We start from the raw sequence: 57671 nt of genomic DNA, 5'->3' as shown, positions 1-57671 counted from the left end.
GCGCCACCGAATTTCGCAAATCGCGGACAGCGTGGTCCGTTCTGACTATATTGTCTCAGACGGTGGCGGGGAGGTTTCACCTATGCGGACTGTGCAAAGTGCGGAGCAGGCGGACGAAGAGGAATCGGTGCCGGAACCCTCATTCCGGGAATCGGTTCCACCCGTACTGCGACCCGTAGTGAATTTGGTGCTGTGGGCGTGGAATACGCTGCTCGGCTCGATCGGCACCTTCGGCAGACTGGTGCTGCTGGCCGTGGATTCGGGTTACGGCCTGGTGCGCGACGTGCTCAAACTCAATCATCCCTGGCGCGAAACCCTCACCCAGGCGTGGTTCATGATGAGCGTGGCTGGCTGGCCCGCCATCCTCATCTCGGTACCGCTCGGCGCGATCATCCAGATTCAAGCCGGATCGCTCGCCGCGCAGGTTGGGGCCACCTCGCAAGCCGGAGCCGCGGGTGGCCTCGGCGTGATTCGGCAAGCGGCGCCGATGATTTCGGGAATTCTCATGGGCGGTGCGGTGGGGGCCGCGGTCGCCGCCGATCTGGGTGCGCGCAAGATTCGCGAGGAGATCGACGCGATTCGCACCCTGGGTATCAATCCCAATCACCGCCTGGTCGCGCCGCGGCTCGCGGCGATGTTCATCGTCGGCCCGCTGATGTGCATTCTCGTGGTGTTCGTCGGCATGTCGACCATCTACATGATGACCTTGATTCAGGGCGGTGTGCCCGGGGCCTTCTTCAATTCCTTCGCGGCCTTCGCCAGTACCACCGATCTCATCATCGCGATTATCAAAACAGTCATTTTCGGAATTCTCGTGGTGCTGGTGGCGAGCCAGCGCGGATTCGAGGCCTCCGGCGGTCCCAAGGGTGTGGCCGATTGCGTCAATGCCACCGTCGTGCTCGGCGTCATGACCACATTCGCGGCGAATGTGCTCATCACCCAGCTGCTGACGATCTGGTTTCCGGAGAATTTGGGGATCTGAATGGTGCTTCCGTCGAAATACCGTGCACTGGGCGAACGTTCGTTCCGCCGCGCGGGCGATACCCTCACCCCGATCGTGGGCCTGGGACATCAATTCGCGTTCGCCTTTCACGTGCTCAAGGCCGTTCCGCGCACCCTGCATCGGTATCGCCGTCAGATCGGCGTGGTCTTCATGGATATCGGCTGGGGCAACGGCCGGGTCATCGTGGGCGGCGGCACCGTCGGGGTGGTGCTCTTCATGGGCATGATGTCCGGCGCGGTCATCGGCATCGAGGCGTTCCGGCTGCTGGATATGCTGGCCATGGGGCCGCTCACCGGTTTCATCTCCTCGTTCGCGAACACCCGTGAACTCGCACCGCTCATCGCCGCCATTGCCTTTGCGGCACAGGCGGGTTGCCGCATCACCGCCGAAATCGGTTCCATGCGAATCTCGGAGGAGATCGACGCGCTGGAAGCCACCGCGGTGGAACCGATTCCCTTCGTCGTCACCACCCGGGTCATCGCCGGAGTGCTGATCGTCGTGCCGGTGTACCTGGCGTCGCTGGCGGCGAGCTACTTCGCGACGGCCTTCTTCATCAAGGTGGTGCACGGTCAGGCGGGCGGCACCTACGACCACTACTTCCAGGCGTTCCTGAACCCGAAGGACATCTTCCTATCGCTGTTCAAGGCAATCGTTTTCGTCGTCGTGGTCATCCTGGTGCACTCCTACTACGGCTTCTACGCCTCGGGCGGACCGGAGGGCGTCGGGGTCGCCTCCGGGCGGGCCATTCGCGCCAGCCTGGTGCTCATCATCGTGCTGGATCTGATGCTCACCACGGCGCTGTGGGGCATGTTCGTCAGCGATATTCGAATTACGGGATAGTCCATGGGAACAGCTAGGTTTCAGGCCATCAACGGCCGCGGTCCCAAGACCTGGCAGCTACTGCTCACCGGACTGGTGGGCGGTGCGGTGCTGGTCGTGATCTCACTCCTCTTCACCACCTACATCAAGGGCGGATTCACCCCGGCCTTCACCGTCAATATCGAGGCCCAGCAGGTCGGCGAGGGCATTGTCGAGGGCTCGGACGTGAAGATGGACGGGCTGCGCATCGGCCAGGTCGCGCAGATCGAAAGTCGCGGTGCGGAAAGCCAATTCGTGAAACTGTCGGTGACCCCGGAGAACGCGAAGTTCCTCGCCGACAATGTGCGAGCCCGGTTCGTCTCCTCCAATTCGCTCGGCATGACCGCGCTCGAGCTGTACTACCTCGGCCCGCGCGGTAAACCGCTGCGCGACGGCGCGACCATCACACTGCCGAAGGATTCGCAGACGGTCACCGTCACCTCGGTGGTCCGGCTCGTGGGCGATGAGATCAGCAAGGTCGATTCCGGTCCGGTCGGGCGGATCGGGAGCGTGCTCGATTTCGACGGCAGCGCCGAGGGCATCGGCAAGATGATCGCCACCGCCATCGATATCGGACGCATCAAGGTCGGCGATGACATTCTCATCGGCGTCGATCCGCGGCCGGCGCTGCGCGATGCCGCAAGCGGCACAAAGGATCTGACGAATGTGGCACGCGGTGCGCTGGAGATCTTCCGGGCGCAGTCCGACCGCCTGGCCTTCCTGACCGAGCGGCACGAGGACCTCGAGGCGATCTCCAGTTTCATCGGGAAGGTGATCGGCGATCTCATCAGGATCTTCCCGCAGCCGGGTCTCACCCAGGTCATCGACGCCGTTGTCAGCGTGCTGAGCCCGATTTCCAATGCCGCGGGCGGGCTCACCAGCTTCTATACCCGGCTTCCGCAATTACTCGATCAGGTCGACAGGGCCTTCGTCGCCAATCCGGATGGGACGGTCTCACTTCAGGTGCAACTCTTGCTCGCCGGGCTGCCGTATCTCGGTGGCGACCCGAAGGTGGTGGCGGCCGGTCCGCAGACCGTGCCCGCCGGGCCGTCGCTCATTCCGGGCCTGCCGCAGATTCCCGGACTGCCGATTCCGCCGGGTCTATTCGGCACGCCGGCTCCGGGCGGTGATCGATGAAATCGGTTCGCTCGGCGAGCATTCGGCTCATCATCGTCGGACTGGTGATCGCGGTCATGGGGGCGATGATCTGGACCGCATTGCAGACACCGGTCAAAGCGCAGGTGCACAGTTATGCCGCGCACATCTCCGATGTCTCCGGGCTCAAGAAGGGGTCCGATGTGCGGATGGCGGGGGTGCAGGTCGGCAAGGTCACCGATATCGCGCTCGACGGCACGGTCGCCTACGTGGAATTCACCGTCGCCGACGGACAGCAGGTGTACGACAACACCGAGGTCGCCGTGCTGTTCGCCTCCCTCGTCGGTGATCGGTATCTGGCGGTGCAGCAGAAAGTCGCGCCCGGCAACAGGATTGCGCCGGGCTCGCTGATTCCCATCGCGCGCACGCACGGATCCTTCGATATCTCGGAGCTTTTCGATGCGGTCCGGCCGATCTTCGACACCCTGTCCTCCGGTTCGGTCGACAAATTCCTGGAGAACCTGCTGCTGGTGGTGTCCGGTGACGGGCGCGGGCTGGGACCGGTCATGGACAGCCTGAACCAGGTCATCGCGGTGGCGGCCGATCAGGAACCGGTGGTGACGTTGCTCGCGGACAATCTGTCCGGACTGCTGAATCGCTTCGCGGGCCAATCGCCCAAAATCGACTCGATGATCGACCAGGTGCTCGATGTGGTCGATCAGCTCTACGCCCGGCTGGACACCCTGAAAAGCCTGATAGACCGCGCTATTCCGGGCCTGAACGCGGCGGTGCCGCTGCTCGACCGGTTCGCCGGGATCTACTACGACAATTTTCCGGGTATGGATCGGCTCTACAACACCCTGCTCGGGCCGGACATGGTCAGCTTCATCCGGCAGACGCTGGCCGCGGTACCGCTCGCGGCGCAGACGCTCAACAGCCTGACGCTGGAACCGACATCGGGGGACACCTGGAGTTGCCTGAGCGGGCTGCCGATTCCGGCCACCATCCTCATGGGCATCGATCGAATGGCGGGCTGCAAATGAATCGGCCATCCCTCCCGGCGGCGCTGACGCGACTGTCCGTACCGCGAATCAGGCTGCCGCGCTTGATCGTTCGCAGTGCCGACGCGCAGTCCAAGTTCGAATTCCGGATCGGCGTCGCCGCCATTCTGGTGACGGTCGGCGCGCTCGTCGCCGCCGTCGGAGCCTTCGTGATTCCCTTCGGGGAGACCGTGTATCGCGCGGAGTTCAAGAGTTCCGGTGATGTGCGCAGCGGTGACGATGTCCGCGTCGCGGGCATCTCACTGGGCAAGGTGCGCTCGGTGACCCTGGTCGGCGATCACGCCGAGATCGCCTTCGGCCTGGACAGCAAGGTGCGGGTCGGCCTCGATACCCGGATCGCGGTCAAACTGCTCACCCCGATCGGCGGGCGATACGTCTCGGTGGAACCGGCCGGACCGGGCACCGCGGCGGGCAAGATCATTCCGCGCGAGCACACCCGCACGCCCTACGATCTGACCGCCGCCATGGAGGAGGTCACGCCCTCGCTGGCCGCCCTGGACGTCGGCAAACTGCGCGAGACCATCGCCAAACTCTCCGGCGCCTTCGAACAGCAACCCCAGGCGCTCAACGGCATTCTGAACAACGTCAACAAGCTGTCGGCCATTGTCGTACAGCGGCGCACCGAATTCTCCCGGGCTCTGGACGTGGCCAAGGAATACCTCGAAACGCTGATGAACAAGGTGGATCGCCTCCAGCTCGCGGGGACGCATCTGCTCGACCTGTACCGGGTGGTCGCGGCCAACCGGGACGGGCTGGTGAATCTGGTGGCACAGATCCGGCGGGCCTTCGACCTCGTCACGCCGGTGTTCGGATTCGCGAACGATCAACTGGGACCGGCCCTCGAACCGCTCTACGACTCCATCGACAAGAGCGTCGCGGACCTGGTGCACAACAAGGACGCGCTCGCGGGGATGAACCAGAACCTGGCGCGACTGCTGGAGTGGTTCGCCAAGAACAGCGACAACCCGTACGTCCGCGTCGACCAGTCGGGGGCCACCATCACCGATACGCCGCTGTGCCCGGCCGGAAAGCCGGGGTGCTGATCATGCGAAATCCATTGGGGTTCTTGCGCGGTCGCTATGTGCCGCGCACCCGCAGGGCGCGCATCGGAGCCGGGCTGCTCGCGGTCGCGCTGGTCATGGGTCTGGTGGTGGCGGTGACCGGGAAGCAGTACTACGACAGCACCGGTGCCCCGCTCGCCATCTGCGCGGATTTCCGGGACGCGGTCGGGCTGTACAAGGGCAATAAGGTCACCATGCTCGGTATCCAGGTCGGCACCATTACCGATATCGAACCGCGGGCCGAGGGCGTGCGGGTGCGGATGACGGTGGATCGCAAGCTGCGATTGCCGCAGCAGCTGGGCGCGGTCACCATCGCAAATTCGATCGTCACCGATCGTCGCGTCGAGCTCGGACCGGCCTACAGCGGCGGCGGCACCTTCGATTATCGCGGCTGTATTCCCGTCGAGCGCACCAAGACTCCGGTCGGCTTCACCGAGGCGATGCGGGCGGTGGCGAACCTGTCCGAGGATCTCACCGGGAAACCGCACGACGCTCCGCTTCAGGAGAAGGAACCCAATGTGCTGGGCGATTCGCTGGGGAAGATCGCCCAGCAGGTACAGGACAGCGCGGTGCCCTTGAACGGGGCCATTCGCAATATCTCGGATATCCTCGGCGATTCCGCGGCCGGGGCGAACTACATGATGGGCGCGATTCTCAAGGAGTTCCGCAAGGTCGGTGAGAATCTCGACCAGGGCGTCAGCGATGGCACCTTCGTCCTCGACGCGACCACCGATGTCGTCAATATCGTCAATCGCATCGGGCCCGATCTGGTGCGCATCATCTCCGATATCGCGGTGTGGGTGCCGCCGCTGGCCAACCTGCTGGTCTACAAATGGCTCAAGGTGATCATGCTCGGACTGGACGGGGTCATGCCTGTCATCTTCCAAATCCTCGGCCACACACAGAATTTCGTGGATCTGCTGAAGGATGTGCCACCGGCGCTACAGGGCGCTGCGAAGCTGTTCGACCAGAACCTGGGCGCGGGACGGCTGCAATATGTGCCGCCGAGTCTGCGCATCGATTCGGATATGGCGCGCGATATCTGCACCGTGGCCAAACCCTGGTACGCGCCGTGTGATCGGGCCTTCGCGCCGGGGGAGACCGTCGATCTGGGGCTGGTGCAGCTGGTGCTGTCCGCGGCCGGTGGGAGGTGAGCGCGATGCGCGGAAAGTGTTGGCGTGCGGTCATTCTCGGGGTACTCACGATGCTGGCGGTGACCGGTTGCGCGGTCCGCCCGCTGGATATGCCGCTGCCGGGAACGCGCTACGGGAAGCCGACCTATCAGGTGCGCGTCGAATTCGGCAATGTGCTGTCACTGCCGCTCAAGACCAAGGTGGAATTGAACGGCGCGCAGGTCGGCATCGTCGAATCCGTCACCGTGCGACCGCGTCCCGACGCCCAGGTGCCGGAACTGCCCGCTGATCAGCAGCCGTACTACCAGCCCACCGCGGTGCTGGCCATCGATCGGAATGTGCTGCTGCCCTTGGAAACCCGGGTGGAGATGGCGCAGCAGACGCTGCTCGGCGATACCTTCGTCAAACTCAGTATCCCGGAACACAATTCGGGGCGGATGCTGGGTCAGGGCGGCGTCATTCCGATCACCCAGACCAAACAGACCACCAGCGTCGAGCAGTACATGACCGCGGTGGTCGGCTGGGTCACCGGCGGCAATATCCCATTCGTGCAAAGCTTCGTATCCAGTGTGAATCAGGCCTTTCCGGCCGATTCCGGGGACTTCCGGGAGTTCATGTCGAAGTTCTCGGTAACCATCGAACGCGCCGGATCGAGTACCGCGCAGCTCAGCGCGATCCTCAATAACGCCACCACGGCGCTGGACACCTTTCGACAGGCGGAAGACGTGTGGCGCTTCGTCTTCGACCAGGCGCCGGTACTGCTGGCCGTGGTGCAGAAGGTGGTGCCCGACATCATGAGCTTCATCGAATCGCTGCGCGATCTGGCGGCGTACGCGGGCGATATCCTCGTCGACAAATCCAATCCGGCCGTCGACAACCGGGTGCGGCGCATCGATCGCTTCCTCGATGTGTGGACGCCACTGGCGCAGGCGGTGATCGCCACGCCCAATGAGGTGCCGCGCACGCTCGCCGCCGTGGACGCGCTGCTGAACAATAAGATCGTCCCGTTCCTGTCGGCGCGCGGACTGCCGTCGCTGGTGATCACCGATATCGCACCGCGCACCGCGCCGGAACTGCTCACCGGGGATCCCGAAGCCGACGCGCGCATTATCGCGGCCAATGAACAGGGCTTCCGCGACCGGGTGAATCCGGTCCTGAAATTGGTGGGGTTGGTGCGATGACGCGCAAAGTGCTGGTGTCGGCGCTGGCCATGGTGCTGCTGGCGGTCAGTGCCACGCTGTATCTCACCTACGGGGTCTTCGGATTCCGCCCGGGTGCGCGGACCTATTCGCTCTCGGTGCTGCTGCCGAGTTCCGGCGGGCTCATGCAGACCTCGCCGGTGACCCTGAACGGACTCCAGGTCGGCAAGGTCGTCACCCTCGCCAAGGCCGAAGGCGGTGTGCTGGCGCGGCTTTCGGTGAAAGCCGACTATTCCATCGCCATGGACTCCATGGTGACGGTGGCGAACCTGTCCGCAGTCGGTGAGCAGTACATCAACTTCGCGCCCAAATCCGCACGGGGACCGTACTTTCCGGATGGCGGCGTGGTGCCCGCGGCGCAGGTGGTGCAACCGCTCACCATCGCGCGGGCACTGGGCGGCGTGCAATCGGTGATGGCGCAGATCGATCCGGCCACCATCAACACCATTCTCCAGGGCGCCGACGTGGCCATTCGAGATGTCGGGCCCAGTATCGAGAAGCTGGTCGACTCGGGCAGCATGTTCGCCACCACGCTGCGGCAGAATCGCGAACTCATTCAGCGGCTGGTCGGATTCCTGGCCGGGGCGGCCGACGAATCCTCCGGGGAGAAGCTGGAATTGCTGCGGTCGAGCGCGGACCGGCTGGCCCACACGCTGCTGCCGGAGCTGCCGGTACTGCTCGATCAGCTGATCAGCATCACCGAGGAAAGCGGTGGGCGGCAGGTGATTCAGTTCATTCCACTCGGACAGCGGCTGATGGCGTATCTGACCACGCTCATCGGCAAGGGCGGACCGGCGCTCGAGGTATTGCGGCCCTATCTGTTCGACCCGGTGCAGGACTCGTACGTGGATCTGGGCAAGACCATGGACGGGCTACTCGCCGCCTTCCCGGACGGCAAGGGCTTCCGGGTGCTCGTCGATATACCGCACTAGGGGGTGCTGATGCGTTCACGTTGGAAACTATGGAGCGACAGGGGAATTCCGATCCCGATCCTCGGACTGGTGGCCGCACTGCTGGCGGTGGCCACCACGGTAGGGGTGATGTCGTACCGGAACTGGGATCTGTCCGGCCGGAACGATGCGCTCGAGAGCACGCTCGCCGACTATCGGCGCAAGGAAGCCGACTGCACCGCCGCTATCAAGGCGGGAACCGATTTCCTGGTGGCGGCCAATAACTTCGACTACCGCAAGCCCGAGGAATGGACCGCGAAGATGGCCGCCCTCACGGCCGGTCCGGTGCACGACTATTTCGCCACTCCCAAAGTGGCGCAGGACAATACCGACTTGATCAAGGCCGGGAAACTGCGCAAGACCGCTACCGTCTCCGATGCGGCCTGCACGGCGCAGCAGGGCAGCGCGGTACGGGTGATCGCGCAGATCGACGAGAGCACGCAGAATTTCCAGACACCCGATCCGGTGAAGACGACTTCCGCCGTATGGGTGCAGCTTTCGCGCGACAGCGGCAGCTGGAAGGCCGTCGATTCCGGGCGCGGGGATCAGGCGCTGCGCGGGGATCTGGCCGCCACCCAGCCTCCGGTCGCCCCCACCACCGCACCGCCGAGATAGGAGACCGACACCATGTGCGCGACAACGAAAAAGCCGGTCCGGCAACGATCCTGGCGCGACCGGCGCATAGCCCTGACCAAACGGCGCGTGCTCACCGCCCTCGCCGCCGCGGCGATCACGCTGGGCGGCAGCGCGGCGACCTGCGGCTATTTCGCGCTCGCGCGCGATGACGCCGCCGATCAGGTCAGCGCCGCCCAGGCGCACACCACCGATCGCGATGCCGCCACCAAAGCCGGATCGGACTTCCTCACCACCATGTTCACCGTCAACGACGGCAGCCTGGGTCGCTGGGACAGCGCGGTACTGGCGACCACCACCGACTCCATGCACGACCAACTCGGCCAATGGCGCACCGTGCTCGACAAACTGGTCAAGGCCCACCTCGAAATGGCAAGCACCGTAAAGGATATCGGCGTCGTCTCCCAGAACGGCGACGCACTGACCCTGCTCGCGGTCATCGAATCCACCGGCCGCACCGACCCGGACGCCAAGGAACCCGGCACCACCTACAGCTCGGCCCTGATCGACCTCCGCAAAATCGACAACACCTGGAAGATCTCCGGCTACGGCCCCGCAGGCGGCCTCCCACCCGCGGCCCCGAGCCCACCGGCCCCCACCCCCGACCAGACGCCGCGCTGAGGCGAAGGAACGAATTCCATGAGCACAGAGAAGAAGGACACACCGGTGGTCCCTGGCGAACTCGCCGCCCAGGCCGAGCCGACTCCGGCCGACGAGTTGGAGGTTGCTGCCGATCTGGTGGCGGCGGACGGGCATGCCGACGACGTCACCGCCGCCGAGAAGTCCGGCCAGGGTTCGGGGGTATCGGCTGCGCCGCATGATGATTCCGGGAGTGCGGCGTCAGTTGAGGATGCTGCCGAGGTTGGCAGCGGTGCAGTGTCCGTGGAGGCGGCGGGGCGCGCTCTATCCGGGCGTGCGCGGATTCGCATCGGGGATCGGGTTGGTCTCCCCGCCGTCGTCGGTGTCGCGGTAGCGGTGCTGCTATTGAGCGGTGGATTGGGGTTCGGTGCATGGCATTTCGCCGATGCGCGCAACGGGCTGCGGCATGGTGTCGCCGCGGCGGATGGGCAGGCGGCGGATCGGGCTGCGGCGCTGAAGGTCGGCGGTGATTTCCTGGCCACGGCCTACACGGTGGACGCGGTGAACGATAAGGGGATGGCCAAATGGAATGCGGCCATGACCGGTGCCACCACCGACACTCTGAAGGAGCAGGTGCGGCAGACCAAGGCGCTGTTGAGTCTGCTCGCGGAGTCCGATGCGAGCATGACCGGGGTGGTGTCCGATGCGGCGGTGATCAGTCAGAACGACACTCTGATCCGGATGCTCGCGGTGGTGAAGCTGACCGGCAAAGCGCCCGGGCAGGACGCTCCCACCACCGGGTCCGTCACCGAGTACGTCGACCTGATGAAGGTGGGCGGCCAATGGAAGGTGTTCGGGTACAAGGACATCGGCAGTAAGACCGGTGCGGGTCAGGACGGTGCACTGGCCGGGCTGCCCGCTGTGCAGCCGAGTCCGGGCAAGTAGGAGCTACGCGGCCGGCGTTCGGTGAGATGCGGCTGGCGAAGATTTCTCCAGCTCCTCGACCAACTGTCTCAGACAATGTACTCTGGCGGCAGTGTCCGGCATCGCCGCCGGGTGCGTTCATCGTGGAGGAGTTATTGATGACCGCGCAGACCAGGAACGCCGGAGGCGATCACACCTCTGATTCGGTCACCATAGAATTGCGCGGGCCCGCGAGTCTGCCGCTGCGCATCGCACATCCGCTGTCCTACAACACACTTCGGCGTGGAGTGAACGGGCTCGTGTGGTTGAGCCGCCTGCGGCCGGTGCACGGGCGGACCGCGATTTTCGCACCCGTCGAGCTGGCCGATCCGCTGGCGCGGGTGCTGGTTCCGCCACGCGGTACCCGGCGGCGGGCGGTGACTTTCGACCGCTTCCGAGCCGAATGGGTGTGGAATGCCAATACCGTTGACCCGCAGCGTGTTCAGGACGCGGCGATACTCTACTTCCACGGCGGTGTCTTCATCGCGGGTGGGCTCAATTCTCACCGCCGGATCGTGGCGCGCATTGCCCGCGAGAGCGGTATGCCACTGCTGAATGTGGATTATCGGCAGATGCCGTGGGCGCACCTGACCGAGACCATCGAGGACGCGGTACGCGCGTATCAGTATCTGCTGGACGAAGGCTTCGAGCCCGAACGCATTATCTTCGCCGGGGATTCGGCCGGCGGCGGGCTGGCCTTCACCACCGCGCTGGAGGCGCGCAATCGCGGGCTGCCCATCCCGGGGGGAATCGTCGCCATCGCCCCGTGGGCGAATCTGGACTCCACCGATAAGCTCACGCACCCGAATAATGCGATCGACCCGTTGCTTTCGGCCGAGGCGCTGGCGATTCCCGCGGCCTGGGGTATCGCGGTGGACGGCAAACTGGATCCGATGCTGTCACCGGTGAATCGCGATTTCACCGGTCTGCCACCGGTGCTCATCCAGGTCGGTTCCACCGAGGTATTGCGCGCCGATGCCGATCAACTCGCGCAATGCTGTGCCGAGGCCGGCGTGGAATGCCGGGTTCAAGTGTGGGACAAAGCTATTCACGTATTCCACGCGGCCGCCGATATTCTCCCCGACGCCCGCGCCGCGATCCGCGAGATCGGCGAATTCAATCAGCGCGTCGTGCACGGTGAGGTATCCGCCTGGCTCGCCCCGCGACCGCGCCTGCGTGATCGGATATTTCGACGCCGTATGGCTACATAACGGTCGTCTTGTTCGCCGCACCTGGCGCGCCCGCCCGATCCGGGTAGGCTCGCGGACAAGGGATTCGGCCGTCAACGGGAAAAGACAGGACCACGACCGTGGGCAAATCCATGACACCCCAGGATCTATTGCGCGAACTCGAGCCGGTGGCGGAAGACAATCTGAACCGGCACCTATCGGTGGCCAAGCCCTGGCATCCGCACGATTTCGTGCCGTGGGACGAAGGCCGCAATTTCGCAGCCATGGGCGGAATCGATTGGGATCCCGACCAATCCAAGTTGAGCCCGCTCGCGCGCGCCGCGATGATCACCAACCTGCTCACCGAGGACAATCTGCCCTCCTACCACCGGTTGATCTCCGATTCCTTCTCCCGCGACCGCGCCTGGCGCACCTGGGTGGATCGCTGGACCGCCGAGGAGAACCGGCACGGCATCGCCATTCGCGACTATCTGGTCGTCACCCGCGGCGTCGATCCCGTCGCCCTGGAGAACGCCCGCATGATCTGCATGGGTCAGGGCGTCGACGACCCCACCGGCACCGGTGACCACAGCGTCCTCCCCGGCGTCGCCTACGTGACCTTCCAAGAGCTGGCCACCCGGGTCTCACATCGCAATACCGGCAAGGTCTGCGACGACCCGATCGCCGATCGCCTGCTCGCGCGCATCGCCACCGATGAGAACCTGCACATGGTCTTCTACCGCAATATCTGCGCCGCGGCCCTGGACCTGGTCCCCGACGACGCCCTCGAAGCCATCTCGGCGGTCATCCTCAACTTCAAGATGCCCGGCGCGGGCATGCCCGACTTCCGCCGCAACAGCGTCCTGCTCGCCAAACACGGCATCTACGACCTCCGCCAGCACCTGGACGAGGTCCTGCTCCCCGTCCTACGCAAATGGAACATCTTCGACCGCACCGACTTCACCCCCCGCGGCGACCGCATCCGCGACGACCTGGCCGCCCACCTCGACCAACTGGCCAAGGACGTCATCCGCTTCGAAGAACAACGCGACCGCTCCCTGGCCCGCGAAGCCGCCCGCCGCGCCCGCGAATCCGTCTAACGCCGAACCTCCATCGCCGCGTCCTGTGGATAGCGAACCGGTTATCCACATATCGGTTTCGCGAGTCCGCGGACGCGGTTCGAGTCCTAGTGTTGAGCTTCGACGAAGGGGAGCTCATGGGGGATCTACTGCGCGCCGACCTGGACGCACTGCGCGCCATGGCAGCCGCCGTCCGCGTGGAGGCCGAGACCATCGCCGCGATCGATCCGGTCGAACTGATCGCGAAAGTCGGCCCGGCCATGCCGAATTCCGCCATCGGCACGGCAGCCGCCGGAGCGGGTGCGCCGATCGCGGCCGCGCTGCGTGAACTCGCCGAACGCTTGACCGCACTATCGGGCGTGGTCGAACACGGCGTGAAGTCCTACGAGGAGGTGGACGCCGCGCTCGGAGCCCAACTCGACAGCTATATGCGCGGATCGTCCTAACCAGTTCGCCCATTCGGCCGGAGTTCACCGACAGGCGCTGTGGCGGTGAGGAGGGGAGGGAATTGGCTCGAGCCACCATGTCTCAGCTGCGGGGCTGGCGGCCGGATGCCGCCGGGGTGGCGAGTGATGCCGTGGTCGAGGCGAATCTGCGGTTCGTCGCAGCCATGCGCGAGGTCGGGCGACAGGTTGATGCGACTGTGCTCGGGTGGCGGGGCGCGGCGGCCACCGCGGGGGAACTGCGCGCGCTCGGGGCACAGCTGACGGCGAATCATATCGGTGCGGCCATCTCCGATATCGCCGATGCGCTCGCCGACGCCGCCGCGCTCGCACATGTCTGCGCGCTGGTTCGCGAGATCGAGAGCGATGCCGTCGCCAACGGCTGCGTAGTCGATGAGGACGGACGCGTCATCGCGCCGAAGGCCGATACCGGTAATGCCGCTTTGGATCTCGTCTTGCAGGCGTGCTTCGAGGCGAAGGCCGCCGCACTGCACGCCCGGCTGACTCCGTTGCTCGATCTGGCGGGGGAGACCGATGCGCGGGTCGGGGCTCGGCTCGCCGCCGCGGTGTCGGCTTTGGTCGCGCTGGGCACCGATCCGCGGGGCGGGCCGATGGATCAGCGGGTGCGATCGATCCTCGACGGGAACGCCTTCCTGCCCGATGATCCGAAAGCCCTTGCGGAGCTGTGGGATTCACTCTCACCCGCTGACCAGGACGCGCTGTTCGCGTTCGATCCGCTGATCGGGAATCGGGACGGGCTGCCCGCGGTGGCGCGCGATTTCTACAACCGCGTCGATCTGGACCGATTGCGCACCGCCGCGACGGCCGAACTGAGCGCACTCGACGCCCTGCATCCGGGCTGGGCCGACCGCACGAACCTTCCCGATACCGCCCACGACTGGCATGTCCTGTGGCGCTGGGAGGAGCAACGGCAGCTGATCCGCGCCCAGCTCGCGGACTACGCGGCGGTGACCGTCGCCGCCGCGCACACCGAATCCGGTGGCCCGCCAAGGTTTCTGCTCGGCGTGGACACTCGCGGACAAGGCGCGATAGCCCTGAACAATCCCGACGCCGCGAGCAATATCGCGACCTTCGTACCCGGCACCGCGTCACCGCTGTCGGGTATCGGCACGGGCGTGGGCCGGGCGCGAGCGCTGCTCGAGGCGGCGGGCCGGGCCGATAGGTCGGCGCGTACTTCGGTCATCGCCTGGTACGGCTATGCCGCGCCGCCCGTACTCGGCAGCGCGCTCGACGACGGCTATGCCGAGGACGGTGCGCCCGCGCTGGATCAATTCGAGAACGGCTTGCGTGTGACGCATGCCGCGATGCCGTCCAATAACACCGTTGTCGGGCACAGCTACGGCAGTACGTTAATTGGTGTGGCCGCCAGTCACGGCAATTCCATCGCGGCCGACAATCTGATCTTCGTGGGCAGTCCGGGCGTGGAAGTCGATCGCGCCGTCGAATTGCGTTTGGACGGCATCGATCCCGCGCACAATCGCGCGCACGTCTTCGCCACGGCCGATCCGGCCGACCCGATCCCGAAACTCGGGCATTTCATCCATGGCGCCGATCCGACCGATCCCGATTTCGGCGCAACGGTTTTCGGCTCTTCGGGTGCGACGCTCGACCTGCCGCTACTGCGCGAACTCCCGATCGATCCCTGGGTGCACGGCAACTATTGGGATACCGCGAATCCGGCATTGCGCACGCAGGGCGAAATCATTGCGGGCCGCTATCGCCCCTGATCGCCGCTGACCGCAAACACTGTCGCGCGGAGTGCGCAAATGGGTTGCGGGTACATAGCGGAGGTGCGAGTAAAGCATGAATTGGCCAGCTGACCAACTTGGTTTGAAACGGTTGGGTTCATGCTAGGGTTCCCGGCAGTACAGGCGGGAAATCGGAGACAAATGCGCACCGAGGACATCAACAGGAAGTTCAAACTGCATGACGAGCGCAGGCTTGCCGCGCAACTTCCGGAGCAGTTGCAGGGTCTTGATGTGGTCGGTTTTGTCAGGGTCGACGAGTTTCCGGCAGAGTTGCTGAACTCCTTCGGGGAGTTCGCCGCGGCCACCGTCGAGCCGTTCACCCGGATCTACCGCAATGCCCAGCCCAATCGCATCGACGCCTGGTTGCTGGAGTTGCTGCGCCTGGGCCGGATCGGCGATCGCTTCTTCCTGCGCACCGGACTCGAGTACTTCCCCTGGGCGGATTGCCGGGTACTGGACCACCGCTGGCTGGAATCGCTGCGCCGGGTGATCGGCCCGAATCAGGGCTTCATCTCCCAGGACAAGACCTCGGCAGCCATGACCATCGGCGCACAGTACGAAATGCTGGGCTTCCTGCGTCCGGTCCCGCCCCCGGAGGCGATCGCGCCGAGCGCCACCGAGCAGACCGTTCTGCTCTCGGCCGTTCCCGAACGGCCCGCCGACCTCGAAACCACCATGCTCATCTCGCGGGTGGAGACCTCCGCGCCGACCGAGCGCATGACTCGCGAGCCGATTCGCCCGGCCGAGGACGTATCCGCGCCCAGCGAACAGTTCTGATTCCGCGCGATTCGGCGTGCGCGTCCGGGGGTGAGTCGCGGCCGAACCGCTTTCGGCCCCACACCGTGGTTCTGGTACCAGCGGATCGCCGAATCGAAGGTGCCGGAATATGTGGACATTTCACGGCCTGCCCGTGCACGTACTGCTCGTGCACGGCATTGTCGTCCTGGTACCGCTGACCGCGGTGCTGTTGATCGTATGCGGGGTGTGGCCCGCGGCCAGGAGGCGTTTCATCTGGCCGACCGCCGCGCTAGCGGTTCTGGTGACGGCGTTGACGCCGTTGACCATCGAAGCGGGGGAGTGGCTGCAGCAGCGGCTCGGTTCACCACCGCTGATCGATCAGCACGCGCACTTGGGCGGGCAGATGCTGTATTTCGTTGTCCCCCTGCTGATCACCGCGGCACTGCTGGTGCTGGTGCAGGTGCGCGAGGGACGGGGCAAACCGCTGGGACGAGCGCTGCTCGTGCTCGTGGCGGTGCTCACGGTGGCGGCCGGATCGGCGGCCATGGTGCAGACCTATCGGGTCGGCGACTCGGGAGCTCGCGCGGTGTGGACCGGCGTCGGAAGTTGAATCCGTCGCATCCGAGATTGTCGTGACCCGGCGCCCGGTCTGCGGGCGGGCGCCGGGTCACGGCAACCCGGCACGGTCAGACCTTGCGGATGACCGTGACGACTTTGCCGAGAATCTGGGCGTCATTGCCCGGAATCGGCTCGAACAGCGGGTTGTGCGGCATCAGCAACACCTGGGAACCGGTGCGCTTGAAGGTCTTCACGGTGGCCTCGCCGTCGATCATGGCGGCGACGATATCGCCGTTATCGGCCACATTCTGCTGGCGTACGACCACCCAGTCGCCATCGCAGATGGCGGCTTCGATCATGGACTGGCCGACGACCTTCAGCAGGAACAGCGAACCCTCACCGACCAATTCGCGCGGCAGCGGGAACACATCCTCCACCGCCTGCTCGGCCAGTATCGGACCACCGGCCGCGATCCGGCCCAGTACCGGTACGTAGGTGGGGATCGGGTGATCGCCCGTGCCGTCCGATTCGGTGGTGACCGAACGCAACTGCGCCACACCGGAACTGGCGCGCAATGCCGTTTCGTCCAGCCCGCGCACGTCTACCGCCCGGGGTCTGTTCGGATCGCGGCGCAGATAGCCCTTGCGTTCCAGGGCGCGTAGCTGATGCGCCACCGAGGAGGTCGAAGTGAGGCCGACGGCGTCACCGATCTCCCGAATGCTGGGGGGATAACCGCGGTCGCTCACCGAGCTTCGGATGACCTCTAGCACCTTGCGCTGGCGGACGGTGAGATCCGTCCCCGTGCCGGATGTTTCGGCTCCATCCCCGATCTGGTCGGCTGGACCGTTGTCACCCTCCACAGCGCCGTGTTCGCTCACCGCCGCAGTCCTCCGTTCACCGCTGTGTCTCACCGGAATTGGCCTCCGAGGCGACTCGCGCCGCACGTCCGGAGATCTCGTGCCTCGACTGTAGACCGAGACTCGCGGCTGATCAAACATCTGTTCGACGCATGTCGCGCGAATACGCGACATTGTCGGTCGAACGTGGTAGAAATTCGAACATCAGTTCTTCGAACACATGAGCGAGTCAACCGTCCAGAGTTATACGGCAGGTCAACCCGGGAGGTTTCTTCGATGCGCACTCTGATCAGCGAATTAGACACCGTTGGAAGCGATTTCGGCTTCGACAGCATCCCCTGGGAGCTGCGCGCCGCTCGTGGTCCCGAACGCGTCGCCGCGGGGCTCGGTCTGCCCGCGGCGGACCGGCGGCCATGCCGCGCCCGGGTGCAGCCCGTCGGCCGCGCCCATGCGCGCGTCGGCCGCCCGCATATCGTGACGCGCCGTCCCGTCGGCCAATCCCGCGGTATGCATCCGCTCAATCGCGTCCAGCGCGCGCAGATCGGCTTCGCCGCGCTCGCGCTCACCGCCCTGATGACCGCGATGGCGGTCGTCGGCTTGATCGCCCTCGCGCAATTGCGCGCCGGCGAATTCGGTTCGCAGACGGCCTCGGTCGTCGATGTGGCACCCGCGCCCGCGCACTGATCCGATGCGCCACCGCGCTCCGAATCCGGCCTGCACCACAGGGGATGGCGGTGCAGTCGCCACGAGATTGCGAGCGCGGTCGCCCCGCGATAGCCGGCCGCCCGGCGGGCGGCTGCCCCGTAATCGATAGGGAAGCCCGGCCAGTCGGTGTGGCCGGAAATGCAGATTGAAAACTGAAACGCGTTGCTACGGTGCCCCAGATGTGACACAGGCTACAGTCACGCCGGCCCCGGGTGGACCGGCGTGTATCGCAAGGGGACACCATGGCGCAAGGCACCGCCCGCACGCGGGCAGGCGTGTACGCACCACACCAACCGGACTCCGAATCCGCACGAGCCCACCGGTATTCACGCACGTCGGATCTCGTTCGAGCGTCCCTCGGTGCCCGAGCGGGGCACGCGGGTGATCACGGTCGAGGCGAGTACGGGCATCGAGTTGATGCGATCGGCCGCGTCGATCGTGCGGGGCGGATCGTTGCGGGCGGTCGAGCCGATTCGGTGGGCCATGCCGATGGAGATATGCGAATCGCGCATGACATGCACGCTCGTCGGGTGGCCGGGCCGATCGGCAGGACCGGTTCACCTCGCCCGGGTGTGCTGTTGGCCGCGCTGATCGCGCTGGTCTTCGGGTTCGTCGCGGTTCCGGCGCAGGCCGAATCCGCGTACGCCGCATATCTGGATCTGCCGTCCGTCAATGGGGACGGTGCGGGCGGGGGCGGGTTGAATCCCGCGTTGCCGCTCGATCCGGCGGAATTGCGCGGTGCGCTCGATCAGGCACGGGCCGCCGGTGTCGCGCCGCAGCGGTATGCGACTCTGCTGCATCAGTATTGGCTGACGGTCGCCACCCGCAATGCCGATATCGACCTGGGCGCTTGGGATCCCGCGCGCGGCGTGCCCGCGAACTCGCGAACCTTCGTGCAGGTGTACGTGAATTACCTGCGGCTCAATAACGAGCATCCGGACTTCTACTGGGTCGGGCTGGCCGGGCTGGCGGGCGGATCGTTCGCCTCCGGCTTCTTCGATATGGGCGATGTGGCCAATATCGTGAGCGTCCCGGGCGTGCATCAGTTGGGCGGCGCGGTCGCCGATCTGCTGCGCGGCACGCCCGCCGAACTGCTGAATCTGCTGCCCGCCGATATCAAGACGCTCGGCACCGAGGGTGAGCGGCTCACCGCCGAGGATCTGATCTGGTACCAGACCCGGCTGATGATCATGCAGAAGCACATCTTCATCGACCAGGTGCCCATGCACGAGGCCTACGCCGCCGCGGGCCTGGCCGGGGTCGAGGAGATGTACCGCGCGGGCGTGCTGGACGAGAACGCCGTCACCGCCTGGCGTGAGATCGACCACGGTGACGCGGCCGGTCTGGCCGATGCCGCGCTGCGCATGACCGACCGCGAACAGAACCAGATCATCGCCGACCAATGGGATGTCACCTCGTCCGGGCGCGGGGTGATGGGCCGGGTCATGACCTATGTGAGCACCGTCGCGGGCAAGGCCGCCGTACCCGGCGTCCTGGCCCCGGGTGTGTTCGCGCCCACCACCATCACCGCGGGTGGTATGTCCCTGCGCACCCCGCTGCCCGACTTCAACTGGGCCGATCGCGACACGCGTTGGAACTACATCACCCACGACCTGCTGCCGCGCTATCTGGAGCTCTCCGCGAACCAGTCCATCGCGAGACCCATTCTGGCGGAACCATTTACGGACAAACTCGCATCCGGCCGACTGCTCCGCAGACTGCCGGATCTGCTCGGTGATCTCACCGCGCAATGGCAGCTGACCACCTGATTGCGGCCGCTCACCCGGGCGGACGCACGCCGACTTCGCCGGTCCGGGTATCCTCGAGGTTGCTGAGGAGCCCAGGCCCCGACGAAGGATCCCCCGGATGCATTGCCCGTACTGTCGTCACCCAGACTCGAGGGTGGTCGACTCGCGTGAGGCCGAAGAAGGCAGCGCCATCAGAAGGCGACGTGCCTGTCCGGAGTGTGGGCGGAGGTTCTCCACGGTCGAAACCGCGATCCTGTCGGTGGTCAAGCGCAGCGGCGTGAGTGAACCGTTCAGCCGCGAGAAGGTGGTGCGCGGTGTCCGCCGTGCCTGCCAGGGCCGCGAGGTCGATGACGACGCTCTCAACCTGCTCGCACAGCAGGTCGAGGATGCGGTGCGCGCCAAGGGCTCTCCCGAGGTGCCCAGCCATGAGGTCGGCCTGGCCATCCTCGGCCCGCTGCGCGATCTCGATGAGGTCGCCTACCTCCGCTTCGCCTCGGTGTACCGATCCTTCAGTTCCGCCGAGGATTTCGAGCAGGAGATCGCCTCGCTCCGCAAACACCGCGCCGAACACGCGGTGGGCGCGACCGCCTCCGACTGACGGATAACCCCTCCGCCACCAAACGAATTCGTGCCCACCTGCTCGAAAGCGGGTGGGCACGACCGGTTGGATATAGCCCGCGCCCGCGCGAGCCGCCGTACAGGGTTCCGATGAGCGCCCGGATACGCCACGGCGTTGGTCAGCGCTTGGCCGGGGGCCGCCGGGCGGCGTCGATGGCCTTTTCGATGCGTTTGGTGGAGACGGCGTAGGGAGTGCCGAGCTGCTGCGCGAAGAGGCTGACGCGGAGTTCCTCGATCATCCACCAGATTTCGAGGATGTCGCGGCCATTGCGGCGGCCTTCGGGGAGCAGTTCCAGCAGGCGATCGTAAGCGGCGTGCACGCGGTCCAACTCGGCCATGCCCGCGCGATCGCGATTGGCCGAGGCGGGGAGTGCTTCCAGACGCAGCCGGGCTGCTTCCAGATAGCGGGGCAGTTCGCGCAAACGCGTACTGCCCCATTCGGAGACGAAGCCGCGGAAGACCAGATCGTCGAGTTGATGGGTGACGTCCTGGGCGGCTTCGCGGTCGCGGGTGTCGGCCAGCGCCGCACGTACGCGATGCGCCTCCGCCAGGACCGGGACCACCAAACGCACTGTCTGGGCGACGGTTCCGGTGAAATTCGGGCGCACCTTGTCCACCAGCGCCTTGAACTGCTCGGGGCTGCGCACCGGACCGCCGTGCTTGGCGATCAGTTCATCGGCGGCGCAGGCACGGCAGTCCTCCAGCAGTCCGTCCAGTGAACCGTACGGATTCTGGCTCAGCGCAAGGCGATCGGTGGGCGGCAATGCCGCGGTCACCGACCGTGCCGAGGTGGGCAGCGCGTTGAGCAGCAGCGTGCGGGTACCGGTGCGCATGGCCGCGGCCTGCTCATTGGGTGAGCTGAGCACCCGCACCGCGACGCCGTCACCCTCGGAAACCAGTGCGGGATAACCGGTAATGGTCTGCCCGCCGACCTGACGGCGCACCGTCGGCTCCAGCGTGCCGAGCGATTCGGAGGTCCACACCGCGGCCGGGGCGCGCTCGGCGGCGGCGGTCGCCCGCGCCACCGATTTCGACACCTGCGGTGCGAGACGGGTTTTCAGCGCCGCGAGACTCTTGTCACGATCGACGATGGTGCCCGCGCCGTCGGTGGCGGCGAAAGTCACACGCAGATGATCGGGTAGCGCCGCCGGATCGATATCGGCGGGCGCGATGGTGGCCGATCCGAGCCGGGACAGCTCGCGCGCCAGCCCGGTGCGCAGCGGTTCCGCGCGTGGAGTCAGCGCCGCCAGTGCGGCATTCGCGAAGTCTGGCGCGGGCACGACCAGACGGCGCAGCTGTTTGGGCAGGGTCTTGATGAGCGCGGTGGCGAGCTCCTCGCGCATACCCGGCACCAGCCAGTCGAAGCCGACCGCGCGCACATGCGCCAGCTGCGGCACCGGAATATGCACCGTCACACCGTCATCGGCATTGCCGGGCTCGAATTGATAGGTGAGCGGGAAGATCAGCTCACCCTGCCGCCAGCTGTCCGGGTACGCGGTCGGATCCAGCAGTGCCGCATCCTCATTGACCACGGTCGAGGCGGTGAAATCCAGCAGTGCCGGATCCTGTCGCTGCGCCTTGCGCCACCAGCTGTCGAAATGCCGCACCGACACCACATCGGCCGGAATGCGGCCGTCGTAGAAATCGAACAGCACCTGATCGTCGACCAGGATGTCGCGTCGCCGCACCCGATGCTCCAAATCGGCCACATCGTCGAGCAATTCGCGATTCCGCTCGAAGAACTCGTGTCGCGTCTGCCATTCGCCCTGCACCAGTGCGTGCCGGATGAACAGTTCGCGCGAGAGCTCCGGATCGATCCGCCCGAAATCCACCCGCCGCTGCGTGACCAGCGGAATCCCGTACAGCGTCACCCGCTCGTAGGCCAGCGCCGCACCCCGCTTGGACGACCAATGCGGTTCGGAGTAGGTGCGTTTCACCAACTCCCCGGCGAGTCGCTCGGCCCATTCGGGTTCGATCCGAGCCGCCGTCCGCCCCCACAGCCGCGACGTCTCCACCAACTCGGCGGCCATCACCCAGCGCGGTGCCTTCTTCGCCAGCGATGACCCCGGGAAAATCATGAACTTGGCATTGCGCGCGCCCAGGAACTCCCGGCTCTCGGCCTCCCGCACCCCGATATGCGACAGCATGCCCGCCAGCAACGCCTGATGAATCGACGTCACATCCCACGGCATGGCCTCATCCGCCGCGGCCGCCTGTGCCGCCAGCCGAATGGAGAGGTCGCCCCTGCCCGAGTTCGCGGAATTCTCCGCTCCCGCAGCCTTGTTCGCGGTGCTGCGTCCGCCGCCGCGGCGGTTCCTGCGGCCGCTCTCGGGGCGTCCGCCGTCGGACTGTTCGATGTCCTCGGAACGCTGTGCACCGCTTGCGGATTGGTCGCTCTCGGTGGACCAGCCGAGACCGCGGGTGATGGTGCGGAGCTGGCCGTGCAGATCCTGCCATTCGCGGATGCGCAGGTAGTGCAGGAATTCGTCGCGGCACATGCGGCGGAACTGGTTGGAGGACAGCGATTTACGCTGCTCGCCGAGGTAGTCCCAAAGTTTGAGGTACGCCAGGAAGTCCGAGCCGTCCACATTGAAGCGGGCGTGTTTGGTGTCGGCGGCCTGCTGGAATTCCACCGGGCGCTCGCGCACATCCTGAATCGACAGTGCGGCGACGATGATCAGCACTTCGGCCAGACACCCGGTGCGATTGGCCTCGACCAGCATGCGCGCCATGCGCGGATCCACCGGCAGCTGCGCCATTTCCCGGCCGATGGGCGTGAGAACCAGTCCGGCGTCCGGTATTTCGGCCCGGTCGGCCTCCTCGGTGCGCCGGGCGAGCGCGCCCAGCTCCTCGAGCAGTGCGATGCCATCGCGGATCGCGCGATTGTCGGGGGCCTCCACGAACGGGAAACTCTCGATATCGCCGAGCCCGAGCGCGGTCATCTGCAGGATGACCGCGGCCAGATTCGTGCGCAGGATCTCGGGTTCGGTGAACTGCGGCCGCGATTCGAAGTCGTCCTCGGAGTACAGCCGGATGGCGATACCGTCCGCGACACGACCGCAACGCCCCGAGCGCTGTCGCGCCGATGCCTGCGAAATCGGTTCGATGGGCAGTCGCTGCACCTTGGTGCGCATGGAGTACCGCGAGATACGCGCGGTACCGGGATCGACCACATAGCGAATCCCGGGCACGGTCAGCGAGGTCTCGGCGACATTGGTCGCCAGCACCACGCGCCGCCCGGCATGCGAACTGAACACCTTGTGCTGTTCGGCCGCCGACAGCCGCGCGTACAGCGGCAGAATCTCGGTGCGCGGCAATCGCATATCGCGCAGCGTGTCCGCGGTATCGCGGATTTCGCGCTCACCGGACAGGAACACCAGAATGTCCCCGTCGCCCTCGGCGAGCAGTTCGCGCACCGCGTCCCCGATGGCATCGGTGGGATCGCGATCCACCACCTGCGTGTCCTCGTCATCGGGATCATCCGAGGTGAGCGGAACCTCCAGCGAGAGCGGCTGATACCGGATCTCCACCGGGAAGGATCGCCCCGACACCTCCACAATCGGTGCGGGCGTGCCCTTCTCATCGCTGAAGTGCCGGGCGAACAGTTCCGGATCGATGGTGGCCGAGGTGATGATGAGCTTGAGATCCGGCCGCTTGGGCAGCAGCTGCTTCAGATATCCCATCAGGAAGTCGATATTGAGCGACCGCTCATGCGCCTCATCGATAATGATGGTGTCGTAGCGGCGAAGTAGCCGATCCCGCTGGATCTCGGCAAGCAGAATGCCGTCGGTCATGAGCTTGACCAGCGTGCGATCCGACGCCTGATCGGTGAAGCGGACGGTATAGCCGACCACATCACCCAGTTCACCGCCGAGTTCCTCGGCAATGCGCTCGGCAACGGTGCGCGCGGCCAGTCGCCGCGGCTGGGTGTGCCCGATGGTGCCGCGCACACCCCGCCCGAGTTCGAGGCAGATCTTCGGAATCTGGGTGGTCTTACCCGAGCCGGTCTCACCGGCCACGATCACGACCTGATGCTCGGCGATGGCCTTGGCGATATCGTCGCGGCGCGCGGACACCGGCAGCTGTTCCGGGTACCGGATCTCGGGCACGGCGGCGCGGCGGGCGTCGACGCGGCGTTGAGCGGCGTCGATATCTGTTTCGAGTTGAGTGAGGTCACCGCCGCGGACCTGGTCGAGACGCCGACGCAACCGATGTTCGTCGCGGATCGAGAGGTCGGCCAGGCGGGAACGCAGCTCGCGAGAAGTGGCGGCAGTCCTGGTCATTGCACCGTCAAGCGTAGCGAAGTCATTGCCCGGACCGCTCGGCGCGGTGGCGCATTTCGCTGAGGGGTGATTGCCCTATGTGTGCTGTATCGGCGTATCGTCCGCGTTTCCGGTCCGTCGCATGCGACCATCGGGCAATGAACACCACAGCTGGGACGCCTTTGTGGATTCGAGGGTTGCGGTTCGCCTTCGGTGTGCTCACCCTGGTCGCCCTGCTGGACGGACCGCTGCGCAATATCCACACCGCCGGGTATTCGTACGCGAACTACTTCAGCTACTTCACCATTCAGTCCAACCTTCTGGCCATGGTGGTGCTGCTGGTCGGGGCCGTGCGCGATCCGGGCGACCGGCGCTGGCAGCTGCTGCGCTGCGGAGCCGTGCTGTACATGGTGATCACCGGCATCATCTACGCGCTGCTGCTGTCGAATATCGATGTGCAGATGGAAGGCCAGTGGACCAATTCGGTCCTGCACCGCATCATCCCGATCGTGATGCTGGCCGATTGGCTGCTGGTCGTCGCGCCCGCGGTGAAGCTGACCGTCCGCATGATCGGCGGACTGCTCATCTACCCGCTGTTGTACGGCGTGTACACGCTGATCCGCGGGGCGATCGTGGACTGGTACCCGTATCCGTTCATCGATCCGCGCGGCCCCGGCTACCTGGAGCTGGCGGGCAAGTTGGTGCTGCTGGCGATCGTCTTCGCCTTCCTGGCCGCCTCGGTGCTCGCCCTGAACGGTATGGTCGCCCGCTTCTGGCGCGAAAGCCGCACGCACATCAGCTGATTCAGAGTTCGCGCGTCATGAATACGCTGTGCGGATCGTCGGTGTAGTCCGCGAACGGCCCGCAGTGCTCGAACCCGTGGCGTTCGTACAGCCGCACCGCCGGCGCGTAAAAATCCCCGGATCCGGTCTCCAGGCTCAGTCGCGTGTATCCGCGCGCCCGGGCCTGGTCCATGATGTGCCGCAGCAGCAGCGAGGCCACTCCGCGCCCGCGAAATGCCGTGGTCATGCGCATGGACTTGATCTCCGCGAAGCCGGGATCGTGTTCCTTGAGCGCACCGCAGCCCGCGAGTTCATCGCCCTCCCAGACCGACCAGAAGGTGATGTCGGGCTTGCGCAGCGCGGCCACGTCCAGCGCGTGCATGCTGTCCTCGGGGGAGTTCTCCAGCATCTCGGCCACATGGTCCTCCAGTAGCCCGATCACCTCGGATCCGGACAGATCGTCCATCACAATGCGCATACGTCCAGGCTATCGATACCGGTTGGTCGGCAGGATCGGGCCGGTGACCGCCGGGAAATTCGCTGGCCAGTGCGATGGACCCGGTTCTAACCTCGGAGTTCGTTCGAATCCAGGAAAGGGATCGATGGAAGCGACTGTCACGGTGACCCCGGATCAGTTGCCGGAGTTGCTGCTGCACGTCGCGGTGGTGCGGCCGGTATTTCTGTGGGGTGCGCCCGGAATCGGGAAGAGCTCGCTGGTGCGGGCATTCGCCGATTCGCTCGGACTGGAGTGCGTCACCCTGCTCGGCACCCAGCTCGCCCCGGAGGATCTCATCGGGGTGCCGCAGATCGTGAATGATCGCAGCCGTTTCGCGCCGCCGGAGATGATCGCCCGCGAACAGCCGTACTGCCTGTTCCTCGACGAGTTGAATGCCGCGCCCGCCGAGGTGCAGAAATCCTTCTACTCGCTGATTCTCGATCGCCGCGTCGGCAATTACGAACTGCCCGCCGGATCGGTGGTGATCGGGGCCGGTAACCGCGCCACCGATAACGCGCTGGCCCGGCCCATGGCCTCGGCGCTGGTGAACCGCATGGTGCACGTACACCTGCGCGCCGATGTCGACGACTGGCTGAAGTGGGCCGCGCACAACGATATTCACCCCTGGGTGGTGGAGTATCTGACGCAGCGACCCGATCATCTGTGGGCCACCCCGCCCAAGACCGAGCAGCCGTTCTCCACCCCGCGCGGCTGGCACATGCTCTCGGATGCGTTGCACTCCTACGGAAATGGGATCGAGGACACCGCGCTGTGGGTGCTGTCCTCCGGAACCCTCACCACCGCACACGCTTCCGGGTTCCGCGCCTTCGTCAAGACGGTGCGGCACGCGTTCGATCTGGAAGCGGTCATCAAGGGTGATGCGGGCTGGCCGCGTGAGCCCGCGGACCGCGATCTGCTGTTCTTCCTGTCCGAGGCGTTTCGCGCCCGCCTGATCAAGGAGCTGCCGGAATCGCGGGAGCACGCCTCGGCGGGGCTGAAACGCTTTGTGCTGCGGGCGAAGAGCATGCTCACCGAGCTCGCGGAGATCTCGGTGGAATGCGCGCAGCTGGTGATCGCCGCCGATGACGACGGGGTGCCGGTGCTGCCGACCTGGTTCCTGATCGAGGTCACGCGGGATCTGCCGCGACTGGCGGCGCGGCGGTAGTCGATGGCGGGACGATCTACGCGCAAGCGCCGCAAGGTAGTGGACCCCTGGCACGCGAATATGCTCGCCGGGTGGGCGCTGGTGTGCGAGAACCCGCTGTTCCGCTGGGCGCGGCGCGCGTTGTACGAGGCTCAGGGGGAACTCCCGCCGCAGGTGTGGGCGGTGGTATCCGGTTCCGGCACAGTCTTTTTCAATCCGAAGCGGCGAGCCGAACCGGAGGAGTGGGCTTGGCATTTCGCACATCTGCTGCTGCACTTGGGTTTCGGGCACGCCGATCCGCGTGACAAGCCCGCGCGAGTGCTGGAAGAGAACGTGCTCGTCGAACTCAGGCTCAACGATCCGCTGTCTCCGCATCCGGTGTATCGCGCGGCGTGCTGCGCCGTGGTGGATCAGTACCTGCTGACCTTGAAGGTCGGCCGTGCCCCGGTGGATCTGCCGTCCGCACCCGGCGGCTCCGACGAGGTCGCGCTTGCCGAACGCTGGTGGCCCACCGGGGTTCCCGAGCGATACCGGCAGCCGGACCTCCCCGATTTCTTCATCGGCACCGCTGAGAACGCCAAGAATCAGGATTTCGGCAGGCAGTTCGCGATCGGGATCAGCGAGGCCGCACGGGCTGCCCTGGATATCGCCGGTAGTGATGTCACGCGCGGTAAGCAGCAGGTGTTGCGGCCGTGGGATCGCGCGCTGAACTGGTTCGTCTCCTCCTACCCGTTGCTCGGCGCGCTCGCCGCCGGAATGAAGATCGTCGCCGAGGCGGAAGTGGCTCGCGGCTGGGATATTTCGATCGCGGCGGTGAATGCCGAGGCCGCGGAGATCTATGTCAATCCGTTCGCCGCGCTCACCGATGAGGAGTGGAAATTCGTTCTCGCGCACGAAATGCTGCATGCCGCACTGCGACACGGTGAGCGGGCGGCCTGGCGGGATCACTATCTGTTCAATATCGCGTGCGATTACGTGGTCAACGGCTGGCTGGCGGAAATGGGCGTGGGGGAGCTGCCCGAGGGGCTGCTGTACGACCCGGAGCTGAAAGGTCTTTCGGCGGAACAGATTTACGACCGCATCGCGGGAGACCTGCGTCGCATGCGCCGCCTGGCGACCCTGCGCGGGCGCGGGCAGGGCGATATCTTCGGCGAACCACTGCCGCACGGCGGCACTCCCGGCCGATACGTGGATCTGGATCAGTACTACCGGGGCGCGCTCGCCAACGGTCTGGCCTATCACCTGTCCAGTGGCCGTGGTCTGCTGCCCGCCGGTCTGGAACAGGAGATCCGCGCCCTGGATCAGCCGCCGCTTCCGTGGGATGCCCAATTGGCGCAGTGGTTCGACGAATTCGTTCCCGCCGTCGAGAAGCGCCGCAGCTATGCGCGTGCCTCCCGCCGCCAGTCCTCGACCCCCGATATCCCGCGCCCGGCGTGGATGCGGCCGGAGGAATCGGTCCGGCTGCCTACCTTCGGCGTGGTCCTGGACACCTCGGGTTCCATGTCCGCCACCCTCATGGGCAAGGGCCTGGGTGCGATCGCCGCCTATGCTCGCGCCCGCGATGTGCCGCGCGCTCGGGTCATCTACTGCGACGCGGCCGCCCACGATGCCGGTTACCTGCCGGTGGATGACATCGCCTCGCGAGTTCGCGTGCGCGGCCGTGGCGGCACGGTATTGCAGCCCGGCATCCGTCTGCTCGAACGTGCCGAGGACTTCCCCTCCGAGGCCCCGGTCCTGATCATCACCGACGGCATGTGCGATGTGCTCCGCGTCCGCACCGAACACGCCTACCTGATCCCCGCTGGCGCTTCCCTCCCGTTCCGCCCGCGCGGCCCGGTCTTCCGCATGAGCTGAGCCCGAACGGCAAGCCTGTACACGGGGCCGGTAAGCGCCGCACCGATCGCCGCGCCGGACGCATTCATGAGGACATCGTCCACCGAGGACACGCGGCCGAGATCGAACGCGTACTGGGCGATCTCCAGCAGGCCCGAGAGCGCCGCGCCGACCAGGAACATCCGGAGCACGCCCGTGAAGCGCGGCAGGCGCAGGGGCAGCAGTAGGCCCAAGGGCAGAAACACGATCAGATTCGCGCCCACCTGTACGAACGCCTTCTCGGGGCCATCAGCCAGCGTTTCGAAGAGATCGCGCAGCGGCAGCAGACTGACCTCGCGCTCCCCTCCGGTCGGAGTCAGGATCATCCAGATCCACGGCACCGTGCCGATGAGAATCCCGGCCTCCGTCACCGTCTTCCGCACCGCGACCGCCCGCACCTGTTCCCGCCGCACCCACAGCACGAACCAAATCCCCACCGTCAGCACCGGAACCGCGAGCGCCCACGCCGTGAGCACCCCACCCCACATCTCCCATACCTGCCGCATGGCAACAAGCTAGCGGTCGGTTTCGAGGAGCCCATGGGGAAATGTGAGGATCTTGCGCGCTTCGGATTCCGTGGGGCGGTGACGCGCCGGGGGTTCGGCGGGGGAAAGGCAGTGCCGGGGAGGGGAGTTCGATGCCACCATGGAGGTGATCGGGACTCCGCGCTGAGAGGTGGTGGGGTGTGGCGGAATTCGTGCATGAGTACGCGGCGCTGCGCTGGGTGGTGGCGGCCGCGTTCGGTGTTGCGCTGGTGATTGTGCTGGGGCGCTTGTCCTCGGTGCGGCCCGCCGGTGCGGCTACGACGGCTGGGGAGGGTGAGGGCAACGCGACGGTGCGGGGAAGCGCCGCGTCGGGCCGGGGGTATGCGCACGGGTGGGGTGAGGTTTCCGAACCGGTGTCCACGGTGGGCTGGGCGGGTATGTCCGGTCAGGGAAATGTATTGGCGGGCAGTGGGTTTCGAGGGCTCGATCAGGAGTCGGACGCGGCGCATCTGCTCATGTGCCTGGTGATGCTGGCCATGCTGGTGTTTCCGGCGGCGGCTGATCCGCGTGCGCTGCGGGGAGTGCTGACGGCCATGGTGGTGGTGTACGCGGCGCTGCTGGCGGCGCGAATCGTGCGGTGGCGCAGCGTGAGTGTGGCCGCGTTCGGCTATCACGTGGTGGCGGCCGGGGCGATGTTGTACGCCATGGGCGGGCACGGGGAGCACGGTATGCATATGTCGGGCGGGCCCGCGCCCTGGCTGATGCTCACCCTGGCCGCGCTTTTCACGGTCGACGCGGTGGTGATGGCGGTGCCGTGGTCGCGCCGGGTACTGCGGCATGTGTTCCCGCATCCGGTGGGCACGGGGCCGACGGCCGTGGTGCCGCATCTGGTGATGGATATCGGGACGGCCTACATGCTCGTCCTCGCGGTCGCGGGCTGAGCCGGAGCGATTCTCGGCTGCGCGCACGAGCGGCTGGCCGGGCGCGGTCGACGCCTGCGTCCTGACCCGGGGCCGACGGAAGTGCCATACCAACCGCTTGGGCGGGGGTCGTTCGCGCTGCTCACCGTCGTGATGGTGTGATGGTGTGGTGTGCGGCGCGCCCGGGAAGGGGCCGTCGGTGTCGGTGTGACGGAGGTGCGGGATGGGTTCGCTGTGGCATGGCTTCGCCGATATGGGTGCTGTCGAGAGCGGTGGCGCGTTCGTGGTGGCGCGCGGTGAGGGCGCCTACATCTGGGATGAGGGTGGCACCCGGTACCTGGACGCCACGGCCGGACTGTGGTTCACCAATGTCGGCCACGGCCGCCGGGAGATCGCCGACGCGGTCGCCGCGCAGCTGACCGATATCGCGCACTACTCGAACTTCGGTGACCTGGCCTCGCCGGTGCTGCGCGATCTCGCCGAGCGGCTCGCGGGCATCGCCCCGGTCCCCGGCAGCAAGATCTTCTTCACCTCCGGCGGGTCCGACGGCATCGATACCGCCGTCAAACTCGCGCGGCGCTACTGGAATGTGCAGGGCAAGCCGGGCAAGACCATCGTGGTCGGCCGTCAGCGCGCGTACCACGGCATGCATGTGGCCGGTACCTCGCTCGCGGGCATCCCGGTCAACCACGAGGGCTACGGCGAATTCATGCCCGATGCCCGCACCATCGGCTGGGATGACGCCAAGGCGCTGCTGGCGCTGATCGAGGAGGTCGGCGCGGACCGTATCGCCGCCTTCTTCGCCGAGCCGATCATCGGCGCGGGCGGGGTCTACCTGCCGCCCGAGGGCTACCTCACCGAGGTGCGTCAGATCTGCCGCGAGAACGACATCCTGTTCGTCGCGGACGAGGTCGTCACCGGTTTCGGCCGCATCGGCGGATCCTGGTTCGCCTCTTCGCGTTTCGACCTGCAGCCCGATCTCATGACCACCGCCAAGGGTCTGACTTCCGGCTACATCCCGATGGGCGCGGTCTTCATCGCCCCGCATATCGCCGAGCCGTTCTTCGCGGGCGGCACCTGGTTCCGGCACGGCTACACCTACGGCGGCCACGCCGCCGCCGCGGCCGCCGCCATGGCCAACCTGGACATCATGGAGCGCGAGAATCTGCTCGATGCCAGCAAGAACCTGGAAGGGTTGCTGCACAAGCACTTCGCGCCGCTGGCCGAGCACCCCCGGGTCGCCGAGGTGCGCAGCGGATTGGGCGCGGTCGCCGCGGTCCAGCTCGCCGATCCCGCCGAGGCCATGCCGTTCGTGAAAACCCTGCGGGCGCACGGTATCTCGGGCCGCGCCGCCGGTCAGGGCGCACTCCAGATCTCCCCGTCCTTCGTCATCACCGAGGAGCAGATCGCCGAAATGGCGGCGGGCTTCGCAGCCGCACTGGGCTGATCCGCTTCATCCGGCACTTTCCGTTCGTCATCCCGGCACGCTTTTGGCCGGGATCCACACCTGCGGCGCATGCGCTGAACGGTGTGGATCCCGGCCAAAGACACGCCGGGATGACGGGGTGCGGCCCTGCCGCTAGATGACTACCGGGTGATCTTCGACCACTCGGCCGCCCAGCCGTACCCAGCCGTCCGAATCCCATTCGGTGAACAGCTGCGACCCCTCGCCCTGGGTGATGTACAGCCCGCGCCGCAGGTTGGCGGTGAGGGCGATGGCCGCCGCGCCGGTGGCCTCGTCCTCGGGAATTCCCATGGCCGGGGCGAACATTCGCGTCCGCACCGCACCCCGCGCCTCATCGCTCCAGCCCCAGACGTAATGCTTGCCCTCGGGGAAGTCGGCGGGGTCGAGCGTCGCGATCTCCTCGATGCTCTCGAATTGGTGAAAGGTGAAGGCGGGCGCCCATTCCGAGCGGGCGCGCACCCAGGTCATGCCATCGCTGACCGAGACGTCCACCGGTCCGGCGGGCACATCGATGACCGACACCGGATGCCCCTTGAGGAACAGCCACCAGCCGGTGCCGACGCTGGGATGCCCGGCGAACGGCAGTTCGACCGCCGGGGTGTAGATCCGCATGCTGGTGCGCTCGTGCTCGGGTTCCTGCACCACGACGGTTTCGCTGTATCCGACCCGGGCGGCCAGGGCCTGATGATCGACCCCTTCGACATCGGCGGCGCGGGCGATGCCGAGCGGATTGCCGAATCGGCCCGCCGCGTCGGTGAACACGCGAACCACTTCGATCTGTGCGCCATCACTTTCCGGAATGCCCATGAGTCCCGAGCATACCCACGGTTACCGCTATGCGGGAGGTGTGCAGGTTCCCAGCATCTCCGTCAGGGCACTCTTCTCGGTGGCTTGGACGGTGAGCGCCCAGCGGGATTTGACCGCCACCCAGCGCCGCGCGTAATCGCACCAGTAGGCCGTGCGCGGCCGCCACTGATCCGGCGTTTTGGACCCTTTGTCCTGGTTGGCCTGCTTCTGCACCGCGAGCAGATTGCCGATGTCATTGGCGAACTGCTCACGCCGCTCCGGACTCCACTCCGAAGCCCCCGAGCGCCAGGCGTCACCGAGCGCGACCACATGATCGATCTCGATATCGGAGGCTTTGAACCGGTCGTACGGCAGCCGTTCGCCGGTATACGGATCGACAAGCACCCCCGCGAGCGCCATGCATGAATTACTGTCCGCCAGGCGCACTTCCGTGAGATCCCGCTTCATCACGGTCTCGCGCGCGGTGCAGCCGCCGGTCAGCACCGGTTCCCCGCCGCGCCCCGACCAGCCGGGGCCGAAGGCGGTGCGGTCATAGGATTCCCAATTGCGATTCCAGGCGATGGTGAGCCGGTCCAGATCCCCGCGCGCCTGCCGGGTATCGGGGAGCGGCGTCCCGCCGGGATCGGCCGCCGGGGTGTCCGGCCGCGGGTCGTCCTGGCGATTGCTCCAGAGCGTGAATCCGATCGCGGCCACGGCCGCGAGCACCACCGTGGTGGCGAGGAACTTGCGCCAGCGGCGTCGTGCGGTGGTCCGGGGACGCGTGGGCATGCGGGGGAGTCTAAGTGGCTGAACCGGATGAATCAGACAATGTTGCCGACCGGTGATCCGATTGCCGCTAACCATTGGCAAATATCACATCGAAGCCTCACCACGCATAACCGCGATGTACCCGAGGTGAAGACACGAAAAAGCCGCACACCCGGGGGTGTGCGGCCTTCTCGAACTACGGATTCGACCGGATGCGACCCGGATTCGACCGGAATCAGACGGCGGCGGTGGCCAGCGCCTCGGTCGACGCCACGGCCTGGCCGACACCGGCCACGATCGCGGCGGCACGCAGCGATTCGAAGATCACCTCACGCGAGGCGCCCTCTTCCCGCAGGGTGTGCTCATGCGCCTCGAGGCAGTGGGCACAACCGTTGATCGAGGACACCGCGAACGACCACAGCTCGAAATCGGCCTTGGCCACACCCGGGTTGCCGATGATCTGCATGCGCAGGCCCGCGCGCAGATCGTCGTACTTACCGTCCAGGAACGCCTTGCCCCGATAGAAGACATTGTTCATGCCCATGATCGAAGCGGCGCCCAGTGCGGCGTTGTACGCCTCCTCCGACAGGATGTCGGCGGCTTCCTCGGCGATCTCGCGCAGCGTGGTGGCCGAACGGGTGGCCGCCGCCGACGCGAGCAGGGTGCCCCACAGCTGCTGTTCGGTCAGCACGGTGGTGCGTGCGATCGAGGACAGGTTCAGCTTCAGGTCCTTGGCGTACTCGGGCAGGGAGTTCTTGAGGTTCTCGATGGTCACAGCGCGCAATCCTTTTGTGTCAGAGCAGGTTCGAAAGAAATCAGACCGAAGCGGTCATGAGCTCGCCGGCCTTGATGGTCGGATCGCCCTTCTTCCAGTTGCAGGCGCAGAGCTCATCGGACTGCAGTGCGTCGAGCACGCGCAGCACCTCGTCGACATTGCGGCCGACGGAACCGGCGGTGACGGAAACGAACTGGATCTCATTGTTCGGATCCACGATGAAGGTGGCGCGGTCCGCGACGCCGTCGGCATTGAGAACACCGGTGGCGGCGGCCAATTCACGCTTGAGGTCGCTCAGCATGGGGAAGGGCAGGGTCTTGAGCTCTTCGTGCTGGGCACGCCACTGGAAGTGCACGAACTCGTTGTCGACGGACGCGCCGAGCACCTGCGCGTCACGATCGGCGAACTCCTCGTTCAGCTTGCCGAAGGCGGCGATCTCGGTCGGGCAGACGAAGGTGAAGTCCTTCGGCCAGAAGAAGACGATGCGCCACTTGCCGGCGTGGTCGTCGCTCGAGATCTGGGTGAAGTAGTCGTCGGGCTGCTGAGCGTTCACCTTCGAGAGGTCACCGCCGATGACAGCCGTCAGGTTGTAGGCGGGGAACTGGTCGCCGATGGTCAGCAGGGCCATGTGTGCTCCTTGTATGTAGTCGAATCGATCGTGTCGTGACTGCCGCAGCCGATCTTGCCCAAGCCTCGGTAAAAGGTAAAGGTGATCGGTCGCACTATACTGATAGGCGTGACTGATCAAACTTATCAGCCAACCCTGTCGCAGCTGCGTGCGTTCGTGGCGATTGCCGAATACCGCCATTTCGGTACGGCGGCGGCTCGGCTGAACGTGAGCCAACCCACGTTATCGCAGGCGCTGGCATCACTGGAAAACGGACTCGGTCTGCAATTGATCGAACGCAGTACGCGTCGCGTACTGGTCACACCCGCAGGTAAAAGGCTTCTGCCGCAAGCGATGGCGACACTCGAGGCGGCTGACCGATTTGTCGCATCCGCTGCCGGATCGGGGCTCGGCGGGACCATGCGCATGGGCATCATTCCGACGGTTGCTCCATATGTGCTGCCCACCTTGCTACCTGAGCTACGCCGCGAGCTGCCGGACCTGGTTCCGCATGTGATCGAAGATCAAACCGCGCGCCTGCTGGACGGGCTGCGCTCCGGAGTGCTGGACGTCGCGCTGCTGGCGCTGCCCGCCGATGCCACCGGACTGGTCGAGATTCCGCTCTATACCGAGGAATTCGTGCTGGTCGTCCCGCGCGGGCACAAGTTCGCGGGGCGGCGGGATCTGAAACCCGCTGATATGGACGCGCTACCGCTGCTGCTGCTCGATGAGGGGCACTGTCTGCGTGATCAAACTCTCGACCTGTGCCGCACCCATGACGCGCATCCGGGCGGGGTGGGGGACACCCGCGCCGCCTCGCTGGCCACCGTGGTGCAGTGTGTCGCAGGCGATCTCGGTGTCACGCTGATTCCGGAGATGGCGGTATCGGCCGAAACCTCGCGCGGCACTTTGGATATCGCGCACTTCGCCGCACCCGCGCCCGGGCGCACGCTCGGTCTGGCCTATCGCGCCTCCACCGCGCGCGGTGAGGATTACGAACGCCTGGCCGAGATCATCCGCAGTCATCGCCCGCACTGAAACGTCGCCGTCACCAGGGGCGTACACCGGGCGCGCCGCGTTCCAATTGACCGGTTCGGATGCGTCTGGGACGCTCGGGGCCATGCGGATTCACCATCTGAACTGCGGCACCATGGCCTTCGGCCTGGTCGACCACTGCCTACTCATCGAGACGCGGACCGAACTCGTACTGGTCGACACCGGATTCGGGCTCGGATGCGTACGGGAGCCGGGGAAAATGGTGGGGCCGAGCCGATTCACCCTCGGCGCGAAGCTGCGCGAGACCGAGACCGCGATCTACCAGGTGCAGAAACTCGGGTACGACCCGCGCGATGTGCGGCACATCATCCTCACGCATCTGGATCTCGACCACTCCGGCGGCCTGGCCGATTTTCCGGAGGCCACCATCCATGTGCACGGTCCCGAATTCCGTGCCGCCACCGCCACGCCCACGCTGTCCGAGCGCCTGCGCTATCGCGCGCAGCAGTGGGAGCACGGCCCCAAATGGATGGTCAACGAGGTCGACGGCGGTCAGGACTGGTTCGGTTTCACCGCGGTGCGGGATCTGCCCGGCCTGCCGCCGGAGATCCTGGCCGTCCCGCTGGCGGGTCATACCCGCGGGCATGCCGGTGTGGCGGTCGATACCGGGCGCGGCTGGCTGCTGCACGCCGGTGACGCGTTCATGACCGAGAGCACCATCGATCCCGAACAGCCGAATACGCCGTTCCTGGTGCAGGTTTTCGAACAGGGTGCGATCGTGCGGGATGCCTATCGCGAGAATCAGCGGCGTCTGCGTGAACTCAAGCGCCTGCACGGCCATCAGATCAGCATCGTCAATTCGCACGATGCCGCGGTCTTCGCCCGCTGGACCGGGCGGTGAGTGAGGGCTCCTGGGCGCGCCGATTGCCGAGCGGCGATGCCCCGCTGTTCGTCTACGGCACGCTGCGCTTCCCCGAGGTGCTGACCGAATTGATCGGCTGCACAATGGAATTGCGGCCCGCGACGGTGCCGGGTCGCCGAGTGGCCGCCCTGCCCGGGAAGATCTACCCCGGCCTCGTCCACGCCGAATCCGGTGCGGCACAGGGTTTCCTGCTCACCGGCCTCACCCGCACGCAGTGGTGGGTGCTCGATGAATTCGAGGACGACGAATACGACCTGTCCCCGGTCTGCGTACACGTGGGCAAGCGAGTGAGCTATGCCTGGACCTACGCCTGGACCGAAGCGGTCGAGTCCGGCGATTGGTCGGCCCGTGACTTCGCCGCTGATCACCTGGCGGACTACGTTCGGCAGTGCGCGGCCTGGCGGCGGGAATTGGTCCTGCTCAGCGGGACTGTATGACGCGGGCCACATTCGTCCGGTAGAACGTGTTGGCATGAGTGCAGCGGGTGCTTCGGACGGTAATGGCGTGGTCGCGGGTGCGCGGCGGCAGGGACTCGGAGAACTGTTGCGGCGCACCGCGGCCCGGGTGCCGGACAAGACCGCCCTGGTGTGGCGGGAGCGCCGCGAAAGCTTCGCCGAACTCGACGCGGCGGTGAATCGGGTGGCGCACGGCCTCGCCGATCGCGGTGTGGCGCAGGGTGATCGGATCGCGCTGTACTCGCACAACTGCCGCGAGTTCGTACTGCTGTACTTCGCGCTGGCTCGCCTGGGCGCGATATCGGTGCCGATCAATTTCATGCTCACCGCCGATGAGGTGGCGTACATCCTGCGGCATTCGGGCGCGACCGGCCTGATCGCCGAGGACGCGCTCGGATCCGAGGCCGAAGCCGCGGTGAAACAGCTGGGTGACAATGACATTCGGCTCTTCGGCTGGATCGGGTTGAACGGCCTGCCGGTCGCGGCGGGCTGGGAGGACGCCTCGGCGTGGGAAAACCATTCCGACGCTTTCGAACCCGATGTGCACATCGGTGACGACGATCCGGTGCAGCTCATGTACACCTCCGGCACCGAATCCCGGCCCAAGGGCGCGATCATGTCCGGACGCGGCCTGATCGCCCAGTATGTGAGCGCGATCGTGGACGGCCGCATGAGCGCCGACGATATCGAGGTGCACGCGCTGCCGCTCTACCACTGCGCGCAGCTGCACTGCTTCCTCACGCCCGATATCTACCTGGGCGCGACCAGCATTCTGCTGCCAGGCCCGGATCCGGCCACCATTCTGCGCACCGTCGAGACCGAGCGTGCCACCAAACTCTTCTGCCCGCCCACGGTCTGGCTATCGCTGCTGCGCCACCCCGATTTCGACAGCTACGACCTGTCGTCACTGCGCAAGGGCTACTACGGTGCGAGCATCATGCCGGTTGAGGTGCTGCACGAACTCGCCGAACGCCTACCCGGCGTCGGACTCGCGAATTTCTACGGTCAAACCGAACTCGCCCCGCTGGCAACGGTTCTCGCACCGGAGGATCAGCTCACCAAGCCGGGTTCGGCGGGCCGCCCCGCATTGAATGTGGAGACCCGCGTGGTAGATGACGACGGCGTTCCCGTGGGCGTCGGGGTCATCGGTGAGATCGTGCACCGCTCCCCGCAGGCCATGCTCGGCTACTGGAACGATCCGGAGAAGACCGCGGATGCCTTCCGCGACGGCTGGTTCCACAGCGGCGATCTGGGCGTGCTGGATGCCGACGGCTACCTCAGCGTGGTCGATCGCAAGAAGGACATGATCAAGACCGGCGGTGAGAACGTGGCCAGCCGGGAGGTCGAGGAGGTGCTCTTCCAGCATCCGGGGATTTCCGAGGCCGCCGTGGTCGGCATCCCGCATCCGCATTGGATCGAAGCGGTCACGGCAGTCGTGGTGGTGCGCGCGGGCGAGACCGTCACCGCCGAATCGGTCATCGCGCACTGTAAGGAGCGGTTGGCCGGATTCAAGGTGCCCAAGTTCGTGACTTTCGTTGCGGCACTGCCCAAGAACCCGAGCGGCAAGATCCTCAAACGCGAATTGCGCACCGCGCACGTGCATCTCGCGCGGGGCTGATCCGATCCGGTCGGTTCAGAAGTCGGCGATCCGATCCAGATGTTCGATGTTGGCGACATCGTCCGGATCGTCGCTGGCGGCCCCGCCGAACCAGCCGTCCAGGATTTCGCTGAGCAATGCCCGCGATGTCAGGCGCAGGCTCAGCGCCAGCACATTGGCATCGTTCCACCGCCGTGCGCCCGCGGCGGTGTAGCTGTCCACGCATAGTGCGGCTCGAATGCCGGGGACCTTGTTGGCCGCGATCGAGGCCCCCGTTCCGGTCCAGCAGCACACCACCGCCTGTTCGGCGCGTCCCTCCGCGACATCCCAGGCGGCCGCGGCGCTGCCCCAGGCCCAGTCATCGCGTTCGTCGGGCTCGAGTGCGCCGTGCACCTGCACCTCATGCCCGCGTCGCCGCAGTTCCGACACCACTTCGGCCGCGACCCCGGTGTTCTCGTCCGCCGCTACGGAAATACGCATAACGCCCATTGTGAACCGTGTGGCGGCCGCGATTCAGCGATTCACAGTTGGTCGGCGGTGAGTTGTAACCGCAGGTGGGTGGTGACCCACAGGTCGAGGGCCGGACGGCCGCGTGCGGAACCCAGCGCGTGGCGGAGGGTGTCGAGGGCGGTCGCGGCGGTGCGGAGGCCGACGCGGCGCAGGGCTGCGACGGTTTCCGCGGCCCTGGTGAACCAGCTCGGCGGCAGGTGGCGAATGCCCCGGTGCGGGACTTCGGCGGTCAGGGCCAGGGCGGTGGTGACGGCCTCGGACAGGGGGTCCCGATGGATGTCCGCGGCCGCGTTCCCGATGGCGTGCGCGGTATTGGCGAAACAGGGGACCACCACGGTTGCGCCCGCCACCACCGCGGTCGGCGTCAGGTGCAATCGGCCGTGTCTGCGATGCAGGAAGCCCGCGATATAGCGCGGTGCGCCCGCGTCACCGGACAGCGTGTGGGCGAGGGCGTCCAGGGCTCCCGGCGCTGCGGCACTGTGGGTTTGGGTGATCGTGGCCGTGCCGGTGGGCGCGTGCAGGGTGGCTTCGAGCCGTTGTTCGCCTGGGAGGTAACGGATTTCACCGATCGACTCGACCGCCACCGCGCGCAGTGACGCACCGTGGACGCGGGGGCAGATGACGGCCGGGGCCAGCGTGGTCAGGCGGGCCGCCTCGGCGTCGAGATCGGTGATGAGCAGTTCGGGCGGGAGCGTGGACCAGTCGCCGGTGGAGGGGAGCACCGAGGTGCGGGCCACCCGGCTGCTCGCCAGGCGCACCGTGCGATTGGCGGAGCGAACGGCCGATTCGGTCACCACATTGCCCGCCGCGAGATCGGCCAGCCGCGCGGTGCCGGTACGGCGGGCGGCCAGGGCGGTGGCCGTCGGCGCGGCCGCACCCTCCGCGATGGCGGCGGTGACCGGCAGGGTCAGCACGATGCGGGCCTCGGGATGAGCGAGATAGGTTTCCACGGTGCGGGATTCGCTGTCACCGGTGATGCGCGCACCCAGGCCGGTGAGTCGCAGATGCCGCAGCGGTGTGCGCGCGGCCTCCTCGGTGCCGAGCACCGGCACCCAGTCGCGCGCGCTCGCGCGATGGCGGGCGACGAGTTCGGTGACGAGGGCGGCGGTATGCAGCGGATCATGCCGGGCGCTGCGGTCGCGATACGCGGTGAGCTGATCCAGCAGCTCGGTCAGGGCGTCGTGCGGCCAGCGCGCGGAGGCCGAATCCAGGGTGCGCAACGCGGCGCTGAACACCGCGGGCAGTGCCGGACCGGCGTGGGCCACACCGTCATTCAGCAGATCGGCCAGTGGGGTCAGCACGGTGGCGGCCGCCGCCACGGCGGTGGAGCCGTCGGCGGAGTCGCCGACGGTGACCTCCAGGGTGTCGGCTGCCGGATCGAGGGTGTCGGCGAGCCGGAACGCCCACACCGCGAGCGCGATGGCATCGGGGCGCGCACCCTTCGAGGCGTCGGCGCGTGCGTAGCCGAGCTCACCGGGAACCAGGAATCGCACTGTGACGGCGGATAATTCGACCGCCGGGACGGGATCCCGATCGGTCGCCCGGCGCACGGTCGCGCGGTACCCGGCGCGCAGCGCCTTCTTGGCGGCGGTGAAGGCGCGTGCGCCCAGCAGCTCGCGCAGTTCGTCATCGGTGAAGGCGGCGGGGGACCACGGCGCGGTGGGCGGGGACACGGTGCTCAATGCATCATCGGCGGTTCCGGTTGTCGCAGCGGCGATTTCGACGGACGAACCGACGACGTTGTCAGCGGGTGCCTGGCCGCCCGTATCCGCACCGCCCTCGGCGACCGCCGTTCCGAGATCGGCGATGGTGCCGTGGCTGTCAGCGCTGTCGGCGGCGACCGTGCGATATGCGAGCACCGCCATGATGCGGTGGCGGCAGATGGTGGTGGAGCCGCAGGTGCAGGGGGCGGCTTCGAGGGTGATGCCGGGGGTGAGGGTGGTGCGGGTGGCATCGGGGAAGACGGCTTCGACTGTGCCGTCGGCGGATTCGGTCACCTCGGGCGGGGTGGCGGTGTTCTCCTTGACCGCGCGTTTGAAGATGCCGCGATTCGCGAGCGTGATGAGTGAATCGTCGGTGAGGGCGAGCAGATCCGCGCGCATGGGTTATCCGATCGCTTCTGCGATGAAACCGGCGAGCTCGCCGGGTGTCATCGCGCCCATGTGCACGCCGACATCGGCCAGGCGCTGGCCGGTTTCGCGGTCGTACGCGGGGTCCGATTGTTCGTCGAGGGCGGCGAGGCCGAGCATGATGACGCCTTCCGCGACGAGTGCCGCCGAGGTTCGAATGAGCGCACCGGGATCACCGCCCTCGTAGAAGTCGCTGATCAGCGCGATGATGGTGCGGCGCGGCTGCTCCACCAGCTGCGCGGCATAGCTGACCGCGCGGGCGATATCGGTACCGCCGCCGAGCTGCACCTTCATCAGCAACTCGACCGGATCGTCCGCATCGCGGGTGAGGTCGACGACATCGGTGTCGAAGGCCACCAGATGGGTTTTGATACCGGGCAGATTCCACAGGCAGGCCGCGGTGACCGCCGAGTGGATGACCGAACTCGCCATCGATCCGGATTGGTCGACCAGCAGGATGACCTGCCAATTGTCCATATGCTTGCGGGTGCGCGCGCGGAAGTGCGCGGTCTCCACGTACAGCCGCTGTTCCTCGGGCCGATAGTGGGCGAGGTTGGCGCGCACCGTCTTCGGGAAATCGAAGTCGGCCGCGCGCGGAATCCGGCTGGGACGGCGGGATCTGGTGCCGGTGAAGCAGACTCGGATCTCGGCGGCCATGCGCTCCATGAGATCGCGCACCACCTGTTCGACGATGCGGCGGGCCATCCGGAGCACTTCCGGATTCATCAGGTGTTTGGTGCGCAGCACCGCGCCGAGCAGTTCGGCATTGGGTTCCAGGCGTTCGAGCACCCCGGGATCGGTGAGCACATCGTGCAAGCCGTAGCGCTGCACGGCATCTCGTTCCAGCCGCTCGATGGTGGCCTTGGGGAACAGGCGATGGATATCGTCGAGCCAGTCGACCGCGTGCACGATCGAGGGTCCGTCGCCGCCCGTGCGGCGTATGCCCCGCTGGTCGAGATCGTCGTCACGCTCGTAGAGCCAGTCGAGCGCGGCGTCCTGTCCCGCCGCCTCCGCGCCGAGCCCGGATCCACCACAGACGCCATTGCCGGGCGCGCCCAGAATCAGCCGCCAGCGCTCCAGCGCCGGATCGATGTCAGTCATGTGCGGCTCCACTGGGTTCCATTGCGCCGAAGGATGATTCGCCGAACAGCCCGTGCTCGGCGAATTGCCGATCCACCCGCTCCTCCACCACCCGCGCCCGGGCCAGCAGTTCGGCATCGACGGGCAGGCGCAGCAGTGCCGAACCCGAGCCGTCGAGCCCGCGCAGTTCTAGCAACTTGGTGGCGATGGCGGCCCGCTCACGCGGTGGGAACCACGCGAAGGCCAGCCGCAGCGCGGGCAGCGCGCCCAGGAACTCCTCCGCGCCGAACCGCGCCACCAACTCATCGATTACGGCGAGCAATGACGTTGTGCCCGAGGCCGTTACGGCCGAGGCCGGGTCGGCCACCATTCCGGCGGCCGCTGTGCCGGAAGCGGTCGTGTGCGCCGACTCTTCCGTGAGTTGTTCGCGGGCGAGGGCGAAGAGTCCGGCGAGGAAATCGCCGAGCACGTCCGGTGCGCCCGAAAGGCGTACGGCGCGGGCGATATCCAGGCTCTCGTGCGGGGCCAGCGATACCACCGCGCCGAGTGCCGCGCCGCGCAGTGCCGGCGGCCGGTCGGCGGCGGTGCACCGCTGGAACACCCCGACCGTATCCGAGCGTGCGATGGTCAGCACCGGACCGGCGTGCAATGCCGCATCACGCACGGCCGCAATGGCTTTCAGCAGTTCGTCGTCGGCGGGTGCGGGACCGCCGCGAATACCCTCGATCAACCAGAGCAGGCGCAATACCGCCGCGTCGATGAGGGTGGCCAGGGTGGGGGAGTCGGAGGTTCCGAAGAGTCGATCATGCCGCCACAGGCCCAATGTCACGCCGAGCAGCCGTCCGAGCCCGCCGGGTGCGCTCGCCGCGGCAATGTGCCCGCGCACCGCGTCGACAATGCGCCCGGTCAGTTCGGAGAGCCCGCACAGCGTGGCGTCGAACAGCACCGTGGCGAGTTCGCCTGTCTCGGAACCGGCGTGCGCGAATCGCTCGCCGAGCCGGGCGGCCGCGGCCTCGGCGCAGGTCGCGCCGAGCGAACCCGCCTCGATCAGCTGGGGCAGGCGCAGGTCGGTCGTGGTGATCTTCCAGGTCTCGGTCAATTCCGGCGGCCTGCCGATCGCGGGACCGGCGGTCCGGGCGTAGCCGGGGATGCCGAGAACACGCAGCCGATGCAGCAGGCGACTGGCCGCGATCCCGGAATCGGTCGCGAGATCGACGTCGAAGCGGCCGGTGTCGGGCACCCCGCACCGCGCGAGTTCGGCTTCGGCATCGTGCACGAGCGGTGGATGCGGAGTCCTGCGATGCAGGCGTCCCACCCGCGTTCCCGACAGCGCCGCAACCATTTCCACCACGACGGGATCGGTGCCCACGCGCAATTGGCCGCGCCCCGTCCAGGGCAGCGGATGATCCAGCGCCTCGGTGATGAGCGCGCCCGCCAGACCGTCGAGAACATCTGTGCGCGAGGGTGATTCATGCCCGCGCAGGCGGCTCAACCCGATGGTGAGCGTGCGTGCCCCGATCAGCGATGCGGTGGAAACCGGTTGTCCCCGTTCCCGTAATCGCCGCACCACGGCTTCGGTCACGCTCTCGGCCGCCTCCCGCGCGCTGTGCTCCCACAGCCGCTGGTAGTACGCGGGTGACGGCATGCCCGACTGGTAGCCCGCGAACGCGTCCAACCGCTGAAAACTGAACGGCACCAGATAACTCCCGCCGATGCCCGCACCCGGGAACGGTGGAACCGCGGGCCATTCCGTCTGTCCATCAACGCCTTTCGAGGTGGCAGTGGGACCCGGCCCGGCCTCCCCTCGGGCGGGCGGGTGGGCTGCCTCCGCGGCGGTGCCGAGGAGGCGGCGTATCAGTGCGGGCCGGTGGAAGCCGCCGGTAACCACCACGATGTTCGCCGCGGCCGCATCGCTCTCGGTGAGGTCGGCGACGGCCGCGTCGATCCAGCGGCTCATGTATTCCTCGCGGGCGATATCGCCGGGGGAGGCGTCGTCATCTCCGCGCACCAATTCGAAGTAGGCGGCGAGGCGTTCGGCGAGAGTTTCGGGTGACTCGAGTTCGAAGAGGTGATCCCAGAGCGCGTCGATATTGTCGACGGCGAATTCGCGGCAGAGTCGTTCCACCGCGCGCTCATAGCGCCGTTCGGCGTCGGCGTAGCGGTTCTCCTGTCCCGCGAAGGCGTGATGCCAGGCGGGCAGATCGATGAAGCGCACCTGCGCCCCGGCCGCGTGACCCTCGGTGAGCGCCAGCCACTCCGGCGAATAGTCGCACAGCGGAGCCCAGGACATATGCCGCGTCTCGCTGTCCCGGTAGCTGCTGAACACCGCGATCGGCAGTTCATGGCCGAGCAGCAGTTCATCGAGCCGATCGTTCATATCAGCCGGTCCCTCGATGAGCACGTGCGCGGGCCGCAACTCCCGAATGGTGTCGCGCACCAGCCGCGCACAGGCCGGACTGTGGTGGCGCACCCCGATGAAGGTGACGCGCACCGATCCGGCGGTCACCGTCGTCTCCAGGCTCATGCTCAGCCCGGCAGCTGGAATCGGGCGTTGTGCAGCGCTTTCCACGCGGGACCCGATTTGCGCGGGGCCTGCTGCTCCAGATAGCGGCGCAACCGCGCCAGATCGTCGGGATCGTCCTTGGCGGCGGTACCGGCCAGGCAGTGCACGATATCCGCGCCGTCCCCGGCCTCACCGCGCAGATACCAGCCGCGCAGTCCGACCGCGTGCGCCACCGATACGGCCTCGGCCGTGCTCATGACCGAGGACATCCGGTCCAGTGGAGTTCCCGAATCGGTTGCCCCGGTGCGCAATTCACGGAACGCGGTGACCAGCACCTCCAGCACGTCACGCGGCGGGGCCTGCGGCACCCCGGATTTGCGCAACAGGGTTTCGGCCTCGGCCTCGACCAGTGCCAGTTCCGCCGCGAAATCCCCGATGGGGAAGACGGTTTCGAAATTGAACCGCCGCTTGAGCGCCGCGCTCATATCGTTCACGCCGCGGTCGCGGGTATTGGCGGTGGCGATGACATTGAAACCCGCCGTGGCATACACCATCTCACCGAGCTCCGGCACCGCCAGCACCCGATCGGACAGCAGCGACAGAATCGAGTCCTGCACCTCCAGCGGGCAGCGGGTGATCTCCTCGAACCGCACCACCTTGCCGCCGCGCATACCCCGCATCATGGGCGCGGGCACGATGGACCGCTCCGACGGACCCTCGGACACCAGCAGCGCGTAATTCCAGCCGTACCGGATCTGATCCTCGGTGGTGGCCGCACCGCCCTGAATGGTCAGTGTGGAATCCCCGGAGATCGCCGCCGAAAGCAGTTCCGACAGCAGCGATTTCGCGGTGCCCGGCTCACCGGTGAGCAGCAGTCCGCGCGTGGTGGCCAGGCTCACCAGCGCCCGATCCACCAGCGAGGCATCGCCCACGAACTTATTGGCGATGCCGAGCTTCGGATCGCCGACGATGAACCGCTTGGCCGCATCCACGCTCAGCGCCCACCCGGGCGGCTTGGGCGCGGTATCGGCCGCGCGCAACCGCTCCAGATCCTGCGCCCAGCGCAATTCGGCGGGCGGGCGCTGCATATGTTCGGTGCTGGTCACAATGTCCCCTGGTGCGTATGGCGATCGGGCCGACTGTAGCGAGCCGGGCCGACAGGCGTGCCGTGCGGTGGTGGTGCGCGAGCTAGCCGGTGGGCTGATTCAGCCAGGCGATATCGCGCAGCAGTTCCGAGGCGGTGATCGGATCCAGTTCGGCGAAGGTGAGATCGGCGCGCCGCTGCCGGGTGCGGTGCAGGCGGGCGTCGAAGGTCTGCGCGCCCTGCGGATCCCACGTCGCGATACCGGGTTCGGCGGTGATCCGGAGGATATGCCCGCCGGGTAGCGGCTTCTCGAAATCGCATAGGTAGCCGCCGTCACCGGTGCCCGGATGCGGCCAGCCACGACCGGTGAGCCCGAGGAAGCGGATGCCGTCGACCTTGGTTCCGTCGCCGCGTATCTCGGTGGCCGAACCCAATTCCTCCGGCACGGTGAACAGTTCCCGCGCCAGCTGCGGGAACGGTTGCAGCAGTTCATAGTCCGCGAATATCTCGGCCCAGGATCCGATCAGGTCCGGGAACTCGAGCGGATGGGCGACGCCGAGCACCGCGTCCTCGGCGAGGATCAGCGCATCGTCCGCGTGATCGGCGAAACTGCGATCCTCCGCGATCCGGAAGGTGGATACCAGGGCATCGTCCTCGTACACGCCCCAGACGATGCGGCGGGTGATATGCCAGCGCAGCGGGTGCGCGATGAACAGCTCCCGTAATTCGGTGACGCTGAATCGCCGCCGCGTCACCATGGCGCGCTCCAGCCGGGCGAGCTGATCGGCGGCCAGCGCGCGAGCGTCCTTCTTCATCCCGCGGAACGTCTTGTGCGCCTGTTCGGCCAGCTCCGCATCATCTTTCGCACCCGCCTTGGGCAGGGTCTTGATCGTCTTACCGTCCGAGGTGGTGAGGGTGGGCCGCAATTGCTCATCGAATCCGATGACGAACCGGCGCGGGCCGAAATCCAGCTCGGCGGTGCCGTCGGCGCGCAACCCGAGGTCCGGAACCAGGCGGTCCGCCAATTGATCGGGTGTCAGGCCCATGCGGTCAGCGATATCGGTGATCCGTTCCAGCGCGCCCTCGCGCACCCGGGCGGTCTTGACCTTCTCGCTGATCGTCTTCAATGCCAGCAGTGCCGCATTCGAGCCGATGGCGACGAAGGTGTCCAGTGCGGGCACCGAGCGCGGATCGGACCGCATCTCCCGCACGTCCGCCAGCAGTCGTTCCACCACGGTGTCATCGCCCAATGCGCCCATCGCCTCGTACACCCAGTAGTGCTTGGTCGGCGCGCCCGCCTGCCACCACTGGCGGTAGACGGCCCAGGTGAACTCGGCCAATTCCACTGTGTCGCAGTGATGTTTGACCACATCCAGCCCCGCATAGGGCTCTCCGGGCGTCGACAACAGCAGCATGGTGAGCAGGCTGTGCACCGCGTCTACCGGCAACGCGCTGCACGCGCCCGCCGAAATCGGCGGCAGCGCGGGGATATTCACCCAGTCCGGGAGCGCGGGAATGCGCGCGGGCAGCACATCGACCGGATCGGTGGCGAGGACGGCGTCGACGCCCGCGACGACCTTCGCACCGTAGGTCGCGGCGGCGGCTCGAACGGCGTCACCGTGCCCGAGTTCGGCGAGTAGCCGCAGCGCGCGTCCCGCCGTGCGCCGCGCCTTGATCCCCTTGCTCAGTGCTTCGGGAATCAGTGTGCGCGAAGCGAATTCGGCATGTCTGCCGAGATAGCCGATCGCCGTGGCGCGCAGTGTGCGGCGTTCGAGCCACTGCACGGCCAGCATCACCGCCGCCGCGGATTCGAACGGTGCCAGGACGTGCCCGACATCGCGGGCCGCGCGGCGCGCGATATCGAGCGCCAGCGGATAGGACTCGGTCTCATATCGGGCGATCAGGACGCGCAAGCGCTCCTCCCCGGCCCAGGCGTGACTCATCCGGGCGTCGGCGAGCAACGGGCGCACATGGCTTTCCGGAGCGGCGAGCCAGACGTACAGATCCCACGAATCCAATGCCTCCGGGCGGATTCGCCGGAGATACATATCGAATCTGTCGGGGTGCGTGATCTCCTCGGCGGTGAGCCAGCTGTCGCGCTCGCCGGGCAGCCAGGCGCAGCGTACGGTGCCGGGTGCGGTCAGGCCGTCGATGACCACCGGAGCGGGACGCTTGCGCTGCCACGGTGGTGTGCGCAGGATCTCCGGGATATCGGGATGCCGATCGTTGGCGGTCGCGATGGCGACCGATTCCAGTTCGGCGGCAACCACATCGGCGGTCGGCGCCGCCAGTCCGGGCAGCAATTCGGCGGCGAGGTCCGAGTGCCGATGCACGAGCTCGCGCAGGATCTCGGCATTGCTCCGCGCGTCGAGCAGGCGCAACGCGCGGCGCGGAAACCATTCCGCGGCTTGGCGTACGGCATTGCGCGCCGCCGGTTGATCGATGCGGGTCGCCAGCGCGGTGAAGGCGGCATCGGTGGGGATCGTCGCAATGGCCTGTCCCACCGCACCTTTGAGCGCGGCGGGCAATTCCGGATGTTCCAGCCAGCCCGCCAGCACCGGCAGCGCCGCGAAACCCACGCCGTCGAGGACGGTCATGGCCGAGGCCGCCGAGTCGATCGCGGGCGAGCCGTCCGGGCTCCAGTAGTAGCCGAATACCGTATCCAGCCGCCGCAATTGCGCGGGCGTATGCGCGGCGTCCACCAGCAACCGGGCATGGGCGTCGGCCTTACCTGCCCCGACCACCTCTTCGATATCGGCGTCCACCCACTCATGCTGTGCCGGAAGCAGATACGAGGCGACGACCCGTGCGTGCCGGTTCCGTGCCCGAAACCGCGTCAGCACCGCGATGACACCTTCGATATCGGCGCATTCGGCCAGCCGGGCGCGCAAGGGCAGCAGTGTGCCGCGCACCGCCTCGATATCCCCGTCCGACCAGCTGTTCGGCTTCTGCCACAGCGGCGCTGTCACCGCCCGCACCAGTGCCTCTGCCGCGAACTCGATTCCGCGCACCCCGATCCAGTGATCCAGTAGCGCGGTCACTTCCTCGCCCGCGATGCGCCGATCCTTCGGTGTCGGCCGGACGGCCCGCTCGACCCGCACGGTGATCAGGGCCGCCGCCATCTCGACGGTCATCTCCCAGGTGGCCGTGCTGAATCCGTCGCCGGGGGTGGAGCCTTCGGCGGGGGAGTCCGCGAGCAAATTCCTGACATGGGTCGCGGCCGGTTCGATCGAATGCGCAGGATCTCGGGATTGCAGGCGAAGCAGCGCGGCTTCGAGGGATTCGATCGTCAAGGCTTCGGCACGCGCCGCCACCGCCGACGCGTCAACCGCTCGCGGCTCGGCCGCCAGCAGGCCACCGCGGCGGATGCGCACCAGCGCCCGCAGCGCCTCCGGCGGCGCGAACCGATCCTCGGCCGCCACGGCCTCCCCGTCGGCGCGACCAAGTGCCTCTGCCATGAACTCCCCATCCTTCGAGCCGATTCGAGATCGACTGTAAACACACCCGCCGACATCCGTCGTTCGCCCGCTGGCTCACTCGAAGGTGGCGGTGCCGCACCGGCGGTCGGCTGAACATCGCGCCGGAGCTGCGAGGCGGTGACATCCCTCCCCGCGCGCGCCCGCTGTCTATCCGGTGAGCCGGACCAGATCGCGGAGCATCTCCGAGGCAGCTATCGGATCGATCGCGCTGAACGGATGGGGTGTCGAGAAGTGCAATCGGTCCTCGTGGCCGCGCCGACTGACATGGACGTGCGGTAACTCCTGCGGATCGTGGTCGGCGGGTGGGATACCGGCGCTCAAGCCGGGATAGATGTCCACCACGACCGAAAACTCTTCCGAGACCGGGCGGTAGAAGCAGTTCGAGTTTCCGGCGTCCTGCGGTGACTGGCGTTCCCAGCCGCGTGCGGTCAGGCCCTGAACGGCGGTGGGCGGCACCTTGATTCCGGCGAAGCGGGTGAGATCGGTGCCATCGCGTTCCGCGTCGGTGAGGGCGTAGGTTTCCCGGGCCAACTGCGGGAAGGGTTGCAGCAGTTCGTAATCGGCGAACAATTCGTTCCAGGCCGCCAGGTCTTCGGTCAAATGCAGTGGATGTGCGATGCCGAGCAGCAGGTCATCGGCCGGGACGAAACCCTCGTCCCGGAGATCGGCGAGGGTGCGGTCCTCGGCGACGCGGAATGCCCGCGTGAGCGCTCCCGCCTCGTCGAAGGCAGCCCACACCAGTCGACGAGTCAGATGCCACAGCAGTGGATGCTCGATGAACAGTTGCCGATGTTCGGCGACGGTCCAGCGGCGGCCATCGACCATTGCCCGTTCCATGCGCCGGACCTGTTCGCTGGCAACGGTTTTCGCATCCTTCTTGAGGGCGGTGAACGCCTTGTAGGCGTGCGCGCCCGCCTCCGGATCGTCCTTCGCGCCGGGCTTGGGCAGGCTCTTGCGGCGCGTACCGTCGGCATCGCTGACGACCGGTGCGAGCGTCTCGTCGAAACCGATGAGGAAGGCGCGCGGCCCGTAGTCCAGTCGCAGTGTCCCGTCATCGGCGAGGCCGAGACGCGGCACCAGGCGATCGGCGAGCTGTTCGGCGGTCAGCTCGCGCGCCTCGGCGATCTGCTGGATCTTCTCCTGCGCCCGCGTCCGGATGCCCTTGAACTTGACCTTCTCGGCAATGCCGTTGAGCTGCATGAGCGCGAAATCGGTGCCGATCGCGGCCAGTACCTCGAGTCCGGTCACCGCGCGCTGATGCGCGGACTCGCCCGGCCAGGTCCGGATGAGCGGGGTGAGGCGGCGAGCGGTGTCGTCATCGCCGAACAGGCCGAGCGCGTGCAGTATCCAGCCGTCGCCGGCCGGATAGCCGACGCCGCGCCAGGCGTCGAAGAGTGCCCAGGCGAATTCGGCCCGCGAGCGCGGATCGGTGATTTCCGCGACCCGCACCGCGCCCGGGTAATGACCATTGGGTCCGTGCATGGCGAGCATGACGCAGACCGCGGTGACCGCATCGCGGGGTAGCGCCCGACGGTTATCGCGCAGCACCAGGGCGGGCAGTGCCGTCGGCAGCAGCCAGGCCGGGAGGGCTGGAATACGAGAGGGCAGGCGGGACAGCGGATCTGCTGACAGTTCGGCTTCGAATCCGGCTGCCGCCGGCTCCCCGAAGGTCGCGGCGGCCGCGAGCAGCGCTGCGCGATAACCGTTTTCGTCGAGCGCGTGTACCGCCTGCCAGGTCAGCGTGCGCTGTTTGCCGGGCTTGTCGAGTGCGGCGGCCACCAGATCGAGTGCGGCCGTGTCGATATGGCGGCGCAGCCAGCCCAGCGCCATGTCGCGATGTTTGCGCACCGCGAGCAGTCGCACCATCGAGTCGGTGATATCGGGTCCGCTCAGGGGTTGCAGCGCGTCCGTCAACAGTGCGGTATACACCTGCGCCGCCTCGACCACGCGGTCGGCGACCGCAGTGCCGAAGCGAGCCAGAATGCGTTGCGCGACAGAGACATTCGATCCGATATCGGTGGCGCGCAACTCGGCCAGTCGCGGTGCGACCAGCGCCGCGGGGGCATCGGCGAAAACGTGGCCGCGGGGCCAGGCGATCGAATTCGGGTTGCCGAGTACCCTGTCGACGTAGGCGGGCCATTCCGCGCCGTGATCGTCCCATCGTGATGGAATGGCCAGCCAGCGTTCCTGCTCGCCCGGCTGCCAGGTCAGCCGAACGCCTGTCGTGCGCAGGCCGGGCACCACCGCCGGGGCGGCCGCCCGCGCATCGTGCTCCCACGGCGGGGTGCGCAGGAATTCCGGGAGTTCGTCGGCGGCGCAAATACCTTCGAAGGCAATCGAACTCGACAATGGCCGTACCGGCTGTCCGGCCGCTGCGGCCAGCTCCGGATAGAGCTGTGCCAGTGCTTCGAGCAGGTCCGTGCGCCTGCGGTCACCGGCGTTATCCGCGGCGAGCAGGCGGAACGCACGGCGCGGGAAACGTCGCGCCGCCTCGATCAGCGGCCCCAGGACGCCGGGGACGGCGATCCGGTCCAGCAGGATTCCGAACGCCTCATCGGTCGGGAAATGCGCGAGCAAAGCGGCCAGTGAGCGCCGATTGTCGATATCGATCCACGCGAGATCGATTGTCGCGGCGATCAATCGCGCTGTTCCCGGGCCGACGTGCACGATCGCGCTGTACAGCGACTCATCCGGGGTCGTGAACGGGGTGCCGTTCATCGACCCGGCCGCCAGCAATTCGAGCTGCTCCACGGTGGTCACCGAGTTCGCGAGCAGCGGCCAGTAGTAGTGGTGCCTGGTCCGTTTTCCGGCCGCTGCCGCCAGATCCCGTTCTAACCACTCCTGTTCGGTGGGAACCAGATACGAGGCGGCGATCCGGACCGAAAGCGCATCGCTTTTGCCGCGCCACTGTTCCAGCGCGGCCACCGCCGCGGCGTAATCGGCGTCGGACAGGTTCGCCAGATGCCCGCGCACACCGCGCACGACCCCCATCGCACCGCCCTTCGGCATATCGTCCGGCGCGATCCAGCGCAGATGGGCGCGGCGGTCTTGCCCGTGGTGAATCTCCAGGCCCGACACCGCCACCGCTGCCTCGGCGGCGAACACCGGGCCGTACCGCGAAACCCACTGGTCCGCGATGGCGGTATCCGGCGCTGAGCCGCTGTAGGTTCTGCTCAGGTAGACATGACTGCTCATCGCGACGGCCGCCACCCCGAGCGGCGTCACCACGGTCTCGTCCAGTGTCGCCAGCCCGGCCGTCGCGATATCCGGGCCGTCGGCCGCGGTGGCCTCGAGGGTGGCGCGGACGGCCTTCGGATCCAGCGCGCGGGCGCTGCCCCCGGACTTCTTCGCCGTCCGCATCGGCCGCTCCGGACCGCGTCCCCGGAACCGGGCGGCCCTGGCCCACCAGGCACCGGGCACCACCCACGTGTCCTCGTCCATACGTCGCAACTCAGTCATGCTGTCCCTCCCCGGGTTTCGTGCGCACACCGTTCTATATGGCGTGGTTTTCCGTCGGAATCGCTGCTCGAACCGGCGGACGGATCGATCCTCGCGGGACCGATGGGCGGCCTGTCGTGCCGTCGGCGGCTCGACAAGTCCGAATACTGCCAGCCTCTAGGCGGTGAGAATATCCAGCTCCCGCAGCAGCTCCGAGGCGGTGATTCGATCCAGGTCGGCCGGTCGGTGGCGCTCGGGGGCTCCCGGCCAATTCGCCATCTCGGCTCCCGGCGGTGCGATCACCACCTCGACGATGCGCTGGTCCGGCTGGTGCTGCAGGCCGATCGAGGACAGTCCGGGGTCCAGCAGGACCGCGGCCGAACGACCACCCGGAACCGGTCGTGCGATGAACCAGGACTGGCCCGCGTCCTGCGGTTCCTGGCGATACCAGCCGAATCTGCTCATGCCGAGCAGCTTGGCGGGATGCACCACGCGACCGGTGAACCGTTCGATGCGCGGTGCGTCGCGCTCCTCCTCTGTGAGCCGGAACGCCGGGCGGGCGAGCTGCGGGAACGGTTGCAGCAGTTCGTAATCGGCGAATCGCTCATGCCACTGCGCCAGGGTGTCGCTCAGGTGCAGCGGATGGGCGATGCCGATGGCGGCATCCGCCGCGAGCGTGACCGGGTTGTCCTCGGCGTCGGCGAGGCTGCCGTCCTCGGCGATGCGGAAGGACAGCGTCGCCTCGCCGTCGACGGCGATCCAGACCAGGCGGCGGGCCAGCTGGGTGGACAGGTGATGGTCGACGAACAGCTCACGATGTGCCGCCACGGTCCAGCGGCGGCTCTCGACCATCGCTCGTTCGAGGCGCTGGATCTGTTCGGAGGCAACGGTTTTGAGATCCTTGCGGAAGTCGGTGAACTCCTTGTACGCGGCCGCCGCCAGCACGGGATCGTCCTTGACACCCGGTTTCGGCAGCGCCTTCAACGGTTTGCCCTGGGCGTCGAAGATCAAGGGCCGCAACTGCTCATCGACGGCGATCCGGAACTCGCGCGTGCCGTAGTCCAGCCGCAGCGCCCCACCGGCGTCGATCCCGAGTTCGGGCACCAGCCGATCCGCGAGTTCATCGGCGGATATGCCCTGTTCCGCGGCGAGCTGTGCGATCTTCTCCTGCGCCTTCGCCCGAATGCCCTTGAACTTCACCTTTTCGGCAATGCCACTGAGCTGGCGCAACGCGAGCCCGCTGCCGATCGCGGCGAGCACATCGAGTCCGGCGACCGCGCGGGCATGCCCGCTCTCGCCCGGCCAGGCCCGGATATAGGGTGTCAGCGCACGGGCGATGTCATCGTCGCCCCAGATTCCCAGCGCGTGCATGATCCAGCTCTGCGCCGGGGGATATCCGGCCAGCTGCCAGGTTTCGAACAACCCCCAGGCGAAGGCCGCGAGCGAAGCGCGGTCCGCCAATGCCGTGAATTGGGTGACCCCGGCGTAGTCGCCATCGGGTGAGCACAGCGACAGCATGGTGCAAACCGTGTGTACCGCCTCGGGCGTCAGTGTTTTTCCGCTGTCGCGCAACAGGATCAGCGGCAGCGCGGCGGGGGCGAGCCAGGCGGCCGGGGCCGGGAGTTCCGGTGGAAGGTGCAGCAGCGGGTCCGAAGACAATTCGGCCTCCAGGGCCCGAGCGGCGTCATCGCCCAGACCGGCCGCCGCCGACAGCAATACCGCGCGGTGACCGCCATTGTCGAACGCGCGCAGCACATTCCACGCCAGCACCCGCGTCTTACCCGGCTTGCCGAGCGCGGCGACCACCAGATCCGGTGCCGCGACGGCCAGATGGCGTTCGAACCAGGCCAGTGCGGCCGGGCGGCCGCGCTTGGAACTGTAGAGCGGGGTCATGAGGGTGGTGACCGCGGTACCGGTGACCGGAATCAGCACGTGCGCATTGTCATAGGGGTACCGCTGGACGGCTTCGACCATCGCCGCGGCGATATCGTCACCGAAGCGGCCCAGCACCCGTCGCATGAGATCGGTCCAACCCGAATAGCAGTGCGCGCGAAGAACATCCAGGTGCGGGGTGACGAGCTCGGGCGGTGCCAGTGCGAAGATGTCGATCGGGTTGTAGCGCGCGCGGCCCTCGGCGGACAACACTTGTGCGAGCGCGCCCTCCCACCCCTCATGCGGAACGAAGTGCGGTGCGGGCAGATTCGCCCATTCCTGCTGCTCGCCGGGCAGCCAGGCCAGGGCGGCCGGGGTCGGCGCGGGCGGTCGCTTCAATACGAAAGGCGTTGCCGCGACGGTACCGCGCTCCCACGGTGGCGTGCGGAGGAGCTCCGGTAGTTCCGCCGGTGCGGCACTCGCGCTTGCCGTCGCGGCGTACTCTGCCTCTGCACTGGGATCGGCGACGCCCGACGGGTCCGTGGATGCGCCGTTCGCCTCGGAATGGACTGCCGCGCAGGGATATACGAGCGCAATCTGTCGGAGCAACGCGTCCGCCAACTGGTGTCGCGGGGATATCGTGGTGAGCAGGCGGTGGGCCCGATTCGGGAAGCGCAGGGTGGCTTCGAGGAGGGCACTGCGCAGCACCGGGCGATCGGCACGCTCCAGCAGGGCGATATAGGCCGCGTCCGTGGGCAATTGGGCGAGCATGCCGCCGAGTTGGCGTTGATCATCGGTGGGCAGATAGTAGGCATCGAGTGCGTTGGCCAGAAAACCTGCGGCGGCGGGACCGGTGTGCACGAGTGCGCGCATCGCCTCGACCTTGCCGGTGAAACCGCCGACATAGAAGCCCGGCGGCAGCGGTTCCGGCGGAGTATCGGCCCCGACGGCGAGCGGGTGCAGGAACCAGTACCAGATGAAGTCGTGGCGGCCGATCGAGCGCAGATCGTATTCGAGCCACTCCCGCTGGGACGGAATCAGATACGAGGTGGCACTGCGCACGGACAGGGTGGCCGATTCCCGGCAGCGCCCGAGAGCTTCGACCGTCGCGTCGTATTCGGCCGCCGGAACCGCGCACAGATGGGCGCGCAATCGCGACAGCAACTGCATACCCACATCGGTGAACGGGCCATCCGGCTCGATGCGTGCGGCAGCGGGCTGGTACTCGCGATTGACCTTCGTCCTGGCGAAGCTGGTTCCGGCCCAGTGCACCGCGATCTCGGCGGCCACCACGACCCCGTGCTCGCCGATCCACGCATCGAGCAGGCGGTACAGGGTCTTGGGTTTGGGCTCGGTCCGATCGGCGAGGTAGGCGGCCAGGCCGCCCAGCACCGCGTGACCGAGCGGGGTCGCGTGCTCCGGTTGGGCGATCGCGGCCCGTGCGGCCTCGGCCAGGTCCGTGCTCCGGCTGATGGCGGTGGCCTCCACGGCTTTGGCCACCAGCTCGTCCGTCAGCCATTTCCGAAGGGTGGCAGGCGCTTTCGGATCGATGGGGATCGGCGCGACGGCACCGTGACCCCGATAGGGTGCGGCCCGGTCCTGCCATTCGCCCGGCACGATCCAGGCGTTCTCGTCGATACGTCGCAGTGTGTTCATGGCGTTTCCCGGATCAGGCGATGAGCGCGTTGAGTTCGCGCAGCAGTTCGGAGGCGGCGATCGGCGACAGTTCACCGAAGGTGTGCGTGGATTCGCCTCTGCCCCAATAGTGTTCGTTGCCCGTATCGGTGAGGCGCACCGCGATCTGCTGTTTGTCGAATTCCAGCGCGATACCCGCGATGATGCCCGGATCGAGGTCGATCACCACCGAAAGCCCCGCGCCCAAAACGCGGAAGAATTCGCAGGAGACGCCGCCGTCCGCGGGTTCACCGCGCTCCCAGCCGAAACGATTGAGGCCCAGGATCTTTCCGGTGGGGATCACCAGATTGTGGAAGCGGGGGAGAGCGCCGAGTGCGGCTTCCTCCCCGGTGAGGGTGAAGACTTCGCGCTGCAATTGCGGGAAAGGTTGCAGGATCTCGTAATCGGCGAACACCTCACCCCACTCGCCGAGGGTGTCGCCCAGGTCCAGGGGGTGCGCCAGGCCGACGATCATTTCATCGGCGATGACCACCGGATCATCGGCCGAATCGGCGTAACTGCGGTCCTCGGCGATCCGGAATGAGCCTGTGACGGCACCGGTTTCGTCGAATGTCGCCCATACCAGCCGGCGGGTGAGATGCCACAGCAGCGGGTGGTCGACGAACAGACGCCGATGCTCATCCGCGTTCCAGCGGCGGCCGAGCACCATGGCGCGTTCGAAACGCCGGATCTGGTCGGCGGCGGCGGATTTCACATCCTTCTTCAACTGGGCGAAGGATTTGTACGCCGCGGCGGCCGGTTCGGCGTCATCCTTGACGCCGGGTTTGGGCAGCGATTTGCGCCTCGCGGTGGCCTGCCAGGTCCCGTCCGCATCCCGAATCGCATCGGACACGGTCGGGGTGAGCTGTTCATCGAAGCCGATGAGGAAGCCGCGCGGACCGTAGTCCAGGGCGAGCGTGCCGCGCGCGTCCAGGCCGAAATCCGGGACGAGCCGGTCCGAGAGCTGCTCCGGCGTCAGATCCAAGGTCTCGGCGACCTCGGCGATCTTCTCCTGCGCCTTGGTCTTGAGGCCCTTGAACTTCGCCTTCTCCGCAATGCCGTGCAACTGCATGAGCGCCACATCGGTACCCAGCGCGGTGAGGATATCGAGCCCGGACACCGCGCGGGCATGTGCGGACTGACCCGGCCAATTGCGGATCATGGGGCCGAGCCTGCGGGCGGTCTCGTCATTGCCGAGCAGGCCCAGTGCGTGCAGCGCCCAGGAATCCTTCGACGGATACCCGGCGAAACGCCACGCTTCGAAGACGCCCCAGGCGAATTCGGCCAGCGACTCCGGATCCGCGGCCGCGATCACCTGCTCCACCCCGGCGTAATCGCCGTTCGCACCGGA

General features: G+C 66.9%; 47 protein-coding genes (1 of these 47 only partly in view). 29 read left to right on the top strand and 18 right to left on the bottom strand.

Annotation, left to right across the window (positions count from 1 at the left end):
• Window positions 1-82 precede the first annotated feature (82 nt).
• The 17 genes from ACFC0O_RS06040 (at window position 83) to ACFC0O_RS05960 (ending at window position 16343) form a co-directional block, all read left to right on the top strand.
• Window positions 83-982 carry an MlaE family ABC transporter permease gene (locus ACFC0O_RS06040; protein WP_375954236.1) on the top strand — a complete coding sequence of 300 codons (900 nt, stop codon included), beginning with the start codon at window positions 83-85 and terminating at the stop codon, window positions 980-982.
• Window positions 983-1843 (top strand): ABC transporter permease, encoded by an 861-nt coding sequence (locus ACFC0O_RS06035; RefSeq protein ID WP_375954234.1) that lies wholly within the window; start codon window positions 983-985, stop codon window positions 1841-1843.
• Between the two features lie 3 nt (window positions 1844-1846).
• Window positions 1847-2998 (top strand): MlaD family protein, encoded by a 1152-nt coding sequence (locus ACFC0O_RS06030; RefSeq protein ID WP_375954232.1) that lies wholly within the window; start codon window positions 1847-1849, stop codon window positions 2996-2998.
• Entirely contained in the window at window positions 2995-3999 is a 1005-nt protein-coding gene (locus ACFC0O_RS06025) for an MlaD family protein (protein WP_375954231.1), read from the top strand. The genes ACFC0O_RS06030 and ACFC0O_RS06025 overlap by 4 nt, the downstream gene beginning before the upstream one ends.
• Before the next feature lie 62 nt (window positions 4000-4061).
• Window positions 4062-5060, top strand: coding sequence for an MCE family protein (locus ACFC0O_RS06020; protein WP_375954229.1), 999 nt, complete (start codon window positions 4062-4064; stop codon window positions 5058-5060).
• 2 nt (window positions 5061-5062) lie between these two features.
• A complete protein-coding gene (locus ACFC0O_RS06015) occupies window positions 5063-6232 on the top strand; it encodes an MlaD family protein (RefSeq protein WP_375954228.1) in 1170 nt (389 codons plus the stop codon).
• 5 nt (window positions 6233-6237) lie between these two features.
• Window positions 6238-7392: an MlaD family protein gene (locus tag ACFC0O_RS06010; protein WP_375954226.1), complete on the top strand. Its 1155-nt coding sequence runs from the start codon at window positions 6238-6240 to the stop codon at window positions 7390-7392.
• A complete protein-coding gene (locus tag ACFC0O_RS06005; RefSeq protein ID WP_375954224.1) occupies window positions 7389-8342 on the top strand; it encodes an MlaD family protein in 954 nt (317 codons plus the stop codon). Before ACFC0O_RS06010 ends, ACFC0O_RS06005 begins: the two co-directional genes overlap by 4 nt.
• 9 nt (window positions 8343-8351) lie before the next feature.
• Window positions 8352-8975: a hypothetical protein gene (locus ACFC0O_RS06000; RefSeq protein ID WP_375954223.1), complete on the top strand. Its 624-nt coding sequence runs from the start codon at window positions 8352-8354 to the stop codon at window positions 8973-8975.
• A 12-nt stretch (window positions 8976-8987) separates the two neighbouring features.
• Window positions 8988-9614 carry a hypothetical protein gene (locus ACFC0O_RS05995; RefSeq protein WP_375954221.1) on the top strand — a complete coding sequence of 209 codons (627 nt, stop codon included), beginning with the start codon at window positions 8988-8990 and terminating at the stop codon, window positions 9612-9614.
• A gap of 18 nt (window positions 9615-9632) precedes the next feature.
• Window positions 9633-10517 carry a hypothetical protein gene (locus ACFC0O_RS05990; protein ID WP_375954220.1) on the top strand — a complete coding sequence of 295 codons (885 nt, stop codon included), beginning with the start codon at window positions 9633-9635 and terminating at the stop codon, window positions 10515-10517.
• 137 nt (window positions 10518-10654) lie between these two features.
• Window positions 10655-11746 carry an alpha/beta hydrolase gene (locus ACFC0O_RS05985; protein WP_375954218.1) on the top strand — a complete coding sequence of 364 codons (1092 nt, stop codon included), beginning with the start codon at window positions 10655-10657 and terminating at the stop codon, window positions 11744-11746.
• 110 nt (window positions 11747-11856) lie between these two features.
• Window positions 11857-12804 carry an acyl-ACP desaturase gene (locus tag ACFC0O_RS05980; protein WP_375955980.1) on the top strand — a complete coding sequence of 316 codons (948 nt, stop codon included), beginning with the start codon at window positions 11857-11859 and terminating at the stop codon, window positions 12802-12804.
• A gap of 92 nt (window positions 12805-12896) precedes the next feature.
• Window positions 12897-13229 carry a hypothetical protein gene (locus ACFC0O_RS05975; protein WP_375954216.1) on the top strand — a complete coding sequence of 111 codons (333 nt, stop codon included), beginning with the start codon at window positions 12897-12899 and terminating at the stop codon, window positions 13227-13229.
• Window positions 13230-13306: 77 nt separating this feature from the next.
• Window positions 13307-14974 carry an alpha/beta hydrolase gene (locus ACFC0O_RS05970; protein WP_375954214.1) on the top strand — a complete coding sequence of 556 codons (1668 nt, stop codon included), beginning with the start codon at window positions 13307-13309 and terminating at the stop codon, window positions 14972-14974.
• Window positions 14975-15136: 162 nt separating this feature from the next.
• Window positions 15137-15772, top strand: coding sequence for a hypothetical protein (locus tag ACFC0O_RS05965; protein WP_375954212.1), 636 nt, complete (start codon window positions 15137-15139; stop codon window positions 15770-15772).
• Between the two features lie 109 nt (window positions 15773-15881).
• Entirely contained in the window at window positions 15882-16343 is a 462-nt protein-coding gene (locus ACFC0O_RS05960; protein ID WP_375954210.1) for a DUF2231 domain-containing protein, read from the top strand.
• Between the two features lie 76 nt (window positions 16344-16419).
• Here ACFC0O_RS05960 and lexA read toward each other — a convergent pair whose 3' ends face one another.
• The gene (gene lexA, locus ACFC0O_RS05955; protein ID WP_364632796.1) at window positions 16420-17121 is read right to left on the bottom strand and encodes a transcriptional repressor LexA; all 702 of its coding nucleotides are present in this window, start codon (window positions 17119-17121) and stop codon (window positions 16420-16422) included.
• A 303-nt stretch (window positions 17122-17424) separates the two neighbouring features.
• Here lexA and ACFC0O_RS05950 point away from each other — a divergent pair, with 303 nt between their 5' ends.
• Window positions 17425-17832: a hypothetical protein gene (locus tag ACFC0O_RS05950; protein ID WP_375954209.1), complete on the top strand. Its 408-nt coding sequence runs from the start codon at window positions 17425-17427 to the stop codon at window positions 17830-17832.
• A gap of 347 nt (window positions 17833-18179) precedes the next feature.
• Here the strand turns inward: ACFC0O_RS05950 and ACFC0O_RS05945 are convergent, their stop codons facing one another.
• Complete coding sequence (locus ACFC0O_RS05945) at window positions 18180-18365, bottom strand: hypothetical protein (RefSeq protein ID WP_375954207.1); 186 nt, start codon at window positions 18363-18365, stop codon at window positions 18180-18182.
• Window positions 18366-18383: 18 nt separating this feature from the next.
• Here ACFC0O_RS05945 and ACFC0O_RS05940 point away from each other — a divergent pair, with 18 nt between their 5' ends.
• On the top strand, window positions 18384-19622 hold the full coding sequence (locus ACFC0O_RS05940) for a hypothetical protein (RefSeq protein ID WP_375954205.1): 1239 nt from the start codon (window positions 18384-18386) through the stop codon (window positions 19620-19622).
• A gap of 97 nt (window positions 19623-19719) precedes the next feature.
• Window positions 19720-20199, top strand: a complete 480-nt coding sequence (nrdR, locus tag ACFC0O_RS05935; protein ID WP_364631378.1) for a transcriptional regulator NrdR — start codon at window positions 19720-19722, stop codon at window positions 20197-20199.
• Between the two features lie 139 nt (window positions 20200-20338).
• On the opposite strand, the gene hrpA is transcribed toward nrdR, so the two are convergent.
• The gene (gene hrpA / locus ACFC0O_RS05930) at window positions 20339-24502 is read right to left on the bottom strand and encodes an ATP-dependent RNA helicase HrpA (protein ID WP_375954203.1); all 4164 of its coding nucleotides are present in this window, start codon (window positions 24500-24502) and stop codon (window positions 20339-20341) included.
• A 137-nt stretch (window positions 24503-24639) separates the two neighbouring features.
• Here hrpA and ACFC0O_RS05925 point away from each other — a divergent pair, with 137 nt between their 5' ends.
• Window positions 24640-25284 (top strand): Pr6Pr family membrane protein, encoded by a 645-nt coding sequence (locus ACFC0O_RS05925; RefSeq protein ID WP_375954201.1) that lies wholly within the window; start codon window positions 24640-24642, stop codon window positions 25282-25284.
• 1 nt (window position 25285) lies between these two features.
• Here ACFC0O_RS05925 and ACFC0O_RS05920 read toward each other — a convergent pair whose 3' ends face one another.
• A complete protein-coding gene (locus ACFC0O_RS05920; RefSeq protein ID WP_375954199.1) occupies window positions 25286-25741 on the bottom strand; it encodes a GNAT family N-acetyltransferase in 456 nt (151 codons plus the stop codon).
• A gap of 124 nt (window positions 25742-25865) precedes the next feature.
• Here ACFC0O_RS05920 and ACFC0O_RS05915 point away from each other — a divergent pair, with 124 nt between their 5' ends.
• Together ACFC0O_RS05915 and ACFC0O_RS05910 are read left to right on the top strand one after the other, a co-directional pair.
• Window positions 25866-26924 carry an ATP-binding protein gene (locus tag ACFC0O_RS05915; RefSeq protein ID WP_375954197.1) on the top strand — a complete coding sequence of 353 codons (1059 nt, stop codon included), beginning with the start codon at window positions 25866-25868 and terminating at the stop codon, window positions 26922-26924.
• Between the two features lie 3 nt (window positions 26925-26927).
• Entirely contained in the window at window positions 26928-28757 is a 1830-nt protein-coding gene (locus ACFC0O_RS05910) for a hypothetical protein (RefSeq protein WP_375954195.1), read from the top strand.
• On the opposite strand, the gene ACFC0O_RS05905 is transcribed toward ACFC0O_RS05910, so the two are convergent.
• On the bottom strand, window positions 28691-29281 hold the full coding sequence (locus ACFC0O_RS05905) for a VanZ family protein (protein ID WP_375954193.1): 591 nt from the start codon (window positions 29279-29281) through the stop codon (window positions 28691-28693). The two genes, ACFC0O_RS05910 and ACFC0O_RS05905, sit on opposite strands and share 67 nt — an antisense overlap.
• A 179-nt stretch (window positions 29282-29460) precedes the next feature.
• Here ACFC0O_RS05905 and ACFC0O_RS05900 point away from each other — a divergent pair, with 179 nt between their 5' ends.
• Both ACFC0O_RS05900 and ACFC0O_RS05895 read left to right on the top strand, forming a co-directional pair.
• Window positions 29461-30201 carry a DUF5134 domain-containing protein gene (locus ACFC0O_RS05900; RefSeq protein WP_375954191.1) on the top strand — a complete coding sequence of 247 codons (741 nt, stop codon included), beginning with the start codon at window positions 29461-29463 and terminating at the stop codon, window positions 30199-30201.
• Between the two features lie 202 nt (window positions 30202-30403).
• On the top strand, window positions 30404-31627 hold the full coding sequence (locus ACFC0O_RS05895) for an aspartate aminotransferase family protein (protein ID WP_375954189.1): 1224 nt from the start codon (window positions 30404-30406) through the stop codon (window positions 31625-31627).
• A gap of 132 nt (window positions 31628-31759) precedes the next feature.
• Here ACFC0O_RS05895 and ACFC0O_RS05890 read toward each other — a convergent pair whose 3' ends face one another.
• The 4 genes from ACFC0O_RS05890 to ACFC0O_RS05875 form a co-directional block, all read right to left on the bottom strand.
• Entirely contained in the window at window positions 31760-32452 is a 693-nt protein-coding gene (locus tag ACFC0O_RS05890; RefSeq protein WP_364631403.1) for a PhzF family phenazine biosynthesis protein, read from the bottom strand.
• A 27-nt stretch (window positions 32453-32479) separates the two neighbouring features.
• On the bottom strand, window positions 32480-33220 hold the full coding sequence (locus tag ACFC0O_RS05885; RefSeq protein WP_375954187.1) for an HNH endonuclease family protein: 741 nt from the start codon (window positions 33218-33220) through the stop codon (window positions 32480-32482).
• 214 nt (window positions 33221-33434) lie between these two features.
• On the bottom strand, window positions 33435-33974 hold the full coding sequence (locus ACFC0O_RS05880) for a carboxymuconolactone decarboxylase family protein (protein ID WP_364631408.1): 540 nt from the start codon (window positions 33972-33974) through the stop codon (window positions 33435-33437).
• 40 nt (window positions 33975-34014) lie between these two features.
• Entirely contained in the window at window positions 34015-34602 is a 588-nt protein-coding gene (locus tag ACFC0O_RS05875) for a peroxiredoxin (RefSeq protein WP_153806595.1), read from the bottom strand.
• A 108-nt stretch (window positions 34603-34710) separates the two neighbouring features.
• Between ACFC0O_RS05875 and ACFC0O_RS05870 the strand changes: the two genes are divergently transcribed.
• From ACFC0O_RS05870 to ACFC0O_RS05855, 4 genes are all read left to right on the top strand, one after another.
• Complete coding sequence (locus ACFC0O_RS05870) at window positions 34711-35619, top strand: hydrogen peroxide-inducible genes activator (protein WP_375954186.1); 909 nt, start codon at window positions 34711-34713, stop codon at window positions 35617-35619.
• Window positions 35620-35701: 82 nt separating this feature from the next.
• Window positions 35702-36478, top strand: a complete 777-nt coding sequence (locus ACFC0O_RS05865) for an MBL fold metallo-hydrolase (protein WP_364631414.1) — start codon at window positions 35702-35704, stop codon at window positions 36476-36478.
• The gene (locus ACFC0O_RS05860) at window positions 36475-36936 is read left to right on the top strand and encodes a gamma-glutamylcyclotransferase (protein ID WP_375954184.1); all 462 of its coding nucleotides are present in this window, start codon (window positions 36475-36477) and stop codon (window positions 36934-36936) included. Before ACFC0O_RS05865 ends, ACFC0O_RS05860 begins: the two co-directional genes overlap by 4 nt.
• A gap of 34 nt (window positions 36937-36970) precedes the next feature.
• Window positions 36971-38572, top strand: coding sequence for an acyl-CoA synthetase (locus ACFC0O_RS05855; protein ID WP_375954183.1), 1602 nt, complete (start codon window positions 36971-36973; stop codon window positions 38570-38572).
• A 15-nt stretch (window positions 38573-38587) separates the two neighbouring features.
• Here ACFC0O_RS05855 and ACFC0O_RS05850 read toward each other — a convergent pair whose 3' ends face one another.
• The 9 genes from ACFC0O_RS05850 to ACFC0O_RS05810 all read right to left on the bottom strand — a co-directional run.
• Window positions 38588-39031 carry an RpiB/LacA/LacB family sugar-phosphate isomerase gene (locus tag ACFC0O_RS05850; protein ID WP_375954181.1) on the bottom strand — a complete coding sequence of 148 codons (444 nt, stop codon included), beginning with the start codon at window positions 39029-39031 and terminating at the stop codon, window positions 38588-38590.
• A 41-nt stretch (window positions 39032-39072) separates the two neighbouring features.
• The gene (locus ACFC0O_RS05845; protein WP_375954179.1) at window positions 39073-41163 is read right to left on the bottom strand and encodes a hypothetical protein; all 2091 of its coding nucleotides are present in this window, start codon (window positions 41161-41163) and stop codon (window positions 39073-39075) included.
• Window positions 41164-41166: 3 nt separating this feature from the next.
• Window positions 41167-42291, bottom strand: coding sequence for a VWA domain-containing protein (locus tag ACFC0O_RS05840; protein ID WP_375954177.1), 1125 nt, complete (start codon window positions 42289-42291; stop codon window positions 41167-41169).
• Window positions 42284-44794 carry a DUF5682 family protein gene (locus ACFC0O_RS05835; RefSeq protein WP_375954175.1) on the bottom strand — a complete coding sequence of 837 codons (2511 nt, stop codon included), beginning with the start codon at window positions 44792-44794 and terminating at the stop codon, window positions 42284-42286. The genes ACFC0O_RS05840 and ACFC0O_RS05835 overlap by 8 nt, the downstream gene beginning before the upstream one ends.
• A gap of 2 nt (window positions 44795-44796) precedes the next feature.
• Window positions 44797-45861 carry an AAA family ATPase gene (locus ACFC0O_RS05830; protein WP_375955976.1) on the bottom strand — a complete coding sequence of 355 codons (1065 nt, stop codon included), beginning with the start codon at window positions 45859-45861 and terminating at the stop codon, window positions 44797-44799.
• Between the two features lie 100 nt (window positions 45862-45961).
• Entirely contained in the window at window positions 45962-49315 is a 3354-nt protein-coding gene (locus ACFC0O_RS05825; protein ID WP_375954173.1) for a DUF4132 domain-containing protein, read from the bottom strand.
• 168 nt (window positions 49316-49483) lie between these two features.
• Window positions 49484-52795, bottom strand: coding sequence for a DUF4132 domain-containing protein (locus tag ACFC0O_RS05820; protein ID WP_375954171.1), 3312 nt, complete (start codon window positions 52793-52795; stop codon window positions 49484-49486).
• 156 nt (window positions 52796-52951) lie between these two features.
• Window positions 52952-56302, bottom strand: coding sequence for a DUF4132 domain-containing protein (locus ACFC0O_RS05815; RefSeq protein WP_375954169.1), 3351 nt, complete (start codon window positions 56300-56302; stop codon window positions 52952-52954).
• A gap of 13 nt (window positions 56303-56315) precedes the next feature.
• On the bottom strand, window positions 56316-57671 hold the 3' end of the coding sequence (locus ACFC0O_RS05810) for a DUF4132 domain-containing protein (protein ID WP_375954167.1). The gene runs 2022 nt beyond the window's last position; the window shows 1356 of its 3378 coding nt (coding positions 2023-3378); its start codon lies off the right edge, out of view; the stop codon is at window positions 56316-56318.

The organism is Nocardia sp. NPDC056100, assembly GCF_042266325.1.
GTDB lineage: Bacteria > Actinomycetota > Actinomycetes > Mycobacteriales > Mycobacteriaceae > Nocardia.
Note: the sequence above shows the minus strand (reverse complement) of the source record. Positions and strands in the feature narration are given on the sequence as shown.

Coding starts and splice junctions, on each gene's coding strand:
- ACFC0O_RS05960 (WP_375954210.1), top strand. CDS start 15,882: ATGTGGACATTTCACGGCCTGCCCGTGCACGTACTGCTCGTGCACGGC.
- ACFC0O_RS05865 (WP_364631414.1), top strand. CDS start 35,702: ATGCGGATTCACCATCTGAACTGCGGCACCATGGCCTTCGGCCTGGTC.
- ACFC0O_RS05925 (WP_375954201.1), top strand. CDS start 24,640: ATGAACACCACAGCTGGGACGCCTTTGTGGATTCGAGGGTTGCGGTTC.
- ACFC0O_RS05855 (WP_375954183.1), top strand. CDS start 36,971: ATGAGTGCAGCGGGTGCTTCGGACGGTAATGGCGTGGTCGCGGGTGCG.
- ACFC0O_RS05910 (WP_375954195.1), top strand. CDS start 26,928: ATGGCGGGACGATCTACGCGCAAGCGCCGCAAGGTAGTGGACCCCTGG.
- ACFC0O_RS05850 (WP_375954181.1), bottom strand. CDS start 39,031: ATGCGTATTTCCGTAGCGGCGGACGAGAACACCGGGGTCGCGGCCGAA.
- ACFC0O_RS05885 (WP_375954187.1), bottom strand. CDS start 33,220: ATGCCCACGCGTCCCCGGACCACCGCACGACGCCGCTGGCGCAAGTTC.
- ACFC0O_RS05845 (WP_375954179.1), bottom strand. CDS start 41,163: ATGCGCGCGGATCTGCTCGCCCTCACCGACGATTCACTCATCACGCTC.
- nrdR (WP_364631378.1), top strand. CDS start 19,720: ATGCATTGCCCGTACTGTCGTCACCCAGACTCGAGGGTGGTCGACTCG.
- ACFC0O_RS05915 (WP_375954197.1), top strand. CDS start 25,866: ATGGAAGCGACTGTCACGGTGACCCCGGATCAGTTGCCGGAGTTGCTG.
- ACFC0O_RS06000 (WP_375954223.1), top strand. CDS start 8,352: ATGCGTTCACGTTGGAAACTATGGAGCGACAGGGGAATTCCGATCCCG.
- hrpA (WP_375954203.1), bottom strand. CDS start 24,502: ATGACCAGGACTGCCGCCACTTCTCGCGAGCTGCGTTCCCGCCTGGCC.
- ACFC0O_RS05985 (WP_375954218.1), top strand. CDS start 10,655: ATGACCGCGCAGACCAGGAACGCCGGAGGCGATCACACCTCTGATTCG.
- ACFC0O_RS06030 (WP_375954232.1), top strand. CDS start 1,847: ATGGGAACAGCTAGGTTTCAGGCCATCAACGGCCGCGGTCCCAAGACC.
- ACFC0O_RS06040 (WP_375954236.1), top strand. CDS start 83: ATGCGGACTGTGCAAAGTGCGGAGCAGGCGGACGAAGAGGAATCGGTG.
- ACFC0O_RS05815 (WP_375954169.1), bottom strand. CDS start 56,302: ATGAACACACTGCGACGTATCGACGAGAACGCCTGGATCGTGCCGGGC.
- ACFC0O_RS06015 (WP_375954228.1), top strand. CDS start 5,063: ATGCGAAATCCATTGGGGTTCTTGCGCGGTCGCTATGTGCCGCGCACC.
- ACFC0O_RS05945 (WP_375954207.1), bottom strand. CDS start 18,365: ATGCGCGATTCGCATATCTCCATCGGCATGGCCCACCGAATCGGCTCG.
- ACFC0O_RS06010 (WP_375954226.1), top strand. CDS start 6,238: ATGCGCGGAAAGTGTTGGCGTGCGGTCATTCTCGGGGTACTCACGATG.
- ACFC0O_RS05965 (WP_375954212.1), top strand. CDS start 15,137: ATGCGCACCGAGGACATCAACAGGAAGTTCAAACTGCATGACGAGCGC.
- ACFC0O_RS05990 (WP_375954220.1), top strand. CDS start 9,633: ATGAGCACAGAGAAGAAGGACACACCGGTGGTCCCTGGCGAACTCGCC.
- ACFC0O_RS05820 (WP_375954171.1), bottom strand. CDS start 52,795: ATGACTGAGTTGCGACGTATGGACGAGGACACGTGGGTGGTGCCCGGT.
- ACFC0O_RS06005 (WP_375954224.1), top strand. CDS start 7,389: ATGACGCGCAAAGTGCTGGTGTCGGCGCTGGCCATGGTGCTGCTGGCG.
- ACFC0O_RS06025 (WP_375954231.1), top strand. CDS start 2,995: ATGAAATCGGTTCGCTCGGCGAGCATTCGGCTCATCATCGTCGGACTG.
- ACFC0O_RS05905 (WP_375954193.1), bottom strand. CDS start 29,281: ATGCGGCAGGTATGGGAGATGTGGGGTGGGGTGCTCACGGCGTGGGCG.
- ACFC0O_RS05970 (WP_375954214.1), top strand. CDS start 13,307: ATGTCTCAGCTGCGGGGCTGGCGGCCGGATGCCGCCGGGGTGGCGAGT.
- ACFC0O_RS05995 (WP_375954221.1), top strand. CDS start 8,988: ATGTGCGCGACAACGAAAAAGCCGGTCCGGCAACGATCCTGGCGCGAC.
- ACFC0O_RS05840 (WP_375954177.1), bottom strand. CDS start 42,291: ATGACTGACATCGATCCGGCGCTGGAGCGCTGGCGGCTGATTCTGGGC.
- ACFC0O_RS05875 (WP_153806595.1), bottom strand. CDS start 34,602: ATGGCCCTGCTGACCATCGGCGACCAGTTCCCCGCCTACAACCTGACG.
- ACFC0O_RS05895 (WP_375954189.1), top strand. CDS start 30,404: ATGGGTTCGCTGTGGCATGGCTTCGCCGATATGGGTGCTGTCGAGAGC.
- ACFC0O_RS05830 (WP_375955976.1), bottom strand. CDS start 45,861: ATGCAGCGCCCGCCCGCCGAATTGCGCTGGGCGCAGGATCTGGAGCGG.
- ACFC0O_RS05890 (WP_364631403.1), bottom strand. CDS start 32,452: ATGGGCATTCCGGAAAGTGATGGCGCACAGATCGAAGTGGTTCGCGTG.
- ACFC0O_RS06035 (WP_375954234.1), top strand. CDS start 983: ATGGTGCTTCCGTCGAAATACCGTGCACTGGGCGAACGTTCGTTCCGC.
- ACFC0O_RS05825 (WP_375954173.1), bottom strand. CDS start 49,315: ATGGCAGAGGCACTTGGTCGCGCCGACGGGGAGGCCGTGGCGGCCGAG.
- ACFC0O_RS05980 (WP_375955980.1), top strand. CDS start 11,857: ATGACACCCCAGGATCTATTGCGCGAACTCGAGCCGGTGGCGGAAGAC.
- ACFC0O_RS05950 (WP_375954209.1), top strand. CDS start 17,425: ATGCGCACTCTGATCAGCGAATTAGACACCGTTGGAAGCGATTTCGGC.
- ACFC0O_RS05835 (WP_375954175.1), bottom strand. CDS start 44,794: ATGAGCCTGGAGACGACGGTGACCGCCGGATCGGTGCGCGTCACCTTC.
- ACFC0O_RS05920 (WP_375954199.1), bottom strand. CDS start 25,741: ATGCGCATTGTGATGGACGATCTGTCCGGATCCGAGGTGATCGGGCTA.